At 73.2% G+C, this 54,580-nt stretch carries 57 protein-coding genes, 2 pseudogenes and 1 riboswitch (1 of these 60 only partly in view); of the genes and pseudogenes, 21 read left to right on the top strand and 38 right to left on the bottom strand.

The genetic code is table 11. From position 1 onward, the window contains the following. Positions 1-192 precede the first annotated feature (192 nt). Positions 193-864 (bottom strand): DNA-3-methyladenine glycosylase, encoded by a 672-nt coding sequence (locus IQ279_RS02845; protein ID WP_206346618.1) that lies wholly within the window; start codon positions 862-864, stop codon positions 193-195. A 133-nt stretch (positions 865-997) separates the two neighbouring features. Between IQ279_RS02845 and IQ279_RS02840 the strand changes: the two genes are divergently transcribed. The 3 genes from IQ279_RS02840 to IQ279_RS02830 all read left to right on the top strand — a co-directional run bounded on the left by IQ279_RS02840 (position 998) and on the right by IQ279_RS02830 (position 3,322). Further along, a complete protein-coding gene (locus IQ279_RS02840) occupies positions 998-1,780 on the top strand; it encodes a sporulation protein (protein WP_206346617.1) in 783 nt (260 codons plus the stop codon). Positions 1,781-1,910: 130 nt separating this feature from the next. Then, positions 1,911-2,450, top strand: coding sequence for a YbhB/YbcL family Raf kinase inhibitor-like protein (locus IQ279_RS02835; RefSeq protein WP_206346616.1), 540 nt, complete (start codon positions 1,911-1,913; stop codon positions 2,448-2,450). A 362-nt stretch (positions 2,451-2,812) separates the two neighbouring features. Further along, entirely contained in the window at positions 2,813-3,322 is a 510-nt protein-coding gene (locus IQ279_RS02830; RefSeq protein WP_206346615.1) for an HNH endonuclease, read from the top strand. A gap of 49 nt (positions 3,323-3,371) precedes the next feature. On the opposite strand, the gene IQ279_RS02825 is transcribed toward IQ279_RS02830, so the two are convergent. The 4 genes from IQ279_RS02825 to IQ279_RS02810 all read right to left on the bottom strand — a co-directional run bounded on the left by IQ279_RS02825 (position 3,372) and on the right by IQ279_RS02810 (position 6,559). After that, positions 3,372-4,139: a sulfite exporter TauE/SafE family protein gene (locus IQ279_RS02825; RefSeq protein ID WP_206346614.1), complete on the bottom strand. Its 768-nt coding sequence runs from the start codon at positions 4,137-4,139 to the stop codon at positions 3,372-3,374. 100 nt (positions 4,140-4,239) lie between these two features. Then, positions 4,240-5,211 (bottom strand): SPFH domain-containing protein, encoded by a 972-nt coding sequence (locus tag IQ279_RS02820; protein ID WP_206346613.1) that lies wholly within the window; start codon positions 5,209-5,211, stop codon positions 4,240-4,242. 115 nt (positions 5,212-5,326) lie between these two features. Next, positions 5,327-5,746 carry an NfeD family protein gene (locus IQ279_RS02815; protein ID WP_206346612.1) on the bottom strand — a complete coding sequence of 140 codons (420 nt, stop codon included), beginning with the start codon at positions 5,744-5,746 and terminating at the stop codon, positions 5,327-5,329. Positions 5,747-5,767: 21 nt separating this feature from the next. Next, on the bottom strand, positions 5,768-6,559 hold the full coding sequence (locus IQ279_RS02810; protein ID WP_206346611.1) for an ABC transporter ATP-binding protein: 792 nt from the start codon (positions 6,557-6,559) through the stop codon (positions 5,768-5,770). A gap of 108 nt (positions 6,560-6,667) precedes the next feature. Here IQ279_RS02810 and IQ279_RS02805 point away from each other — a divergent pair, with 108 nt between their 5' ends. Next, positions 6,668-7,450 (top strand): Rv1486c family protein, encoded by a 783-nt coding sequence (locus tag IQ279_RS02805; protein WP_206346610.1) that lies wholly within the window; start codon positions 6,668-6,670, stop codon positions 7,448-7,450. Positions 7,451-7,547: 97 nt separating this feature from the next. On the opposite strand, the gene IQ279_RS02800 is transcribed toward IQ279_RS02805, so the two are convergent. The 4 genes from IQ279_RS02800 to IQ279_RS02785 form a co-directional block, all read right to left on the bottom strand. Further along, positions 7,548-7,754, bottom strand: coding sequence for a chaplin (locus IQ279_RS02800; RefSeq protein ID WP_206346692.1), 207 nt, complete (start codon positions 7,752-7,754; stop codon positions 7,548-7,550). 208 nt (positions 7,755-7,962) lie between these two features. Continuing rightward, on the bottom strand, positions 7,963-8,616 hold the full coding sequence (locus IQ279_RS02795) for a response regulator (protein WP_307792067.1): 654 nt from the start codon (positions 8,614-8,616) through the stop codon (positions 7,963-7,965). After that, entirely contained in the window at positions 8,609-9,748 is a 1,140-nt protein-coding gene (locus IQ279_RS02790; protein WP_206346609.1) for a GAF domain-containing sensor histidine kinase, read from the bottom strand. The genes IQ279_RS02795 and IQ279_RS02790 overlap by 8 nt, the downstream gene beginning before the upstream one ends. Positions 9,749-9,957: 209 nt before the next feature. Then, positions 9,958-12,504 carry an FHA domain-containing protein gene (locus IQ279_RS02785; protein WP_206346608.1) on the bottom strand — a complete coding sequence of 849 codons (2,547 nt, stop codon included), beginning with the start codon at positions 12,502-12,504 and terminating at the stop codon, positions 9,958-9,960. A gap of 292 nt (positions 12,505-12,796) precedes the next feature. Here IQ279_RS02785 and serB point away from each other — a divergent pair, with 292 nt between their 5' ends. Next, positions 12,797-14,041, top strand: coding sequence for a phosphoserine phosphatase SerB (serB, locus tag IQ279_RS02780; RefSeq protein WP_206346607.1), 1,245 nt, complete (start codon positions 12,797-12,799; stop codon positions 14,039-14,041). A 108-nt stretch (positions 14,042-14,149) separates the two neighbouring features. On the opposite strand, the gene IQ279_RS02775 is transcribed toward serB, so the two are convergent. The 11 genes and pseudogenes from IQ279_RS02775 to IQ279_RS02735 form a co-directional block, all read right to left on the bottom strand. Beyond that, a complete protein-coding gene (locus tag IQ279_RS02775; RefSeq protein WP_206346606.1) occupies positions 14,150-14,671 on the bottom strand; it encodes a SixA phosphatase family protein in 522 nt (173 codons plus the stop codon). 88 nt (positions 14,672-14,759) lie between these two features. Beyond that, positions 14,760-14,975: a hypothetical protein gene (locus IQ279_RS02770; protein WP_206346605.1), complete on the bottom strand. Its 216-nt coding sequence runs from the start codon at positions 14,973-14,975 to the stop codon at positions 14,760-14,762. Between the two features lie 198 nt (positions 14,976-15,173). Then, positions 15,174-15,818, bottom strand: coding sequence for a TetR/AcrR family transcriptional regulator (locus IQ279_RS02765; protein WP_206346604.1), 645 nt, complete (start codon positions 15,816-15,818; stop codon positions 15,174-15,176). A 9-nt stretch (positions 15,819-15,827) separates the two neighbouring features. After that, positions 15,828-16,115, bottom strand: coding sequence for an amidohydrolase family protein (locus IQ279_RS02760; RefSeq protein ID WP_206346603.1), 288 nt, complete (start codon positions 16,113-16,115; stop codon positions 15,828-15,830). Beyond that, the gene (locus IQ279_RS02755; RefSeq protein ID WP_206346602.1) at positions 16,106-16,474 is read right to left on the bottom strand and encodes an enoyl-CoA hydratase/isomerase family protein; all 369 of its coding nucleotides are present in this window, start codon (positions 16,472-16,474) and stop codon (positions 16,106-16,108) included. Before IQ279_RS02755 ends, IQ279_RS02760 begins: the two co-directional genes overlap by 10 nt. A gap of 83 nt (positions 16,475-16,557) precedes the next feature. Continuing rightward, positions 16,558-17,325, bottom strand: coding sequence for an amino acid ABC transporter ATP-binding protein (locus tag IQ279_RS02750; protein WP_277402471.1), 768 nt, complete (start codon positions 17,323-17,325; stop codon positions 16,558-16,560). Positions 17,326-17,338: 13 nt separating this feature from the next. Next, positions 17,339-17,728: pseudogene (locus tag IQ279_RS27705) on the bottom strand (amino acid ABC transporter permease); the annotation flags it as partial. A 19-nt stretch (positions 17,729-17,747) separates the two neighbouring features. Continuing rightward, positions 17,748-17,915: pseudogene (locus IQ279_RS28755) on the bottom strand (ABC transporter permease subunit); the annotation flags it as partial. Positions 17,916-17,999: 84 nt separating this feature from the next. Then, positions 18,000-18,803, bottom strand: a complete 804-nt coding sequence (locus IQ279_RS02740) for an ABC transporter substrate-binding protein (RefSeq protein ID WP_206346601.1) — start codon at positions 18,801-18,803, stop codon at positions 18,000-18,002. 275 nt (positions 18,804-19,078) lie between these two features. Continuing rightward, positions 19,079-19,195 (bottom strand): SGM_5486 family transporter-associated protein, encoded by a 117-nt coding sequence (locus IQ279_RS28430; RefSeq protein WP_277402470.1) that lies wholly within the window; start codon positions 19,193-19,195, stop codon positions 19,079-19,081. A 16-nt stretch (positions 19,196-19,211) separates the two neighbouring features. Beyond that, entirely contained in the window at positions 19,212-20,528 is a 1,317-nt protein-coding gene (locus IQ279_RS02735; RefSeq protein ID WP_241027394.1) for a CynX/NimT family MFS transporter, read from the bottom strand. Positions 20,529-20,634: 106 nt separating this feature from the next. Between IQ279_RS02735 and IQ279_RS02730 the strand changes: the two genes are divergently transcribed. Further along, positions 20,635-21,315 carry a FadR/GntR family transcriptional regulator gene (locus tag IQ279_RS02730; protein ID WP_206346599.1) on the top strand — a complete coding sequence of 227 codons (681 nt, stop codon included), beginning with the start codon at positions 20,635-20,637 and terminating at the stop codon, positions 21,313-21,315. A 105-nt stretch (positions 21,316-21,420) separates the two neighbouring features. On the opposite strand, the gene fabI is transcribed toward IQ279_RS02730, so the two are convergent. Both fabI and fabG read right to left on the bottom strand, forming a co-directional pair. Beyond that, a complete protein-coding gene (fabI, locus tag IQ279_RS02725) occupies positions 21,421-22,200 on the bottom strand; it encodes an enoyl-ACP reductase FabI (RefSeq protein ID WP_206346598.1) in 780 nt (259 codons plus the stop codon). A 5-nt stretch (positions 22,201-22,205) separates the two neighbouring features. Beyond that, positions 22,206-22,910 (bottom strand): 3-oxoacyl-[acyl-carrier-protein] reductase, encoded by a 705-nt coding sequence (gene fabG / locus IQ279_RS02720; RefSeq protein WP_206346597.1) that lies wholly within the window; start codon positions 22,908-22,910, stop codon positions 22,206-22,208. A 254-nt stretch (positions 22,911-23,164) separates the two neighbouring features. On the opposite strand from fabG, the gene IQ279_RS02715 reads away from it, so the two are divergent. Beyond that, complete coding sequence (locus IQ279_RS02715) at positions 23,165-23,425, top strand: hypothetical protein (protein WP_206346695.1); 261 nt, start codon at positions 23,165-23,167, stop codon at positions 23,423-23,425. Between the two features lie 49 nt (positions 23,426-23,474). Here IQ279_RS02715 and IQ279_RS02710 read toward each other — a convergent pair whose 3' ends face one another. After that, positions 23,475-23,720, bottom strand: coding sequence for a hypothetical protein (locus IQ279_RS02710; protein WP_206346596.1), 246 nt, complete (start codon positions 23,718-23,720; stop codon positions 23,475-23,477). A gap of 100 nt (positions 23,721-23,820) precedes the next feature. Further along, positions 23,821-24,351 (bottom strand): DUF1648 domain-containing protein, encoded by a 531-nt coding sequence (locus IQ279_RS02705; RefSeq protein ID WP_206346595.1) that lies wholly within the window; start codon positions 24,349-24,351, stop codon positions 23,821-23,823. A gap of 147 nt (positions 24,352-24,498) precedes the next feature. Here IQ279_RS02705 and IQ279_RS02700 point away from each other — a divergent pair, with 147 nt between their 5' ends. Then, positions 24,499-26,061, top strand: a complete 1,563-nt coding sequence (locus IQ279_RS02700; protein ID WP_206346594.1) for a TldD/PmbA family protein — start codon at positions 24,499-24,501, stop codon at positions 26,059-26,061. Continuing rightward, positions 26,058-27,467 (top strand): metallopeptidase TldD-related protein, encoded by a 1,410-nt coding sequence (locus IQ279_RS02695; protein WP_206346593.1) that lies wholly within the window; start codon positions 26,058-26,060, stop codon positions 27,465-27,467. Before IQ279_RS02700 ends, IQ279_RS02695 begins: the two co-directional genes overlap by 4 nt. Before the next feature lie 226 nt (positions 27,468-27,693). On the opposite strand, the gene IQ279_RS02690 is transcribed toward IQ279_RS02695, so the two are convergent. Beyond that, positions 27,694-27,972 carry a GlsB/YeaQ/YmgE family stress response membrane protein gene (locus tag IQ279_RS02690; protein ID WP_206346592.1) on the bottom strand — a complete coding sequence of 93 codons (279 nt, stop codon included), beginning with the start codon at positions 27,970-27,972 and terminating at the stop codon, positions 27,694-27,696. 216 nt (positions 27,973-28,188) lie between these two features. Here IQ279_RS02690 and IQ279_RS28615 point away from each other — a divergent pair, with 216 nt between their 5' ends. Continuing rightward, on the top strand, positions 28,189-28,704 hold the full coding sequence (locus tag IQ279_RS28615) for a DUF3099 domain-containing protein (protein ID WP_307792060.1): 516 nt from the start codon (positions 28,189-28,191) through the stop codon (positions 28,702-28,704). A gap of 187 nt (positions 28,705-28,891) precedes the next feature. Continuing rightward, complete coding sequence (locus IQ279_RS02680; RefSeq protein ID WP_307792058.1) at positions 28,892-29,176, top strand: hypothetical protein; 285 nt, start codon at positions 28,892-28,894, stop codon at positions 29,174-29,176. Here IQ279_RS02680 and moaA read toward each other — a convergent pair. Next, positions 29,159-30,148 (bottom strand): GTP 3',8-cyclase MoaA, encoded by a 990-nt coding sequence (gene moaA, locus IQ279_RS02675; RefSeq protein WP_206346591.1) that lies wholly within the window; start codon positions 30,146-30,148, stop codon positions 29,159-29,161. The genes IQ279_RS02680 and moaA overlap by 18 nt on opposite strands. Before the next feature lie 243 nt (positions 30,149-30,391). On the opposite strand from moaA, the gene IQ279_RS02670 reads away from it, so the two are divergent. Then, positions 30,392-31,921: a S8 family peptidase gene (locus IQ279_RS02670; RefSeq protein ID WP_206346590.1), complete on the top strand. Its 1,530-nt coding sequence runs from the start codon at positions 30,392-30,394 to the stop codon at positions 31,919-31,921. A gap of 35 nt (positions 31,922-31,956) precedes the next feature. On the opposite strand, the gene IQ279_RS02665 is transcribed toward IQ279_RS02670, so the two are convergent. Then, positions 31,957-32,949: a sterol desaturase family protein gene (locus IQ279_RS02665; RefSeq protein ID WP_206346589.1), complete on the bottom strand. Its 993-nt coding sequence runs from the start codon at positions 32,947-32,949 to the stop codon at positions 31,957-31,959. A 143-nt stretch (positions 32,950-33,092) separates the two neighbouring features. Here IQ279_RS02665 and IQ279_RS02660 point away from each other — a divergent pair, with 143 nt between their 5' ends. Genes IQ279_RS02660 through IQ279_RS02650 form a run of 3 tightly spaced genes read left to right on the top strand, consistent with a single transcriptional unit; the run spans position 33,093 to position 35,811 of the window. Then, positions 33,093-34,115 carry a DEDDh family exonuclease gene (locus IQ279_RS02660; RefSeq protein ID WP_206346588.1) on the top strand — a complete coding sequence of 341 codons (1,023 nt, stop codon included), beginning with the start codon at positions 33,093-33,095 and terminating at the stop codon, positions 34,113-34,115. Positions 34,116-34,135: 20 nt separating this feature from the next. Further along, complete coding sequence (locus IQ279_RS02655; protein WP_206346587.1) at positions 34,136-35,050, top strand: SURF1 family cytochrome oxidase biogenesis protein; 915 nt, start codon at positions 34,136-34,138, stop codon at positions 35,048-35,050. A 5-nt stretch (positions 35,051-35,055) separates the two neighbouring features. Further along, positions 35,056-35,811 carry an SDR family oxidoreductase gene (locus tag IQ279_RS02650; protein ID WP_206346586.1) on the top strand — a complete coding sequence of 252 codons (756 nt, stop codon included), beginning with the start codon at positions 35,056-35,058 and terminating at the stop codon, positions 35,809-35,811. Between the two features lie 115 nt (positions 35,812-35,926). On the opposite strand, the gene IQ279_RS02645 is transcribed toward IQ279_RS02650, so the two are convergent. The 5 genes from IQ279_RS02645 to IQ279_RS02625 are packed head-to-tail and all read right to left on the bottom strand — an operon-like array spanning position 35,927 to position 38,353. Beyond that, positions 35,927-36,517 carry an alkaline shock response membrane anchor protein AmaP gene (locus tag IQ279_RS02645; protein WP_206346686.1) on the bottom strand — a complete coding sequence of 197 codons (591 nt, stop codon included), beginning with the start codon at positions 36,515-36,517 and terminating at the stop codon, positions 35,927-35,929. 20 nt (positions 36,518-36,537) lie between these two features. Further along, complete coding sequence (locus IQ279_RS02640) at positions 36,538-37,218, bottom strand: DUF6286 domain-containing protein (RefSeq protein WP_206346585.1); 681 nt, start codon at positions 37,216-37,218, stop codon at positions 36,538-36,540. A gap of 7 nt (positions 37,219-37,225) precedes the next feature. Beyond that, a complete protein-coding gene (locus IQ279_RS02635; RefSeq protein ID WP_307792055.1) occupies positions 37,226-37,633 on the bottom strand; it encodes a hypothetical protein in 408 nt (135 codons plus the stop codon). Between the two features lie 3 nt (positions 37,634-37,636). Continuing rightward, complete coding sequence (locus IQ279_RS02630) at positions 37,637-37,819, bottom strand: hypothetical protein (protein WP_206346584.1); 183 nt, start codon at positions 37,817-37,819, stop codon at positions 37,637-37,639. 51 nt (positions 37,820-37,870) lie between these two features. Then, positions 37,871-38,353 (bottom strand): Asp23/Gls24 family envelope stress response protein, encoded by a 483-nt coding sequence (locus IQ279_RS02625; protein ID WP_206346583.1) that lies wholly within the window; start codon positions 38,351-38,353, stop codon positions 37,871-37,873. 232 nt (positions 38,354-38,585) lie between these two features. Here IQ279_RS02625 and IQ279_RS02620 point away from each other — a divergent pair, with 232 nt between their 5' ends. Then, entirely contained in the window at positions 38,586-39,350 is a 765-nt protein-coding gene (locus IQ279_RS02620; RefSeq protein WP_206346582.1) for a nucleopolyhedrovirus P10 family protein, read from the top strand. 6 nt (positions 39,351-39,356) lie between these two features. Here the strand turns inward: IQ279_RS02620 and IQ279_RS02615 are convergent, their stop codons facing one another. The 6 genes from IQ279_RS02615 to IQ279_RS02590 all read right to left on the bottom strand — a co-directional run bounded on the left by IQ279_RS02615 (position 39,357) and on the right by IQ279_RS02590 (position 46,094). Continuing rightward, the gene (locus tag IQ279_RS02615; protein ID WP_206346581.1) at positions 39,357-40,136 is read right to left on the bottom strand and encodes an enoyl-CoA hydratase/isomerase family protein; all 780 of its coding nucleotides are present in this window, start codon (positions 40,134-40,136) and stop codon (positions 39,357-39,359) included. Positions 40,137-40,246: 110 nt separating this feature from the next. Next, on the bottom strand, positions 40,247-40,468 hold the full coding sequence (locus tag IQ279_RS02610) for a helix-turn-helix domain-containing protein (RefSeq protein WP_175540892.1): 222 nt from the start codon (positions 40,466-40,468) through the stop codon (positions 40,247-40,249). Between the two features lie 448 nt (positions 40,469-40,916). Beyond that, positions 40,917-42,515 (bottom strand): ABC-F family ATP-binding cassette domain-containing protein, encoded by a 1,599-nt coding sequence (locus IQ279_RS02605; protein WP_206346580.1) that lies wholly within the window; start codon positions 42,513-42,515, stop codon positions 40,917-40,919. 170 nt (positions 42,516-42,685) lie between these two features. Next, positions 42,686-44,071, bottom strand: a complete 1,386-nt coding sequence (locus tag IQ279_RS02600; RefSeq protein WP_206346579.1) for a hypothetical protein — start codon at positions 44,069-44,071, stop codon at positions 42,686-42,688. 53 nt (positions 44,072-44,124) lie between these two features. Continuing rightward, positions 44,125-45,258 carry an alpha/beta hydrolase gene (locus tag IQ279_RS02595; RefSeq protein ID WP_206346578.1) on the bottom strand — a complete coding sequence of 378 codons (1,134 nt, stop codon included), beginning with the start codon at positions 45,256-45,258 and terminating at the stop codon, positions 44,125-44,127. A gap of 140 nt (positions 45,259-45,398) precedes the next feature. Next, complete coding sequence (locus IQ279_RS02590; protein ID WP_206346577.1) at positions 45,399-46,094, bottom strand: class II aldolase/adducin family protein; 696 nt, start codon at positions 46,092-46,094, stop codon at positions 45,399-45,401. Positions 46,095-46,309: 215 nt separating this feature from the next. Here IQ279_RS02590 and IQ279_RS02585 point away from each other — a divergent pair, with 215 nt between their 5' ends. The 5 genes from IQ279_RS02585 to cobN all read left to right on the top strand — a co-directional run. Then, entirely contained in the window at positions 46,310-47,545 is a 1,236-nt protein-coding gene (locus IQ279_RS02585; protein ID WP_206346576.1) for an inorganic phosphate transporter, read from the top strand. Positions 47,546-47,573: 28 nt separating this feature from the next. After that, complete coding sequence (locus IQ279_RS02580) at positions 47,574-47,789, top strand: hypothetical protein (RefSeq protein WP_206346575.1); 216 nt, start codon at positions 47,574-47,576, stop codon at positions 47,787-47,789. A gap of 265 nt (positions 47,790-48,054) precedes the next feature. Beyond that, positions 48,055-48,180: riboswitch (cobalamin riboswitch) on the top strand. Between the two features lie 137 nt (positions 48,181-48,317). Further along, a complete protein-coding gene (locus IQ279_RS02575) occupies positions 48,318-49,373 on the top strand; it encodes a cobalamin biosynthesis protein (protein WP_206346574.1) in 1,056 nt (351 codons plus the stop codon). Further along, positions 49,370-50,923, top strand: a complete 1,554-nt coding sequence (locus IQ279_RS02570) for a cobyric acid synthase (RefSeq protein WP_206346573.1) — start codon at positions 49,370-49,372, stop codon at positions 50,921-50,923. Before IQ279_RS02575 ends, IQ279_RS02570 begins: the two co-directional genes overlap by 4 nt. Positions 50,924-51,030: 107 nt before the next feature. Then, positions 51,031-54,580 carry the 5' portion of a cobaltochelatase subunit CobN gene (gene cobN, locus IQ279_RS02565; protein WP_206346572.1) on the top strand. It continues 149 nt past the right edge of the window, so the window shows 3,550 of its 3,699 coding nt (coding positions 1-3,550); it begins with the start codon at positions 51,031-51,033; its stop codon lies beyond the right edge, outside the window.

The following is a 54,580-nucleotide window of genomic DNA, read 5'->3' as shown; positions in this document are numbered from 1 at the left end:
GTTCACTACCTTAGCGGATCTCTCCGGCGACTCATAATCGAGCCATTCGGATCGCTTTTCCGTACGCTTGAGCGCAACGGAAACGACCCCCGAATCGGGGAGTCCGTATCTGGTGGTGTCCGCTCCGGGCCTCTCTCACGCGACCTGTCCGGTCGCCGTGGATCTCGTCCCGTTCCAGCGGCTCGGCCCACATTAGACCTCGGTCGGACCAGCGTCAAGCCGCGCCCGGCGGCGACGTGGCTGATGCGCCCGGTACGGGCTGACCGAGGGGTTGCCGGTGATCCAGTAGCGCCACGGGTGTAGCGCTCCCTCACCTCCCACCCCGGTACGCGGACCGTTCCGTACACGGCCCGGGGAAGTCGGCGCACCCGCCAGGACACGGAGCGGGGCGTCCCCGTCGCCGCCGCAGACATCGGTGCCGTTGAGCACACGGTCCACGCCCAGAGCAGTGGCCAGGCGGGCGGGTCCCTTGGCCAGCTCGTTGTCGTCACGTGCCTTCGGCCGCCGCCGCCGCGCGTGCTCGTGGCCGGTCAGCACCTCGCCGGCGCGCAGCAGCACACCGCTGGCGGTGCCCTCCTCGTCGCAGACCAGGTTCAAGCAGTGCCACATGCCGTAGGTGAAGTAGACGTACGCGTGGCCAGGAGGGCCGAACATCACTGCGTTGCGCTCGGTGCGGCCCCGGTAGGCGTGCGACCCCGGGTCGATGCGGCCCGCGTACGCCTCGACCTCGGTCAGCCGGACCTCGATCGGGCCCTCGTCGGTCATACGGACCAGGACACGGCCGAGCAGGTCCGGAGCGACCTCCAGAACGGGCCGGTCGAAGAAGGCGCGGGGCAGGGGCTTACGGTCGTGGTCGGCGCTCACGCCTGCCGAGCGTAGTGCAGCCATCGGGTAACAACTGCGGACGGCGGCCCTGGTCGGCGGAACCGTCCGGCAGACTTCGGGCGTTCATAGGGATCGGCACGACATACAGGCCAGGGCCTGGGGGAGGAAGAACATGGGCTTCAAGAAGCTGTTCGCGAGTGTGGGCATAGGCGGGGCGTCGGTGGAGACGGTGCTGACCGAGCCTAACGTGGTTCCGGGCGGCGTCGTCCAGGGGGAGGTGCGGATCCAGGGCGGATCTGTCGCCCAGGAGATCCAGGGGCTGTCGGTCGGTCTCCAGGCCCGTGTCGAGGTGGAGAGCGGGGAGGAGGAGTACACCAGGAACGTCGAGTTCCACCGTATGCAGCTCGGCGGTGCCTTCGAACTCCAGCCGGGCGCGGTGCACACGGTGCCCTTCGGGCTGGAGGTGCCGTGGGAGACCCCGATCACCATGTTCATGGGCCGCCACCTGACCGGGATGAACATCGGGGTGACGACGGAGCTGGCGATCGCCAAGGCGGTGGACTCCGGTGACCTCGACCCGGTGAACGTCCACCCGCTCCCCGCCCAGCAGGCGATCCTGGACGCCTTCGGGGCCCTGGAGTTCCGCTTCAAGAGCGCGGACATGGAACAGGGGCACATCCGCGGCACCCGGCAGAAGCTGCCCTTCTACCAGGAGATCGAGTTCCTGGCCCCGCAGCAGTACCGCGGGCTGAGCCAGGTCGAGCTGAGCTTCGTCGCGGATGAGCACGGGATGGACGTCGTGCTGGAGATGGACAAGAAGGCCGGTCTGTTCAGCGAGGGCAGCGACACCTACCGCTCCTTCACCGTGGGTCTGTCGGACTTCCAGCAGACCGACTGGGCCGCCTATCTCAACCAGTGGCTGGCCGAGGTCGGCGGCAGGCGGAACTGGTTCTGACGGGCTCGGGCGTTCTTCGCGCGGGGCGCGGCCCGGTGCCGCACCGGGCCGCGCCCCGCGCTGTCCGGAGGGCCGGGATCGTTAGGCTGGCCGGTGCAGCGATGTCGCGCTACCGAGGAGGTTTTCCCACGTGACCGAGCAGAAGCGGCGCCCGCTCCCCCACGACTTCCACCCTCCGGTGCCGTCGTTCACGGTCGTGAGTGACGATGTCGTGGAGGGCGCCCGGCTGAAGCCCGATCAGGTCCACGCCGAGGGCAACTCCTCTCCCCACCTGCGCTGGGAGGGCTTTCCGGAGGGGACCAGGAGCTTCGCCGTCACCTGCTACGACCCCGACGCGCCGACCGGCAGCGGTTTCTGGCACTGGTCGGTGTCCGACATCCCGGCGACCGTGACGGAGCTGCCCGCGGGCGCCGGCACGGGTGCGATGAAGGGTATGCCCGCGGAGGCGGTGCACGTCCGCAACGACTACGGCACCCGTGACTTCGGCGGGGCCGCGCCGCCGCCCGGGGACGGCCCGCACCGCTATGTGTTCACCGTCTACGCCGTGGACACCGAGAAGCTGGGCGTGGACGCGGACGCGTCGCCCGCCGTGGCCGGTTTCAAGCTGCGGTTCCACACGCTGGCCCGCGCACAGCTGATCGGTGAGTACGAGGTGTCCGCCGAAGGCTGAGGAACGGGCCGGGCCGGAACGAGGGCCGTTCCGCGGCCGGGAAAAGCCTTTGCGCCCCGTCGTCTCCGGATCGCACAGTGGTGGCCGGGCAGTCGGCACCGCGGTGGCGGGGGGCGGCGGGGCGCGCTCGCTCCCGCCGTCCGCCGGAGCCCGTCGGGGACGGGCGGCCGCGTCGGCTGCCCCTACCGTCCCGCCCGCTTCCGCTCCCGGGACTTCCGCCCCACTTTCCGGCATCCGCGTCATCCGGGTGTCGCCGCGTTCCCGTCTCCCGTACACCGTGCGGAAATTGCGTTGTCCACCCGGTTGGGCAGCGGCACAGTGGTCCCACCCCGCCGCGGGGGCGGGTGCCGGAGGTGGATGGGATGCGCGAGACGCTGGTGCTCAACGCCGGTTTCGAGCCGCTGTCGACGGTGTCGCTGCGGCGTGCGGTGGTGCTGGTGATGCAGGACAAGGCCGTGGTGGAGCAGGCGCACCCCGGGTTGCGCGTACGGGCGGCGCGGGTGGACCTACCGGTGCCGCAGGTGATCAGACTCCGCAGATACGTACGGGTCCCGTTCCGACAACGGGCGGCGTGGTCGCGGCGCGGGGTGCTCGTACGGGACCGGCACCGGTGCGCCTACTGCGGGCGCCGGGCGACCACGGTGGACCATGTCGTGCCGCGTTCGCGCGGGGGTGGCGACACCTGGCTGAACACGGTCGCGGCGTGTGCGGAGGACAACCACCGCAAGGCCGACCGCACGCCCGCTCAGGCCGGCATGCGGCTGCTGACACAGCCGTTCGAGCCGACGCCGGCGGATGCGCTCGTCCTCGCGCTGGGGCTGCGGGACGGTGAGACGCTCCCGGAGTGGCTGACGCTGCCCGCCTCCGCATGAGGCTCCCGGTGGGGCCGCCGTGTGCGGTGGCCGGCCCGGTCGGTCCGGCTCAGTTCAGTACGAGCTGGACGATCGCCGCCGCACCGACGACCACGATGACCGCGCGCAGGGCGGTCGGCGGCAGTCTGCGTCCCAGCCGGGCGCCGAGTTGTCCGCCGACCGCCGAGCCGACCGCGATGAGCAGGACGGCGGTCCAGTCGAAGTCGGCGACGAAGAGGAAGAAGACCGCGGCCGAGCCGTTGACGATCGCGCCGAGGATGTTCTTGACGGCGTTGATCCGCTGGAGGTCGTCGTTGATGAGCAGGCCCATCAGCGCGAGGTAGATGACGCCCTGGGCCGCGCCGAAGTAGCCGCCGTACATGCTGGCCAGGGTCATGCCGCCGAGGAGTGCGGGGCCGCCGTGGGGGTGGGTGGCCCCGCCGTCGCGCTCGCGGCGGCGCCGGATCGCGCGGGCCAGTCGCGGCTGGGCGACGACGAGCACCAGGGCCAGCGCGATGAGGACCGGGACGATCATGTCGAACGCCGCGGAGGGCAGTGTGATCAGCAGTGCGGCCCCGGTCACCGCTCCGACCAGGGCCGCGGCGCTCAGGCGCAGTACGCGGCCGCGCTGTCCGCGCAGTTCCCTGCGGTAGCCGATGGCTCCGCTGATGGAGCCGGGCACCAGGCCCAGTGTGTTGGAGACGTTCGCGGTGACGGGCGGGAGCCCGACCGCGAGCAGCACGGGGAAGGTGATCAGGGTTCCCGAGCCGACGATCGTGTTGATCGTGCCCGCTCCTATGCCGGCGGCGAAGACCGCCAGCGCCTCCCAGATGTCCACGCGCAACGCCCCTCAGCCGGTCGGTGTCTTGTGCACCGATCATGCCCGAGGGGCGTGGTCGCGGTGTATCCGGGTGCGGTGCGGGATGCGCGGGGTGTCGTCAGTCGATCGGCGGCTGTTCCCGGCGCTTGGTCAGACTGGAGCGGCCCGCGCCGCCGTCGCCCGAGGAGCCGCCGGAAGGGGCCGCGGGGCCGGTTCCGGGGCCGAAGTTGCCCAGTGCGCCGCCGAGCCCCTTGAGTGCGTCCCCGATCTCGCTGGGCACGATCCACAGCTTGTTGGCGTCGCCTTCGGCGATCTTGGGGAGCATCTGGAGGTACTGGTAGGACAGCAGCTTCTGGTCCGGGTCACCGGCGTGAATGGACTCGAAGACCGTGCGGATCGCCTGGGCCTCGCCCTCGGCCCGCAGCGCGGCGGCCTTGGCCTCGCCCTCGGCCCGCAGGATGGAGGACTGCTTCTCGCCCTCGGCGGTGAGGATCTGCGACTGGCGCACGCCCTCGGCCTGGAGGATCGCGGCGCGCTTGTCGCGGTCGGCGCGCATCTGCTTCTCCATCGAGTCCTGGATGGAGGTCGGCGGCTCGATCGCCTTGAGCTCGACGCGGTTGACGCGGATGCCCCACTTGCCGGTGGCCTCGTCCAGGACGCCGCGCAGCGCCGCGTTGATCTCCTCGCGGGAGGTGAGGGTGCGCTCCAGGTCCATGCCGCCGATGATGTTGCGCAGGGTGGTGACGGTGAGCTGCTCGATGGCCTGGATGTAGCTGGCGACCTCGTACGTCGCGGCCCGTGCGTCGGTGACCTGGTAGTAGATGACCGTGTCGATGTTCACGACCAGGTTGTCCTGGGTGATCACCGGCTGGGGCGGGAAGGGGACGACCTGTTCGCGGAGGTCGACGCGGTTGCGGATGGTGTCGATGAACGGGACGACGATGTTGAGGCCGGCGTTCAGTGTGCGGGTGTAGCGGCCGAAGCGCTCCACGATCGCGGCGCTGGCCTGTGGAATGACCTGGATCGTCTTGATGAGTGCGATGAAGACCAGCACCACCAGGATGATCAGCACGATGATGATGGCGTCCATCGTGGCTCCCCCTGCGTTCCTAGGATTTCACGCTGACCGGGCTGACCAGCGCGGCTGACTGCGCCGTCGGCGTCGCCGGCGGTTGTGACCGCTGTGACCGTGCGGTCACCCGCCATCACATCACGACGGCGGTCGCCCCGTCGATCTCCACCACGTCCACCTGGTCGCCGGGCTCGTAGGACGCGCTCGCGTCGAGGGTGCGCGCGGACCAGACCTCGCCGGCGAGCTTGATGCGCCCACCGGAGCCGTCGACCCGTTCGAGCACTACGGCCTGACGTCCCGTCAGCGCGTCGACGCCGCTTCGGTGTTCGGGACGCTGCCGCATGCGTCTGGCGACGGGGCGGACGACGAGGACCAGCGCGGTGGAGACCACCACGAAGACGACCACCTGGGCCGTCAGCCCCCCGCCGAGCGCCGCGACGGCCGCGGCCGCGACGGCGCCCACCGCGAACATGCCGAACTCCGGCATGGCTGTGAGTACGAGCGGGATTCCGAGTCCTACGGCGGCGATCAGCCACCACACCCATGCGTCCACACCGCCATGGTAGGGCCCGGGTCAGCCGAGCGGGAGACCCTGCGCGGTCCAGCGGCCGCCGTTGTACTCCACGACCAGGGGGAGGCCGAAGCAGCGCGAGAGGTTGGCGGAGGTCAGCTCCGTCTCGACCGGCCCGGCGGTGAGCACCCTGCCCTGGCGGATCATCAGGACGTGGGTGAAGCCCGGGGGGATCTCCTCGACATGGTGGGTCACCATGATCATCGAGGGGGCGTACGGGTCGCGGGCGAGCCGCCCCAGCCGGCGCACCAGGTCCTCACGGCCGCCGAGGTCGAGTCCGGCGGCGGGCTCGTCCAGGAGCAGCAGCTCGGGGTCGGCCATCATCGCGCGGGCGATCTGGGTGCGCTTGCGCTCTCCCTCGGAGAGGGTGCCGAACCTCCGCTCGAGGTACTCGTTCATCCCGAGGCGGTCGAGGAAGGCCAGGGCGCGCTGCTCGTCGACCTCGTCGTAGTCCTCGCGCCAGCCGGCGGTCATGCCGTAGGCGGCGGTGAGGACGGTCTGCAGCACCGTCTGGTCGCGCGGGAGCTTCTCGGCGAGCGCGCTGCTGGCCATGCCGATGCGCGGGCGCAGTTCGAAGACGTCGACGGCGCCGAGCTTCTCGCCCAGGACGGTGGCTGCGCCGGAGGTCGGGAACAGGTAGCTGGAGGCGACGTTGAGCAGGGTGGTCTTGCCGGCGCCGTTGGGGCCGAGGATGACCCAGCGCTCCCCCTCCTTCACCGACCAGGAGACGTCCTCCACCAGAGCCCGACCCTCGCGGACCACGGATACGTCCACCAGCTCCAGTACATCGCTCATGGCGCGTTGTCTCCCATTGCAGTCGCGGCTGTCGCCTGTGCCTGTGGGCACAGTCCCCAGGGAAAACCTACGCCACCTCTTCCGCGCGGCTGTCCTTAGGCTGGGGGCATGCTCGAAGAACCTCGTTCCGGGCGGCTGGCCGCCTGGGGAAATGCCCTGTTCGCCGGAGTGGTGTCGCCCGACGACGCCGCTTCGCGCATCGTGGGCGACGACACGGTGCACCGCGTGGCGGGCCTGCCGGGCGAGTCCGGTGAGGTGGGTCTCACCCTCGCGCTCGGCCGGCTGCGCGCCTCGGGGGTGACCGGTCTGCGGCTGGCGCTGCCCGCACCGGGGCATCCGCTGGGGCTGAGCGGGCCGCCCGGGTTCAACGCCCGTGCTCTGGACGCCGGGGAGGCCGTGGTCGGGACGGGTGCGCCGCTGGGGCTGGTGCCGCTGGTGCGTGAGGCCGGTCCGCGGGGCGATGTGCACACCGAGGTGGTGTGGCACTGCCTTCCGGTGCGCGAGGCCCCGCCCGCGGACGTGCCGTCCCTCGGGGAGGCCGAACGGGAGCTGGCCGAGGCGCTGCGCGAGGCGACCGAGGTGCTGACGCGGCTGGACGTGGCCGGTTCCGGCCCGGTGGCCGCGGCGGCGCTGGAGGCGTACCGGGCGCGGGCGGAGGCGGGGCGCGCTCTGCTCGCGCCAGGCTATCCGCCGCGCGCGGTACGCGTTCTGGAGCTGGCGCAGCGGGTGGGCGCGCTGGTGGAGATCGCGGGCGGGCCGGAGCACGGCGGCGCGGTGAGCGCGGGGGCGATGGCGGCGCGAGGCGAGGCTCTGCGGCCGGTGGAGCGTACCGCCAGGCGGGCGGTGGTGGCCGCGTACAACGCGTATGTGGAGGAGCGCGAGCGGGGCTGAACACGGGAGCCGGCCTCCCGGTCGGGCCCGGGAGGCCGGCGGTGCGGGACGGGCGGACGCGGGCGGAGCCGCCCGCCGCGCCCGCTCGCGCGCGTGCTCAGGCGTTGGCGCAGGCGTTGCCGAAGGCCGGGTTCAGCAGGCCGATGATGTTGACGGTGTTGCCGCAGATGTTGACCGGCACGTGGACGGGCACCTGGATCACGTTGCCCGAGCCGACGCCGGGCGAGTGGGCGGCCGCGCCCTGTGCGCCCGAGCTGGCCGAGGCCGCGCCCGCACCGGCGGCGACGAGCCCGCCGGCCACCATCGCGACGGCGGTGACCCTCTTGAGGTTCTTCACTTCTCGATCCTCCTTGCGTTCGCCGCGGCCGGTCGCCGCGGCACGCACTGGAGAACGGGCCGGGACCTGTTGCGATACGCCACACCGGTGACATACACACGTTCGTATGAATTTAGGCATGGATCTCCGTCGGAGGGAGGTGGAGGGGCCGGGACGAGGACGAGGCGCCCGCCCGTCAGCCGGCCGTCCCGTGCCGGACGGCCCACAGCGCGGCCTGGGTGCGGTCGGCGAGGTCCAGCTTCATCAGGATGTTGGACACGTGCGTCTTGACGGTCTTCTCCGACAGCACCAGACGGCGCGCGATCTCCCGGTTGGAGCGTCCGTCGGCTATCAGCGCGAGCACCTCGCGCTCCCGCTCGGTCAGGGAGGTGCCCCGGCCCGGTCCGCCGCCGGCCCCCTCCTGGCCGAGCAGGGCCCGGGCGACCTCCGGCTGCAGCAGGACGTGCCCCGCGTGCACCGAGCGGATGGCCCCGGCCAGCGCGTCGGGGTCGATGTCCTTGTAGACGTAGCCGGCGGCGCCCGCGCGCAGTGCGGGGACGACGGTGCGCTGCTCGGTGAAGCTGGTGACGACCAGCACCCGAGCCGGGTTGCCCAGTTCACGCAGCTTGCGCAGCGCCTCGACGCCGTCCGAGCCGGGCATCCTGAGGTCCATCAGGACGACGTCGGGCCGCAGCTCCTCGGCGCGGGCCACGCCGCCCGCCCCGTCGGCGGCCTCGCCGACCACCTCGATGTCGCCCTGGACCTCGAGGAACGTACGCAGTCCCCGGCGCACGACCTGGTGGTCGTCCACCAACAGGACTCTGATCACCTCGCCGGCCGCTTCAGCCACCGGGCACCTCCATCTCGATCACCGTGCCCCCGCCGGGCTTCGATTCCACCCTCAGCGTGCCGCCGACCCCGTCCGCCCGGTCGCGCATCGACACCAGGCCCAGGCGGCGGCCCGCGCGGCGGACCGCCGAGGGGTCGAAGCCGCGTCCGTCGTCGGCCACCCGCAGCACGGCACCCGTACCGCGGCGGGCGAGGAGGACGGTGACGCGCCGGGCGCCGGAGTGCCGCAGAGCGTTGTGCAGGGCCTCCTGCGCGACTCTCAGCAGCGCCTCCTCCTGGGCGGCGGGCAGCGCCCGCACACCCTCCGCGCCGAAATCGACACGGGCGCTGTGCGCCCGGTCCAGGACCTGCACCTGGCTGCGCAGGGCGGCGACCAGTCCGTCCTCCTCCAGGGCGGCGGGACGCAGTTCGACGACGGCGGCCCGCAGCTCGTCGGCGGCCTCGGCCGCCAGCCCGGCGACCCTGCGCAGCTCCTCCCTGGCGCGGTCCGGGTCCCGGCCGACCAGGGCGGTGGCGGCCTGGGCGGTCAGGCGCAGGGAGAACAACTTCTGGGAGACCGCGTCGTGCAGTTCATGGGCGATACGGGCGCGCTCCCCGGCGATGGTCAGCTCGCGGCTGCGCTCGTAGAGACGGGCGTTGGTCAGCGCGATGGCGGCGTGCTCGGCGAGCAGGCGCAGCAGCTCCTCGTCCTCCCCGGTGAAGCCGCAGCCCTTCCCGGGGCTCTCGCACCTCTTGTTGGCGAGGAAGATCGCCCCGAGCACCTCCTCGCCGTCGGCGACCGGCATGCCGATGAAGTCGGCCATCTCCGGGTGGGCGTCGGGCCAGCCCTCGAAGCGCGGGTCCCGGCGGACGTCGGCGAGCCGCTGCGGAGAGGCGTCCCGCAGCATGGCGGCGAGGATGCCGTGCTGGCGGGGCAGCGGCCCGATCGCCCGCCACCTCTCGTCGCTGACCCCGGCCACCACGAACTGCGCGAAACCGCCGTGGTCGTCCGGGACGCCGAGGGCGGCGTACTCGGCGTCCAGCAGCTCGCGTGCGGATGTCGTGATCGTCTGCAGGACCTCGCGGGCCTCCAGGCGGCGGTTCATGGCGAGCAGGGCGGCGCTGACGGCCGCCAGCCCGGTTCTCGGGAGCATGCGGTCACGGTACCGGCGGGGTTCGCGGGGCGGATCGGCCCGCCGCCCGGGGGTGTCGGGGCGGTGGTCGTAGGACCGACGGCGGACGCACCGCCGTCCGGTGCCCGGCGGCTCCCGCGTCCCTCCCGCCCCCTGACGGCCCCCGCCCCGCCGGAAGGATCCGGCGGGGCGGGGGTGGCACATGTGCCGCGCGGCCGCGCGGCACAGGCTCATTTGCGCATGACCTCCGGCTCATGGCGGCGCAGCAGGCGGGCCACCGCGAAGCCGCAGGCGACGCCGATGGCGAGCAGGATCAGCATGTCCATCACCCACACCCCCGTGGCGTGCTCCCACAGCGGGTCAAGGTTGGTGGGGTTCTCGCGGTCCCAGGGGGCCATGGTGCGCGACAGGTCGACGGTGGCTCCGGTGGCCGCGACCGCCCAGCGCGAGGGCATCAGCCAGGCGACCTGCTCGATGCCGGGCGCGTCGAAGACCTGGAAGAGCACGCCGGTGAAGACCAGCTGGATGATCGCGAAGCCCACCAGCAGGGGCATGGTCATCTCGGATGTCTTCACCAGCGAGGAGATCACCAGGCCGACCATCATGGAGGTGAGGCCGAAGGCGATGATCCCCACGCACAGCTCGACGGCCGTGGGCATGATCAGGCCCTCTTCGGGCAGTTCGCGCACCGAGAAGCCGATGGCGCAGATGATCACGCCCTGGAAGGCGGTGATCATCCCCAGGACGATCACCTTGGACATCAGATAGGCGGACCTGGACAGGCCGGTGGCCCGTTCCCGTTCGTAGATGACCCGTTCCTTGACCAGCTCGCGCACCGAGTTGGCCGCGCCGGACAGACACATGCCGACCGCGAGGATCAGCAGGATGGTGCCCGCGTGCTGGTTGAAGCCCGCCGGGTTGCGTGTGAGGCCGTGGTCGGTGGGGATCACCGTGCTGACCACGCCCAGGATCACGGGCAGGACGACCATCAGGGCGAGGAAGCCCTTGTCGGAGGCGATGACCGACGTGTAGCGCCGGGTGAGGGTCCACAACTGGGACCCCCAGCTCTGCGGCTTGGGCGGGCGGGACGCCGGCGCGGGCGGTGCCGCGTACTGCGCGTACTGGGGGGGCGCCTGCTGCGGGGCGGCGGTGTCGAGGTCGGCGGCGTAGAGCCGGTAGTGCTGCGAGCCCTGCCAGCGGCCGATCCAGTCGTAGTCACGGTAGTTCTCGAAGGCCGAGAAGACGTCCGCCCAGCTCTCGTAGCCGAAGAAGTTCAGGGCCTCCTCGGGCGGGCCGAAGTAGGCCACACCGCCGCCGGGTGCCATCACCAGAACACGGTCGCACAGCGCGAGCTCGGCGACGGAGTGGGTGACCACCAGCACGGTGCGGCCGTCGTCGGCCAGCTCCCGCAGCAGCTTCATCACGTCGCGGTCCATGCCCGGGTCCAGGCCGGAGGTCGGTTCGTCCAGGAAGATCAGGGACGGCTTGGTGAGCAGTTCCAGGGCGACCGAGACGCGCTTGCGCTGGCCGCCGGAGAGGGAGGTGATCTTCTTTCCGGCGTGGATGTCGAGCTTGAGCTCGGCCAGCACCTCCTCGATCCGCGCGTTGCGCTCGGCCTCGGCGACGTCGCCGGGGAAGCGCAGCTTGGCGGCGTAGCGCAGGGCGGTGCGGACGGTCAGCTCCTTGTGGAGGATGTCGTCCTGCGGGACCAGGCCGATGCGCTGGCGCAGCTCGGCGAACTGCTTGTAGAGGTCCCGGTTGTCGTAGAGGACCTCGCCGACGTCGGCCGGGCGGTAGCCGGTCAGGGCGCGCAGCAGTGTGGACTTGCCGGATCCGGACGGGCCGATGACGGCCACCAGGGACTTCTCGGGCACGCCGAAGGTGACGTTGTTGAGGATCACCTTGCCGCCGTCGACCTTGACGGTCAGATGACGGGCGGAGAAGGAGACCTCGCCGGTGTCGACGAACTCCTCGAGCCGGTCGCCCACCACCCGGAAGGTCGAGTGGCCGACGCCGACGATGTCGTCCGGGCCGAGGAGCGCCGTGCCCGACTTGGGCAGCGGCTGGCCGTTGACGTACGTGCCGTTGTGGCTGCCGAGGTCGCGGATCTCGAAGCGGCCGCCGGGGGCGGAGCGGAACTCCGCGTGGTGGCGGGAGACCTGGAGGTCGGAGACGACCAGTTCGTTCTCCAGCGCGCGGCCGATCCGCATCACCCGGCCCGTCGGGAGCTGGTGGAACGTGGTCGGGTTGCGGTGGTCCCCGTGGAGCGGGGGGCCCGCCTGCTGCGGGGCGCCGCCGTGCGGGGGGACCGCGCCCTGGGGAGACTGCGGCGCGTACTGCTGCGGCACCGGCTGCTTCACGTGCTGCGGGGCCTGCTGCTGCGGAGCCGGGGCCTGGGCCAGCGGCTGGTGGCCCCAGCCGGGGCCGCCCTGCGGCTGCGGGGCGGGCGCCGCCTGCGCGAGAGCGCCCGCGGGAGCCGCCGCGGGCCGACCGGAGAAGGCCAGTCGGGGCCCGTCGGTGGCGTTGCCGAGATGCACCACCGAACCCGCGCCGACCTCCAGCTGCTGGACGCGCCCTCCCTGCGCGTACGTGCCGTTGGTGCTGCCGTGGTCCTCCAGGAGCCAGCTCCCGCCGCCCCAGCGCAGTGTGGCGTGACGCCAGGAGACCCTGGCGTCGTCGACCACGAGGTCCCCCTGCGGATCGCGTCCGAGGGTGTAGGACCTGGACGGGTCGAGCGCCCAGGTCCGTCCGTTCAGTTCCAGTACGACTTCCGGCACTCCATGCCCCACAAAGTTGTCCCCCGAGCTACCCCCTGTATGAGGGGGCTAGGGATGGTGAACGATCGTGGGGGAACTATTCCAGGCTCCGCGGCAGGACATGAAGTCGCCCCCGCCGGATGGTTGCCGAACCGCTACGGTCCGCTCCCCGGCCGCCGAAAGGGGCGGGCGAGGGGGCGGGGAAGCGGCGGCGCCGGAGGCGCGGACCGTCTCGGCCGGGCCTGACCGGGGCTGTCCGGGGTACGGACGTGCGTACGGAACCGCTTCGGTGCTCGATACCGTAGGGATCATCATGAGCGCTTCGCAGACCCCGCCGCCCGTCCCCGCCGCCGTCACCGCCGGAACGGACGCCGACACCCCCACCCTCCTGGTGAAGATCTTCGGCAAGGACCGGCCGGGCATCACCGCAGGTCTCTTCGAGACACTGGCCGCCTACTCGCTGGACGTCATAGACATCGAGCAGGTCGTCACCCGCGGCCGCATCACCCTGTGCGCCCTGGTCACCACGCCGGGCGGGGGCGGCGCCGAGGGCGGGCTGCGGGCGACCGTGCACTCCTGGGCGGAGTCGATGCGGCTCCAGGCGGAGATCATCTCGGGCCGGGGCGACAACCGGCCGCGCGGCACCGGCCGCTCCCACGTCACCGTGCTCGGCCATCCGCTGACCGCCGAGGCCACGGCCGCCATCGCCGCCCGGATAACCGGTGTCGGCGGCAACATCGACCGGATCTTCCGGCTGGCCAAGTACCCGGTCACGGCGGTGGAGTTCGCGGTGTCCGGCACCGGGACGGAGGAGCTGCGCACCGCCCTGGCCCCGAAGGCGGCGGCCCTGGGTGTGGACGTCGCCGTCGTCGCCGCCGGGCTGCACCGCCGGGCGCAGCGCCTGGTGGTGATGGACGTGGACTCCACGCTCATCCAGGACGAGGTGATCGAGCTGTTCGCGGCGCACGCCGGCTGCGAGGAGAAGGTCGCCGAGGTGACCGCCGCCGCGATGCGCGGCGAGCTGGACTTCGAGCAGTCGCTGCACGCCCGGGTGGCACTGCTGGAGGGGCTGGACGAGTCGGTCGTGGACAAGGTGCGCTCCGAGGTCCGGCTCACGCCGGGGGCCCGCACCCTCATCCGCACGCTCAAGCGCCTGGGCTATCAGGTGGGGGTGGTCTCGGGCGGTTTCACACAGGTCACCGACGACCTGCGGGAGCGGCTGGGACTGGACTTCGCCTCGGCCAACACCCTGGAGATCGTGGACGGGAAGCTGACCGGCCGGGTCGTCGGGGAGGTCGTGGACCGGGCGGGCAAGGCCCGGCTGCTGCGCCGCTTCGCGGCGGAGGCCGGAGTGCCGCTGGCCCAGACCGTGGCGATCGGGGACGGTGCCAACGACCTGGACATGCTCAACACCGCCGGACTCGGGGTCGCGTTCAACGCCAAGCCGGTGGTGCAGGAGGCCGCGCACGCCGCGGTGAACGTCCCGTTCCTGGACACCGTGCTGTATCTGCTGGGCGTCACGCGCGAGGAGGTCGAGGCGGCCGACACCTCGGTCTGAGTCCGCCCGGCGCGGCGCCCGCGCGGACACGCGGCCCGCCGGAGCGGAGTGAGTCCGGACCGGCGGGCCCTGCACCGTCCCACGCCGCCCGGAGTCGGCCGTGCGGTGTCAGTCGTGCGGCGCCCAGTGCGCCTCGAGGCGGCCCGTTCCGAGCTCCACGGACTTCCAGGAGCCGGTGAAGGAGACCACGGCCGCGGCGGAGGTGGGGAAGCCGATGTGATCGAGCCGGCTCCTGGCGTCCTCCTCGGCCTCTCCGGCGAGGGCGTCGGCCATGGCGTGCATGCCGGGGTTGTGGCCGACGAGCATGAGGTCCACGACGTCGTCCGGCACCTCGTTGACCACCGCGATCAGCTCGCCCAGCGAGGCCTCGTAGAGCCGCTTCTCGTAGACCGTCCTCGGCCGCTGCGGCAGTTCGTGGACGACCAGCTTCCAGGTCTCGCGGGTGCGGGCGGCGGTGGAGCAGAGGGTGAGGTCGGGGAGGATGCCGCTGGCGGCGAGCCAGCGGCCGGCGGCCGGTGCGTCCCTGCGCCCCCGTTCCGCGAGGGGCCTGTCGTGGTCCGCCACGTCGTCGGGCCAGTCGGCTTTGGCATGTCGGAGGATGACGATCCTGCGTGACACATCGGCGCTCATGCCTCCAGCTTCGCACGAACGGCGGCGTGTGGCGCGGGGGGTTGGCAACCCTCCCCGACCGGGTGACCTCACGGGTGGAGGCGGCCGGTCAGCGGGACAGGAGCCCCCAGAGCCGGCCCAGCAGATCCGCGAGGTACCCCCGGGACCCGGCGTCGGCGGCCTCGGCCTCGCCCGCGCCTGCGAGCAGGGCGAGCAGCACCGCGAAGGCGATCACGGGCAGCGCCGCGGCCCACCACGGCAGCCGTGCGTCCGCGCCGCCGGCCGCCGGCCGGGGGGTGTGCCGGGTGGGTGCGTGGGCCGTCATCGGGCTCGCCTCCGTCGTCTTCCGTGGCGTCTTGGCGGTGTGCTCCGACGCTACGGACCGCGGGGCGGCCGCTCCATCCGGTGATCCACCCATTGCCCCCTGAGTCCATCCCCCTAGGGGATGGTGGGGCCTGCCTCACCACGGGCAAAGGGACGCCTCGGGAAACCCGGGTCCCGGCGGGCGGGCGCGGCCGGGCCCTCACGCCCGGGTGACCAGATCGCGGAACCAGTCGATCGGGGGAAGGTCGAGGTCGTCCAGCCGGACTCGGTGGGCACCCAGCCGGGCCTCGACCTGGGCGAGGACGAGATCGGCGTGCACGGCGGCTATCCGGTCGAGGTCCAGCTCGCCCTCCTCGGAGTACCAGTAGGCGACCCCCGTGCACGTCGAGAGCAGCGCGAACCGGGTCACCCGGAGGTCGGGCACCGACATGCTGCTCTCGGCCAGGCCTGCCACGAGCAGGTCCCCCCACAGCTGCTCGTACTCGTCACGCAGGGCCACCACGGCCTTGCGACTCGCCTCCCCCAGCGATCGCAGTTCCCGGTCGACCACGACCGTCTCGGTCCGGCGCAGTCCATGGGCGAGGACGTGCATCACGGTAAGCGCGGCCAGCCCCTCGACCGGCGAGCCGACCCGCGCCAGCACGGTGCGCGCGTCGCCGTTCAGCCGCTCCAGGGACTCCCTCATCAGCCGGACCAGCAGGTCCTCCTTGCCGTCCATGTAGTGGTAGAGGGTCGCCAGCGAAATCCCCGCGCCCGCGGCGAGGTCCCTGATGCCGGTGGCCTGGAAGCCGCGGGTGGCGAACAATTCCAGCGCACTGGACCGAAGACGCGCGTACGAGGACATGGGCCAACCCTAAGCCAGGACGCCGAGGTCGTGAACGGCCCGCCCGCCAACGGCCGTCGCCAGCACGTCGATTCCCGGCAGCTCGTCGGCGGGCACCCGGGTGGGGTCCCGGTCGAGCACGGTGAAGTCGGCCAGGTACCCGGGGGCGATCAGCCCGCGGGACCGTTCGGCGTGCGCCGCGTGGGCCGAACCGACCGTGTAGCAGCGCAGGGCGGTCGCCACGTCGACCCGTTCGCCGGCGTCCAGCGTCCGGCCGCCGAGCGTGCGCCGGGTCCGCAGGCCAGGGCCTATTCGCATCCGGCGCCCACGGCCCAGCCGTGCACCGCCGCGATCACCGGTACCGGGCCGCGCTTGATGGTCCGGGTGACGTCCTGCAGCCGTTCCAGTCGTTCCCTGGCCTCCAGCGGGTCTTCCGCCGGGGCCGGTTCCTTGAGGTCGTGGCCGCTGCAGAAAGCCCGGCCGGCCCCGGTGAGCACCACGGCCCGCGCGCCCTCGGCGACTGCTCGCCTCACGGCGGCGGCCAGTTCGCGGCTGACCTCGTCGGTGACCGCGTTGAGACGGTGCGGACGGTGCAGTTCGACCACGGCCACCGGCCCGGTCCTGTCGTACCGCACCGGCCGCCGTTCCCGGTGGCCCGTCTCCGTCAGTGTCGACATCCTGTCCTTCTGCTTTCTTCCCTGTCGTGCCGCATGGTCGGGTCGCGTCCTTCGCCGGGGTCCGCCGGCGCCGCCGCGCCCGTTCAGACCGACTCCACCTGTCGGAGGAAGGCCCGGCCCCGCTCGCTGCGCGGGTTGTCCAGCACCGCGGTCGGCGGACCCTGTTCGGCGATTCCGCCGTCGGCCATGAGGACCACCCGGTCGGCGACGCTGCGGGCGAAACGCATCTCGTGGGTCACCGCCACCATGGTCATCCCGGAGTCGGCCAGGTCCCGCATCACCGCGAGCACCTCGCCGACCAGTTCGGGGTCGAGTGCCGAGGTGGGCTCGTCGAAGAGCATCACCTTCGGGCGCATGGCCAGCGCCCGTGCGATGGCCACCCGCTGCTGCTGCCCGCCGGACAGGCTCATCGGGTAGCGGTCGGCGAACTCCTTCAGTCCGACCTGGTCCAGCAGTTCCAGTGCGATGTCCCGGGCCTGGCGCGGGTCCCGGCCGGCCACCTTGACCGGGGCGGTCGTGACGTTGTCCAGGACCGACTTGTGCGGCCAGAGGTTGAAGTGCTGGAACACCATTCCCACCTGGCGGCGCATCAGGTTGAGCGACTTCTCGTCGTACCGCAGCTCCCGGCCGTCGATGACGATCTCGCCGGAGTCGATCCGCTCAAGTCCGTTGACGCAGCGCAGCAGTGTGCTCTTGCCGGCTCCGGAGGCCCCGATCAGCACGACGACCTCGCCGGTTCCGATGTCCAGGTCCACCCCGTCCAGCACGGTGTGCGCGCCGAAGGACTTGCGGATGTTCCGCATGCGCACCAGCGGGGGGACGTCCTGCGGGGCGGTGTCGGGATGTGGCATGGGATGCCGCCTCTCAGATCGCGTAGCGGGTGTGCCGGCGCTCCAGGCGGCGCAGCAGTGCCGTCAGGAGCATCACGACGGCCAGGTAGTAGACGGCCGAGATCAGGTAGTACGTCAGCGGCTCGTAGGTCGCGGCCGCCAGCTTCTGCGCCTGCCTGAACAGGTCGGGGACCGTGATGAACGAGGCCACGGCGGTGTCCTTGACCGCGATGACGAACTGGTTGCCCAGAGACGGGAGGATCGAGCGGAACGCCTGGGGCGCCACCACGATCCGCAGCGCCTGTGTCCGGCTCATGCCCACGGAGCGCGCCGACTCGGTCTGTCCCCTGGGCACGGTCTGCACACCGGAGCGGAAGATCTCCGCCATGTAGGCCCCGGTGGGCACGGTGAGTCCGATCACCGCCGACCAGAAGGACGAACAGTTGCGCCACCAGGGGAGTCCCCCTGATCAGGGCGAGGTAGCCCTGCGCCGGCCAGCGCAGGGCGGCGAAGCGGCTCATCCTCGTCCAGGCGACGACCAACCCGACCGCCAGGGCGAACACCACCGCCAGTGCGGCCAGCGACAGGGTGATCTTCAGCCCTTCGAGCATGAGCGGAAGGGAACGGCTGATGCCGTCCAGGACAGACATGGCGGGGTTCTCCTCGGCAGCCGGGTCGGACGTCTGCGGGACCGGTCAGGAGCGGGTGTCCTGGCTGATGTCGGTCCCGAACCACTTCTCGCTGAGCCGTGCGTAGGTGCCGTCGTCCCTGATCTCGTCGAGGGCCTTGTCCACCTCGGCGGTGAGTTCGGGGTTGCCCTTCTGGCTCGCGATCGCCGCGGGGTCCGGGAAGAGGACCTCGCCGGTCGGCTTGACGTCGATGCCTGCCTGCTTGATCTGGTACAGCCCCAGCAGCTTGGTGGTGATCGCCGCGTCGAGCCGGCCGTTGGACAGCTCGGTCAGCATCTCGTTGTCGCTGTTGTAGGTCTTCACCTCCGCGACTCCGGGCTGCTTCTGGGCGTACTCCTCGAACGTCGTGCCGAGCACCACGCCGACCTTGGCGTCCTTCAGGTCGTCGGCCGAGGCGACCGCGGAGTCGTCCTCGACGAAGAGCTGAGCGCCGGAGACGTAGTACTCGCCGGTGAAGTCGACCTGCTTCTTGCGTTCTTCGGTCGGTGACATCGAGCCGACGATGAGGTCGTACCGCTTGGCCTTCAGTCCGGCGACCAGCGAGTTGAACGGGCCGGTGACCGGGTTCGGCTCCAGGTCGAGCCGCTCGGCGAGTTCGTTGCCGAGTTCCACGTCGAAGCCGGCGAGTTCGCCGTCGTCCTCGAAGTAGTTGAACGGCCGGTACTGGCCGCTCATGGCGAATGTCAGCTTCCCGTCCTCGACGAGCCGGTATCCGCGTTCCTCCGCCTCGGCGGAGGAACCGCCGCACCCGGTGGTCAGGGCCGCCGCTATCAGGCAGCCGGTCAGCGCCGCCGCCGTTCTCCTGGTCACACGTCCTGCAGATGACGTCCGCATGGCCGAGCCTCCACGTTCTGCGAACCGAAACCGATCGATCGATCGGTTTCGCGGAAACGTACTGACCGGTTCCGGGCCTGCCAATCCCCCGGAGCACCGGAAGACAGGGACACCGGGGCAGGGAACCGCCCTCCGTCCACCGCGGACCGTGCGGCGCCCCGGAAAGCCCGTACGCCCCTCCACCGGGCGGTGGAGGGGCGTACGGACGGGTCGGCGCGGCGGCGGGAGACCCGGAGGGCCTCGGCGGAGGCTTACGGGGCGATGACGGAGGCGAGGACGCCGATCACGATCGTGACGCCGAGCATCGCGCCGAGGACGAGGAGCAGCTTCCTCTGGCCGTTGGGCGGGTTGGGTTCGAGCACTGGCATGCGCCCAGTGTCGCACTCAGCCGCCGTCCTCGACGCATCGGTCCCGGCCCGCCACCAGGCCCACCGCGAGCTGGGCGGTCATCAGGGCGGCCATCAGCGCCAGGGGGGCGTGCCAGCCCCCGGTTCGCTGGTGGAGGGTCCCGACGAGCAGCGGCCCGGGAACGGCGATCAGGTAGCCGGTGCCCTGGGCGAAGGCGGAGAGCTTGGCGACCCCGGCACCGGTCCGCGCCCGCATCCCGATCATGGTGAGTACGAGGGGGAAGGCGCAGTTGGAGACGCCCAGCAGCAGCGCCCAGGCCCAGCCCCCCTGCGCGGGGGCGAACCACAGCCCGGCGTATCCGCCCAGTCCGCAGCAGGCCAGGACCGCGACGAGGGGGCCCTGGTGGCCGAGCCGGGCGGCGATCCGCGGCAGCACGTAGGACAGGGGGATGCTCATCCCCATGGTGACCGCCAGCAGCAGGCCGGCGGTGGGGGCGGGGACCCCGGCGTCGCGGAAGATCTGCGGCAGCCATCCCATGACGACGTAGGCGGCGGTGGCCTGGAAACCGAAGAAGACTCCGAGCGACCAGGCGGTGACGGAGCGGGTGATGCGGATCCCGGGACCGCTCCCACCGGCCCCGGCCCCGGCGCCCGCCCCGGCGTCGGCGGGTACGGCGGTACGGGCGCCGGCGCCGCGCACGACCGGCGCCCACACCAGCAGGGCCAGGGCGCCGGGCAGCGCCCACATCCCGAGCCCGAGGCGCCAGTCGCCCTCCAGCGCCCGGACCGCCGGGACGGTGAGGGCGGCGGCCGTGGCGGTACCCACGGAGAGCGCCATGGAGTACAGGCCGGTCATCGGGCCGATCCGGTCGGGGAACCAGCGCTTGACGACCACGGGCATCAGGACGTTGCCGACCGCGATGCCCGCCAGCGCCAGCGCGCTGGAGGCCAGGAACCAGGCCGTTCCGCCGGCGAGGGGGCGCAGCGCCAGCCCGGCGGTGACGGCGGCCATTCCGGCGAGCACCACGGTGGCCGGGCCCCAGCGGCGGGCCAGCCGGGGCGCGGCGCCGCCGAAGACGGCGAAGCAGAGGGCGGGCGCGGAGGTCAGCAGCCCTGCGACGGTGCCGTTCATCGCCAGCGCTTCGCGGACCTCCGCCAGGAGCGGGCCGAGCGCGGTGATGGCGGGGCGCAGGTTGAAGGCGGCGAGGACGACGCCCGCGACCAGCAGCCGCCGCGCCCACGGGGAGGCGCTCGCGGCCGCGCCCGGCGAAGCGCCGGGGGTGGTGCGGGTGCCTACGCTGTCCGGGTTCCCCCCTTCGGCCCGGCGATCGATGGTCACGGGATCGTCAGCCATGACATGCATCATAGAATCATCGGATGAATTGAGGCCACTTGGTGCGCCTCTCCGCTCATCCGCCGTACCCGCCTTACCCACCGCACCCGCCGACCCGGGAAGTGCCATGCCCCTGACCTCACCCCGCCGCTCCGCACTGGCCGACCAGGTCATCGACGCCCTGCGCGACCAGATCACCTCCGGCGAGTGGCCGGTGGGCTCCCGCATCCCGACCGAGCCCGAGCTGGTCGAGCAGCTCGGCGTGGCCCGCAACACCGTACGCGAGGCCGTACGGGCCCTCGCCCACAACGGACTGCTGGACATCCGGCAGGGCTCGGGCACCTATGTGGTGGCCACAAGCGAACTCGCCGGAGTGATGCACCGCCGCTTCGCGGACGCCGATCCGCGCGACGTGGCCGAGCTGCGCTCGGCGCTGGAGGCCGAGGCCGCACGGCTGGCCGCGCACCGCCGTACCGAGCAGGACCTGCGCCAGCTGCGGACACTGCTGCACCGGCGCGAGGCGGCCTGGGAGACGGGCGAGGTCGAACGCTTCGTGGAGGCCGACGTCACACTGCACCTGGCGATCGTCAGGGCGTCCCACAACGAGGTGCTCACCGCGCTCTACGCCGACCTCGGCACCGTCGTGCGCACCTTCCTCCGCAACGACGTGGGCGAGGAGCTGCGCTCGGAGGGGTACCTGGACCACGGGCGGCTGGTGGAAGCCATCGCCGACCGCGACGCGGAGACGGCCGCGCGGGAGGCGGGCTCGTACGCCCGGACCTGCCGGGGCTCCGGCGCCCGCGACTGACCCCGCGCCCGGCCTCCCGCCCCCGGCGCGACACCTGCGGCGAGCCGCCCCCGGTCCCGGCGCGGGACCGGGGGCGGCCCCGGGGTTCCTTCGGTCGCGGACGCGCTACGCGCCCATCATGTGGACGCCGCCGTCCACGTGCACGATCTCGCCGGTCGTCTTCGGGAACCAGTCCGAGAGCAGGGCGACGACGCCGCGCGCGGCGGGCTCGGGGTCGGTGAGGTCCCAGCCGATCGGGGCGCGGGTCTTCCACACGTCCGCCAGCTCCTCGAAGCCCGGGATGGACTTGGCGGCCATGGACTTGATGGGCCCGGCCGACACCAGGTTGCAGCGGATGTCCTTGTGCCCCAGGTCGCGGGCGAGGTAGCGGGAGGTGGACTCCAGGGCGGCCTTGGCCACGCCCATCCAGTCGTACTTGGGCCAGGCCACCTGCGCGTCGAAGTCCATGCCGACGACCGAGCCGCCGCGCTTCTCCAGCAGCGGCAGCAGGGCCATGGTCAGCGACTTCAGGGAGTACGCCGAGACCTCGACGGCCGTGGCGACCGATTCCCAGCCGGTGTTGAGGAAGTTGCCGCCGAGCGCGTCCTGCGGCGCGAAGCCGATGGAGTGCACGACACCGTCCAGCCCGACGCCCTCGCCGAGGTGCTCGGCGACCTTGCCGGCCAGGGTGTCCAGGTGCTCGCTGTTCTGCACGTCCAGCTCGATCACCGGGGCCTCCTTGGGAAGCCGCCTGGCGATGCGCTGCACCAGCGTCAGCCGCCCGAAACCGGTGAGGACGACCTCGGCGCCCTCCTCCTGCGCCAGCCGGGCGACGTGGAAGGCGATCGAGGAGTCGGTGAGCACCCCGGTGACCAGGATGCGCTTTCCGGCGAGAAGTCCGCTCATGACGTTCAGTGACCCATGCCCAATCCGCCGTCCACGGGAATGACGGCTCCGGTGATGTACGCGGCCTCCTCCGAGGCCAGGAAACGCACCGAGGAGGCGACCTCCTCGGGCCGGGCGTAGCGGCCCAGCGGCACCTGTTCGACGATCCTGGCGCGCTGCTCGTCGGTGAGCGCGCGCGTCATGTCGGTGTCCACGAAGCCCGGCGCGACCACGTTGCAGGTGATGTTGCGGGAGCCCAGCTCCCGGGCGACCGAGCGGGCGAAGCCGACCAGGCCGGCCTTGGAGGCGGCGTAGTTGGCCTGCCCCGCCGAGCCCAGCAGGCCGACGACGGAGGAGATCAGCACGATGCGGCCCCTGCGGGCGCGGAGCATGCCCCGGCAGGCGCGCTTGACGACCCGGAAGGTGCCGGTGAGGTTGGTCTCCACCACGGAGGTGAAGTCCTCCTCGGACATCCGCAGGAGCAACTGGTCCCGGGTGACACCGGCGTTGGCGACCAGCACCTCGACCGGCCCCTGCCTCTCCTCGATCTCCTTGTAGGCCTGCTCCACCTGCTCGGCGTCGTTGATGTCGCACTTGACGGCGCAGAAACCCTCCGGCGGCTCACCCGACCGGTAGGTGACGGCGACCTTGTCGCCCGCGTCGGCGAGCGCCCGGGCGATGGCCAGGCCGATGCCGCGATTGCCTCCGGTGACGAGAACCGAGCGGCTCAAGGGAACACCCTCTTCCGTAGGGAGCAGGTACTCCGCAAGAAACTATCGTCCGGCCCCGCGGGCCGGAGAACGGGTCCCCGACAGGGGCTTTGCCGGGCTCCTGTGGGATTCCTACAGAAAGGCGCTCCGGGCCGGGTTGTACACCCGCCCCGGGGCCCGCGCAAGGAGCGACTGTACGGAAATCAGATGAGCACACAGCGTTTTGGTCCACTGCCCTGGGTCGCGCATGGTGCAAGAGCGCGAGGAGGCGCATCATGACAGTGATGCTCGAACGACCGACGGCCATGGATGTTCCCTCCGGCACCGCCCGCTTCCGGGCGCTGTGCCGCACTCTGCTGGACATGGAGGAGCAGGCCGCCACGGTGTTCTGGCGTCCGTCCGAGCGAGGTTACGACTCGCGGCTGACCACGCCCTTCGGGGAGCCGCCGCGCATCCCCGAACCCTTCGGCTGCGACCTGGACACCTCGGGTTTCAAGACCCCCGCCGGGGAGCCGGACGGCGCGGAAGGCCGGTGAAGCGGAGCGGCTCCGCCGGGGGCCGGCGAGCGGGGGTGTCTGCCCCGGATCAGCCGGATCGGCCCTCCGTGGCCGGCGGCGGTCCGGTGACGGAGGGCCCGGCGCCCGGGGCGCGGTCCCCCTCCCCGGCCTCCTCGCCCTCGTCCCCGGGGCGTTCGCGTCCGGTCCGCGCGGACCGCTCCTCCCCTTCGGGACGGTGCTCCTTCCGCTCCTCTTTCCCCCTCTTGTCCGTGCCGCTCCTCATCTCGGACGGGTCGTGCTGCCTGCCGTCGTAGGGCCCTGAGTAGTCGCTCACGGCACGCTCCTTCCAGCGGTGCTCTCTCCGGTGGGCCGGCCCGCGGGCCGGCCGGGCCGCGAGTACCCCGGAGCACCGCGCGAACACACCGGCGGCCGGGTCACTTCCGGCTCTCGCGGCGGTCCCGGACGGCCGCGACGAGCACGGGCACCAGACCGAGCGCCAGCGGTGCGAGCACCGCGGCGAACAGCCAGGCGGACACCCGCGGATCCGGTTCGGTGCGCCACATCACCGCGCACGTCACAGCGATCGACAGGCCGATACAGAAGCCGAGCAGGAGCGTGGCCCTGGCCGTCCGCAGCGCCGAGGCGCGGGTGGCGGGGCGGTTGACCAGGGAGGAGGCCCGCCCGCCCGGGGCGAGTTCGTCCTCGGTGCGCATCCGCAGCGCCGCCGCCGCGGTGACGGCCATCACCGCGACGGTCCCGGCGTATATCAGGACGGGCAGGAAGACCGCGCCGACGGACTTGTCCGCCCAGGCGTCGATCCCGCCGGGGCCGATGTGCTGCGGCACCTTCTCCGGAAGACCGGGGTACACCGCTGCGCCCCAGACCGTCAGCCCCACCAGCACGGCGAGCTGCGGCAGCAGCCACACCCACGGAAAGCCCGGCCGGTCCCCGTCCCCGTCCTCCATGTTCCCCTCCCCGGTGCTTCCCTTCTTCGCCCCGCTCCTTCACCGGTCAGGGTAGGCCCCACCGGGGCCGCGACCGCCGTTTATCGGCCGCGGCCGGCCGGTGGGGCATGGTTCACTGCGGTCATGCATCGACAAGGAGGAGCGTCCGTGGTGCACGAGATCGATGAGTCCTTCCTGGCGCTGCCGCTGCGCGCGCTCGCCGACGCGGCGCTCGCACGGGCCCGGGCGCTGGGGGCCGAGCACGCCGACTTCCGTTTCGAGCGGAACCGCAGCGCCTCCTGGCGGCTGCGCGACGCGAAGCCGGCCGGTTCCTCGGACATCACCGACGCCGGATACGCGGTGCGCGTGGTGCACGACGGCGCGTGGGGTTTCGCCTCGGGGGTGGACCTGACGATGGACGCAGCCGCGAAGGTGGCGGGCCGGGCCGTGGAGATGGCGAAGCTGTCGGCGAGGGTCGCCGAGGCCGCCGGCGGCGCGGCCGCGCGGAGCGGCTCGGCCGGGGACCGGTGGGCGATGGGCGGACGAGTGGAACTGGCGGACGAGCCGGTGCACGGTGAGCGCACCTGGGTCTCCTCCTACGAGGTCAACCCGTTCGACGTGCCGGACGCGGAGAAGACCGCCCTGCTGGCCCAGTGGAGCGAGCGGCTGCTGGGGGCGGACGGCGTCTCGCACGCGGACGCCTCACTGCTGACCGTGCAGGAGAACAAGTTCTACGCGGACACCGCCGGCACCGTCACCACCCAGCAGCGCGTCCGCCTGCACCCGGAGCTGACGGCCGTGTCCGTGACCGACTCCGGCGACTTCGACTCGATGCGGACCCTGGCCCCGCCCGCCGGCCGGGGCTGGGAGTACATGACCGGCACCGGCTGGGACTGGGACGCGGAGCTGGCGCTCATCCCGGAGCTGCTGGCCGAGAAGATGCGCTCGCCCGGTGTGGAGGCGGGCTCCTACGACCTGGTGGTCGACCCCTCCAACCTGTGGCTGACGATCCACGAGTCGATCGGCCACGCCACCGAGCTGGACCGGGCGCTGGGGTACGAGGCGGCGTACGCGGGCACCTCCTTCGCCACGCCCGACGGGCTCGGCACGCTGAAGTACGGCTCGCCGGTCATGAACGTCACCGGCGACCGCACCGCCGAGCACGGGCTGGCCACCATCGGCTACGACGACGAGGGCGTCGAGGCGCAGTCCTGGGACCTGGTCAGGGACGGGATCCTGGTGGGCTACCAGCTCGACCGGCGGATGGCGAAGCTGACCGGGCTGGGCCGCTCCAACGGCTGCGCCTACGCCGACTCCCCCTCCAGCGTCCCCGTACAGCGCATGGCGAACGTCTCGCTCCGGCCAGATCCGGACGGGCCGTCCACAGAGGAGCTGATCTCCCGGGTGGAGCGGGGGATCTACGTGGTCGGCGACCGCTCGTGGTCGATCGACATGCAGCGCCACAACTTCCAGTTCACCGGACAGCGCTTCTTCCGGATCGAGAACGGACGGCTCACCGGGCAGCTGCGCGACGTGGCCTACCAGGCCACCACCACCGACTTCTGGGGCTCGATGGAGGCCGTGGGCGGGCCGCGGACGTATGTGCTCGGCGGCGCGTTCAACTGCGGCAAGGCCCAGCCGGGCCAGGTCGCGTCCGTCTCGCACGGCTGCCCCTCCGCGCTCTTCCGCGGCGTCAACATCCTCAACACCGCCCAGGAGGCCGGCCGATGACCACCTCTTCCACGTCTCCCGCCCCCCACGAGGTCGTCGAGCGCGCACTGACGCTGTCGCGGGCCGACGGCTGCGTGGTCATCGCCGACGAGGAGTCCACCGCCAACCTGCGGTGGGCGGGCAACACGCTGACCACCAACGGCGTCACCCGCGGCCGCACCCTCACCGTCGTCGCGACCGTCGACGGTTCCGAGGGGACGGCGTCGGGGGTGGTGTCCCGCTCGGCCGTCACCGACGATGACATCGAGCCGCTGGTGCGGGCCGCCGAGGAGGCGGCCCGTACAGCGGGCCCGGCCGAGGACGCCCGGCCGCTGGTGGAGGGCACGCCCACCTCAGCGGACTTCACCTCGGCCCCGGCCGAGACGTCCTCGTCGGTGTTCGGCTCCTTCGCCCCGGCGCTGGGCGAGTCCTTCGCGCGGGCCCGCTCCGAGGGCCGGGAGCTGTACGGCTTCGCCCACCACCAGATGGTCTCCACCTACCTGGGGACCTCCACCGGACTGCGGCTGCGCCACGACCAGCCGACCGGCACCCTGGAGATCAACGCCAAGTCCCCCGACCGCACCCGGTCGGCGTGGGCGGGGCGGGCGACCCGCGACTTCGCCGACGTCGATCCGCTGGCGCTGGACATGGAGCTGGCACGGCGGCTGGAGTGGGCCGGGCGGCAGGTGGAGCTGGAGGCCGGGCGGTACGAGACGCTGCTGCCGCCCAGTGCCGTGGCGGACCTGCTGATCTACCAGATGTGGTCGTCGGCGGGGCGCGACGCCGCCGAGGGGCGCACGGTGTTCAGCAGGCCCGGCGGCGGCACCCGGGTGGGCGAACGGCTGTCGGAGCTGCCGCTGAGGCTCTACAGCGATCCGGGCGCTCCCGGTCTGGAGGCGTCGCCGTTCGTGATCGCGCACTCCTCCGGCGACGACGCCTCGGTCTTCGACAACGGTCTGCCGCTGCGGGCCACCGACTGGGTGCGCGACGGCGAGCTGCGCCATCTGCTGACCACCCGGCATTCGGCGGAGCTGACGGGCCTGCCGGTGGCGCCGGGCATCGACAACCTGGTCCTGGACGCGGGCGGCACCGCCTCGCTGGAGGAGATGGTCGCCGGCTCCGGGCACGACGGTCCGGCCCTGCTGCTGACCTGCCTGTGGTACATCCGCGAGGTGGACCCGGCGACGCTGCTGCTGACGGGGCTGACCCGCGACGGCGTCTATCTGGTGGAGAACGGCGAGGTCACGGGCGCGGTGAACAACTTCCGCTTCAACGAGTCACCGGTCGACCTGCTGTCGAGGGCCACCGAGGCGGGGCGGACCGAGCGCACCCTGCCGCGCGAGTGGTCGGACTGGTTCACCCGGGCGGCGATGCCCGCCCTGCGCGTGCCGGACTTCAACATGAGCTCCGTCAGCCGGGGTGTGTGAGCGCAGGGGCTCCCGCCCCGGTCCCGGACCGACCGGGACGGCCGCCGCGATCGCGTCAGCCCGCCGTCCGGCCGTCCGGATCGGTCACCGGGAAGGCGGCCGGGGTCCGGTGAGTGCGACGAGGCCTTGACCGGCCGCGCGAAGGGGACGGTGCGTACCGTCCCCTTCCGCCGGCCCCTCTCCCGGCGGCGAGACGCGTCCCTCTCGCGCCGGGATGTCCGGTACGTCAGGCCGTCCGCCTGCCCCCGCCCCTGATCTTGGCGTACAGGGGCGTGCCCAGCGCGACGATCAGGACGGCTCCGGCAAGCTGGAGCAGGTGCCGGATCCAGTCGATGCCCGCGGTGTCCTCCACACCGATCCCACTGGCCACGGCGTTCCCGATGACGCTGCCGATGATTCCGAAGATGGCGGTCAGCCACAGCGGGATGTTCTGCCTGCCGGGAAGGATGGCGCGGGCCAGCACACCCAGGACCAGACCCACGATGATCGCCCACAACCAGCTCATGTCGCCTCCTCGTGCGGCGCGCTCCGTGCGCAGCGCGTTCGGTTCGTGCGGTGGGACGCCTCCCCCGCACGGCCGGTGAGCCGTCCGGGTGGGAGCCGTCCCCGGCGCATCGGGTGCCCTCTGCCCGACGTCGTATGCGGTGGAGTCGGGGCGTAGTGTGGAAAAGGCCGGGAACCAGGCGGGAACGCTCCCGGATACCGGCCGCAGGAGCAGGTGGTGAGTGTGAGGCGCAGGCAGCGCGGCCCCGAGGTCTTCCGGATCACCGGGGCCCGTCAGGGACTGGCGGAGGACGTCCGGGGCCGGGAGCGGCGCTATGTGGTCTCCATGCTGGTACGCACCGCGGCGGTCCTGCTGACCGTGGTGCTGTGGGACGTGCAGCGTCCGCTCGCCGTGGCGGCCCTGGTGCTCGGCGCGGCGCTGCCCTACGTGGCGGTGGTGATCGCCAACGCGGGGCGGGAGAACACGCCCGCGATCCCCGATTCCCTCGTCTCCGCGCCGCCCCGGCAGGCACTGGGACCGGCTGAACACCCGGCGGACACCGCCGAGCCCGAGCCCGGTCCCGGGGCGCGCACGATACGGCAGGACCCGCTGGAGCGGGACGAACCGGAGGCCGGGCGGGGACCGGACCGCAGGGCGGAACCAGGCGGTGAGCGGGATCCGGGCCGTCAGGAGCACCGGCGTCCGGAACCGGGGCAGGAGCCGAGCCGCTCGGGGCCCGGCCGGCGCGACTGATCCACCGCGCCCGGGAAGCTCAGGAAAACCTCAGATCAATCATGCTGTTCCGGTGCCCCGGCGGCGGGTGCGCGTGCCATACTGCGTACACGCTCCGCATCCCCCGTCGGAGCGACGGACCGACGCCGGGCGGCTCCCCCCGTGGCTGCCCGGCGTCGTCATGTCCGGGCCGTGTTTGGATGGGGGCGTGACCGATCCCGTGACCGCGCCCCTGTCCGGCGCCACCACCCCCGTCTGCTCCGCCAAGGGCTGCCGTGAGGCCGCCGTGTGGGTACTGGCCTGGAACAACCCCAAGCTGCACACCCCGGAGCGCCGCAAGACCTGGCTGGCGTGCGAGGAGCACCGCGAGTACCTGTCGCGTTTCCTGGGGGTGCGGGGCTTCCTGAAGGACGTGGTGACCCTCGCCGACTGGGAGGGCGGGAGGGGCCGGGAGGGCGGACAGGAGCCGGAGGGGTCAGCCGCCGATCGCTGACATCGGGCGGGCCGGCTGGAGGAAGGACGGGTCGTCCAGGCCGGAACCGGCCTTCTTGCCCCACATCGCGGCCTTCCACAGCCGGGCGATCTCGGCGTCGTCCGCCCCCGAGCGCAGCGCGCCGCGCAGATCCGACTCCTCACGGGCGAAGAGGCAGGTGCGGACCTGTCCGTCGGCCGTCAGCCGGGTGCGGTCGCAGGTGCGGCAGAAGGGCCTGGTGACGGAGGCGATCACGCCGACGCGGTGCGGACCGCCGTCGACGATCCAGCGCTCGGCGGGCGCCGAGCCCCGGCTGTCCTCACCCTCCGGGGTGAGGGAGAAGCGGGTACGCAGGGACGCGAGGATGTCGCCCGCCGTGATCATTCCCTCGCGGCGCCAGCCGTGCTGGGCGTCCAGCGGCATCTGCTCGATGAAACGCAGTTCGTAGGAGTGCTCGACGGCCCAGGAGAGCAGGTCGGGGGCCTCGGTGTCGTTGAGGCCCGGCATCAGCACGGCGTTGACCTTGACCGGGGAGAGCCCTGCCGCGCGGGCGGCCGCCAGACCGGCGAGGACGTCGGCGTGGCGCCTGCGGCGGGTCATCCGCGAGAAGACCTCGGGGTCGAGGGTGTCCAGGGAGACGTTGACCCGGTCCAGTCCGGCCGCGCGCAGCGCCCCGGCGGTGCGCTCCAGGCCGATGCCGTTGGTCGTCAGCGACAGCTTCGGGCGCGGCTCCAGGGCGGCGCAGCGCTCGACGATGCCCACCAGACCGGGGCGCAGCATCGGCTCGCCGCCGGTGAAGCGCACCTCCTCGACGCCGAGCAGGGTCACCGCGACGCGGACCAGGCGGACGATCTCGTCGTCCGTGAGCAGATCGGGCTTGGCGAGCCACTCCAGGCCCTCCTCGGGCATGCAGTAGGTGCACCTGAGATTGCACCGGTCGGTGAGCGACACGCGCAGATCGGTGGCGACCCGGCCGTAGGTGTCCAGCAGCATGCCGGCAGTCCCCTCCCACGGTTGGACATCTGCCTCGCAGCGTACGCGACGCCCGCGCCGTCCGCCGAGGACGCCACGGTGGGAACGGGTACTCGGTGTCCGGCCGGAGGTTCGGCCATTGCCGCTCCCCCCGTGTGAGCGATAGCTTCCGTCGTCATACATCCGTACGGTCAAATCCGGTAACCGGACGGCTTGTTGAGACCCCTGCGTTCACACGGACGTTCACACAGACACGGAGAACCCATGGCATCGAGACCCTCCAGCCGACGCCGCGCCATCGCGATGCCGGTCGGGCTGGCGCTGACCGCCTCCCTGGCCCTGCTTCCGGGCGCCGGAACGGCGCTGGCGCAGGAAGCCGGCGTCCCGGCGGCCGCGACGGCGGCCGCGGACGGCGAGCGGCTGTCGTACGTGGTCAACACCTCCTCCCGCCCCGGCACGATCAGGCGGGTGGAGCGGGAGATAGCCAGGGCCGGCGGCACGGTCGTCGTCACCCACCGGGACATCGGCGTGATCGTCGTCCACTCGGCGGACCCCGGCTTCGCCGAGCGGATGCGCGAGGTGCGCGGCGTGCACTCCGCCGGGGCCACCCGCACCGCGCCGCTCAGGGCGGCGGGCACCACCGAGGTCGGCGCCCCGCAGTACGTGGCGGAGCCGGCCCGCACCAGCGCGGCCACGGCCGCCGCCGAGGGCGAGCCGATGGAGGCCGACCTGTGGGGCCTGCGCGCCATCCGCGCGGACGAGGCCGCGAAGGTCAACCCGGGCAGCGACAAGGTCACCGTCGCGGTCATCGACACCGGTGTGGACGACACCCACCCGGATCTGGCCCCGAACTTCTCGGCGGGCCAGTCGGCGAACTGCGTCGGCGGGGTGGCCGACACCTCCGAGGGCGCCTGGCGGCCGTACACCGACGGCGACTACCACGGCACGCACGTCGCGGGTTCCATCGCCGCGGCGCGCAACGGCGTCGGCGTGGCGGGCGTCGCGCCGGGCGTTAGGGTCTCCTCCATCAAGGTGAGCGAGCCCGACACCAGCCTCTTCTACCCGGAGGCCGTGATCTGCGCGTTCGTCTTCGCGGCCGACAAGGGCGTGGAGATCACCAACAACAGCTACTACGTCGACCCGTACCTGTACAACTGCGAGGACGACGCCGACCAGGGGGCGGTCGTGGAGGCGGTCCGCCGGGCCGCGCGCCACGCCGAGCGCAGGGGCACGCTGCACATCGCCTCGGCCGGCAACTCCAACCACGACCTCGCCTCGGACGCGATCGCCGACGGCTCCAGCCCGAACGACACCACCCCGGTCGAGCGCACCATCGACCCGTCGGAGTGCCTGGACCTGCCCACCCAGTTGCCGGGCGTGGTGACGGTGACGGCCACGGGCGTGCAGGACCTGAAGTCCTACTACTCCAGCTACGGGCACCGCGTCGCCGATGTGGCGGCGCCGGGCGGCGACCGGTTCCAGACCCCGGACACCCCGTCGGGCAACGGCCGGATCCTGTCGACCATGCCGAACGACTCCTACGCCTTCCTGCAGGGCACCTCGATGGCCAGCCCGCACGTCGCGGGCGTGGCGGCGCTACTCAAGAGCAGGCACCCCTGGGCGAGCCCGGCGATGCTCCAGCTCATGATGAAGGCGCAGGCGGACAACCCCGGCTGCCCGGAGACCTACGACCCGGACGGCAACGGGGTCGAGGACTCCACCTGCGAGGGCGGCAAGCGCGTCAACGGCTTCTACGGCCACGGCATCGTCGACGCCCTGGACGCCGTCGAGTAACCGGGCGGCGCTCCCGCCGCGAATCCGGCGGCCCGTCAGGAAGCGGCGGGGACCGAGGGGCCGGGCCCTGTGGGCCCGGCCCCTTCCGCGGTCCCGGCCGTCTCCGCCGTCTCCGCCGTCCGCGACGCGTCCGGGGCGGCTCCGGGGGCCGTGGATGCGGTTCCGAAGACGGGTCCCGGCACCGGCGGCTGCCAGCCGGGCCCGCGGAAGAGCCGCCCGGCGGCCTCGCGCCAGTCGCGCGCCGCCCGCAGGTCCCGGGCGATCGCCGCGTACTCGTGGGTGGCCACGCGCAGCGGGTTGTAGGTGTCGATGTTCTTGGTGAGCCCGTAGACGCACGGCTCGGCCTCGGGCGCGAAGGAGCCGAAGAGCCGGTCCCACACGATGAGGATCCCGCCGAAGTTGCGGTCCAGGTAACCGCCCTGGGAGGCGTGGTGGACCCGGTGGTGCGAGGGCGTGTTGAAGACGTACTCGACCGGCCCCGGCAGTCTGCCGATCCGCTCGGTGTGGATCCAGAACTGGTAGACCAGGTTGACCGAGTGGCAGAAGGCGAGCGCGGCCGGGTGCATGCCGAGGAGGATCAGCGGCAGGTAGAACGGCCAGCCGGTCAGGGACGTCCAGGGCTGGCGCAGCGCGGTGGTGAGGTTGAACTTCCGGCTGGAGTGGTGCACCACGTGGCAGGCCCACAGGATGCGGATGACGTGGTGGCCGCGGTGGGACCAGTAGTAGAAGAAGTCCTGCGCGAGGAGCATCGGCAGCAGGGTCCACCACTCGACGGGGATCCGCAGCGGGGTGAGCGCGTAGACCGCCGAGTAGACCGCCACGATCGGGATCTTCCACAGGGCGTCGAAGAAGAGGCTGCCCAGGCCCATGGAGATGCTGGTGGCGGCGTCCTTGGCCTCGTAGCCCGCGACGGGGCCGTCCGGCCCCTCGGGGTGCAGGCGGTGGCTGACCATCTCCAGGACCGTCAGCAGCAGGAAGGCGGGGATGGACCACAGCACGACGTCGGGGAGGTTCGGCACGCTCGGCATGGACGCACCATAGGACCGCCAGGGGCCGACGGCCAGACCTTGTTACCGACAAGTATGCGAGACGGCTCGTCAGCAGCTCGGCCCACCCGTGGTGGCCTGCGGTGATGCGAAGGTGTCAGTGGCGGCCCGTATTCTCTGGAACCATGCTCGATGACCAGTCGGCGGCCGAAGCGCGGCCCGCAGCGCAGCCCAGCACCCCGGCCTGGCCCACCGAATACCCCGACGCCTACGCGGTGGTGGACGTGGAGACCACGGGGCTCGCCCGGGACGACCGCATAGTCTCCGCGGCCGTCTACCGGCTGGACGCGCGGGGTGATGTGATCGACCACTGGTACACCCCGGTCAATCCGCAGCGGGACCCCGGCCCGACCTGGATACACGGACTGACGAGCGAGATGCTGGCCGACGCCCCGCTCTTCCCGCAGATCGCCGAGGAGTTCGCCGAGCGGCTGCGGGGCCGGGTGCTGGTCGCGCACAACGCGGTCTTCGACTGGTCGATGATCGCCCGCGAGTACGCCCGTGCCCGGTTGACGGTCCCCGTGCGGCAGCGGCTGTGCACCATCGCCCTGTCCAAGGAGCTGGACCTGCCGCTGGCCAACCACCGGCTGGAGACCCTCGCCGCGCACTACGGCGTCGTCCAGCGCCGGGCGCACCACGCGCTGGACGACGCCCGGGTGCTGGCCGAGACGTTCCGGCCGAGCCTGCACCTGGCGGCCGCCGACCGCATACGCCTGCCCCTGCTGGCCTGCCGGCCGCTGACCGAGTGGACCGACTCCATCGTCTCCCCGGGCACCGCCTCCTCCGGCGCCTTCGGCGGGCGGGACTCGCGGCCCTACGCGGGCAGCTGGCGCCCCTCTCGCAGGCGTCCCCCCTGCCCGTACCCCAACCCCGGCCGTTACGCGCCGGGCAGGCCGCTGGTCCAGGGCATGCGGGTGGCGATCTCCGGGGACACCTCCGTGGACCGTGAGCTGCTGGAGGACCGGGCCGTCGAGGCCGGGCTCCACATCTCCGGCAGCGTCTCGCGCCTCACCAGTCTCCTGGTCACCAACGACCCCGACTCCGGCACCTCCAAGGTGGCCAAGGCGCGTGCCTTCGGCACCCCGGTGATCGACGAGGCGGCCTTCACCCAGCTGCTGCGGGAGGTGGCCCCCGCTCCGGAGGAGTGACGGCCGGCGGGGTACCGTCGATGACTGTGCCGCCCGTATCGTCCGCACCGTCCGCTTCCGCGTACCGCTTCCTGCTGTCCCGGCAGTGGGTGGTGCTCACCCTCGTCGCGCTCCTGCTGATCCCGGGCATGGTCAGACTCGGCTTCTGGCAGCTCCACAAGCACGAGGACCGGGTGGAACGCAACGAGCTGGTGGCCGAGAGCCTGGCCGCCGGTCCGGTGCCCGTGGGGGAGCTGGCGGCTCCGGGCCGCGGGCCCTCCGACGCCGACCGGTACCGCAGGGTGACGGCGACCGGCGTCTACGACACCGGCGGCGAGACGGTCGTGCGCCAGCGCACCGGCGGGGACGGCCGGAACATCGGCTACCACGTCCTGACCCCGCTGGTCCGCGGGGACGGCACGGCCGTGCTGGTCAACCGGGGCTGGATCCCGGCGGGCGACGACCTGACGAAGTTCCCCGAGGTGCCGGCCCCTCCCTCCGGCGAGGTCACCGTGACCGGGCGGCTGATGGCCGACGAGAAGGCCGGCGGCGGCGTCAAGGACAAGCAGGGGCTGCCGCCCCGCCAGGTGATGCTGATCGACAGCGCACGGATGGCCCAGGAGCTGGACCGGCCGGTCCTGGGCGGCTACGTCGCACTGGAGGAGACCTCGCCGGAGCCCTCCGGCGAGCAGCCCGAACGCCTTCCCGAGCCGGACCACAGCGGCATCGGCCCGCATCTGGCGTACGCGTTCCAGTGGTGGCTGTTCGCCGCCGCCGTCCCCGTCGGCTGGGTGGTACTGGTACGCCGCGAGCGCCGGGACCGTCTGGCGGGGGGTTCCGGTGCGGAGGACTCCCCGAAAGGGCGTACGGGCGGGGAGACGGGCGGCGGAACCTCGCCCGGGCGCCCCGTTCCGACCCCCTCCACTGCCGGGGCGGCGGAACGACCGGCAGACTGATCCCCATGGATCTCGGACTTCAGGACAGGGTGTACCTCGTCACCGGTGCCACCCGCGGGCTGGGCTTCGCCACCGCACGGGAGCTGGCCGCCGACGGCGCGAAGGTGATCATCACAGGCCGGAGCGACGAGACGGTGGCCGAGGCCGCCGGACGGCTGGGCGGTGACGTCTTCGGCATGGTGGCGGACAACGCCGACCCGGCCGCGGCCGACCGTCTGGTGACGGCGGCCCACGAGCGCCACGGTCGCCTGGACGGGGTGCTGGTCAGCGTCGGCGGGCCGCCGGCCGGCTCCCACGAGACGGTCACCGACGACCAGTGGCAGTCGGCCTTCGAGACGGTCTTCCTCGGCGCGGTGCGGCTGGCCCGCACCGCGGCCGCGCGACTGGGCGAGGGCGGGGTGATCGGCTTCGTCCTCTCCGGCTCGGTGCACGAGCCGATCCCCGGCCTGACGGTCTCCAACGGACTGCGTCCGGGGCTGGCCGGTTTCGCGAAGTCGCTGGCCGACGAGGTGGGGCCGCGCGGCATCCGGGTCGTCGGACTGCTGCCGGGCCGTATCGACACCGACCGGGTACGCAGCCTGGACGCCATGACCGGGGACGCCGGCGCCGCCCGCGAGCGGATCTCGGCCGCGATCCCACTGCGCCGCTACGGCACTCCGGAGGAGTTCGGCAGGGCGGCGGCGTTCCTGCTCTCCCCCGCCGCCTCGTACGTCACCGGGGTGATGTTCCCGGTCGACGGCGGCGCCCGCCGCGGCTTCTGACCTTTCCGGCCGGACTGCCCCCAGCCCCCCACCGCCGTCCCCGGCACGTGCCTGAGGGGACGGCGGTGGGGGCGGTGGCGGTGAGGGTGACCGGCGGGGCACCGCCTCAGCCCGTTCACCAGACCCGCTGCCGCGCCGAGCGCAGCCGGACCTCCGCGGTCAGTTTCCCCAGGCCCGCCGAGACACGGGCGTTCTCCAGCGCCTCGTCCCGCACGCGTGCGAGGACCTCGGCGGGGCTCGCGTGGGCGGCCACAGCCAGTGCGACCCGGGCCCGCACCCCGGTGCGGCGGCGGCCCAGCCTCACCCGGGCCCGTTCCACGCCCGGCAGGGCCCCGGCCTCCCCGGCCACGGCGTCCTCCAGGGTCCGTGTCCCGACCAGGGCGCCGTAACCGTCGCCGCTGTCGACCAGCACGGTGTCCGGCCGCTGCCGCCACAGCTGCGCCGAAAGCCACCACAGGGCGAGCAGGAGCGCGGCGGCCGGCACACCGATCACCAGCAGCCACCGCCACCAGTCCGCGTCCCGCCACCAGGCGGGTTCCCCACGCCCGAGCAGCACCTCGTCCGGCCCGCCCCGGAAAAGGTCCCGGGGCATGTCGAAACCCCAGCGCCGCTGGAGGTCGAGCCCTCCCACCAGGGCCGCCAGTCCCAGCACCAGCAGCGCCAGTCCGGCCAGCCCCAGCAGGATCCGGTTCACCACCGTGAGCATCCGGTCCACCTCGCCCTTCCTCAGCCCTTCTCCGGGCGCCGCACCCGGACCGACCGCCGCGTCCTGCGGGCGAGCCCGAGCTGCCGCACGCCCTCCTCCGCGACCCTTTCCAGATCTCCCCGCACATCCTCCAGGGGCCGGAAGTGGGCCCGTGCCCGCACCTTGATCCGGTGCCGCCCCGCGTTCACCCGGACCGACCGCACCCCGGGCACGTCCAGCAGCCGGTCGTGCAGTACCGCCTCAGCGGCGGATCTCTCCAGTCCGGCACGCACCCGGACCCCGTCGGAGGAACCACCGCGCATCGGCAGCAGACCGCGCAGCCCGGGGGTGACCGCCAGCACGACCAGCCACAGCCCCAGCAGAACCGCGAGCGCCGCGCCGGCGATCGCCCAGGGGTCGTCGAGCGGCCGGGCGGCCAGGTCCGCGGTGGTCTCGCGCCGCCACGCGGAGGGGGACTTGTCGATGCTCGCGGCGACGGCCTCGTACAGGAGCACGGCCGCCGCGACGGCCAGGACCAGTGCCACGATCGCGGCCGGCACCCGCCGGGCCGACCAGAAGCGCCGGGTGCTCCCGCCTCCGCCGCCCCCGTCGTACCGGCCGCCGTCCGCACCGGCGGGCTCCGGCGCGGACGGTTCCACACCGTCCGGGTCCGCGCCGGCGGCGCTCTTCGGGGCCGGCTGCCGCCGGGCGTCGTGGCTCATCGTGCCCTCACCGCACCCTCCCTCCGCTCCGGCCGAACGGGCCCGTGTGCAGCCGTGTGACCTCGACGGTCACCTGCCGGACCGCCATACCGGCCAGTTCCCGCACCCGCGAGGCGACTCTTCCGCGCACCGAACCGCACCGTGCGCCGATGTCGCAGGGGTAGGGAAGTTCGACCGCGACCACCACCCGGGCCTCGCCGTTCGGCCCGTTCCGGCCGACAGGTCGGCGGACGGCGACCTTCGCCCGCGGGTCCTTTCCCGTACGCGGCGCCCCGGACGCCTCGGGGTCCTCCTCCAGTGCCTCGCGGGCGGCCCGCGCGGCGATCTTGGCGACGACCCGGTCGGCGATCCTCGTCGCCCCCCGCTCGGCCGCGGGCACCCAGGAGATCTCCGCCCTGCGGAATTCCTGCGCCACCGGTCACCGCCGTCCGCCGCCGGAGCGGAAGATCTCTCCCGGCTCCAGATCGCCGTCCAGGACCCGGCCGGCGACGAAACCGACCACGCCCAGTACCGCCACCAGGAGGAAGGCCCAGAAGCCGCCGAAGTATCCGGCGAAGCCCAGCGCCATGCCTGCGATCAAGCCGACTGCGGCCATGCTCATCGTGCGCTCCTCAGCTTCCCGCGCCGCCGGGCCCCTGCGGCCCGCGGTGCACTACTGCAGCCGCGGCCTCTCCGGCTGCTCTTCCTCCTGGCCCTCGTCGGGCAGGTTGACGTCGTCGACCGTGACATTGACCTCGACGACCTCCAGTCCGGTCATCCGCTCGATCGAGCCGATGACGTTCTCGCGCACATCGCTCGCCACGTCGGTGATCGACACGCCGTACTCGACCACGATGTCCAGGTCGATCGCCGCCTGGGTCTCGCCGACCTCGACCTTCACCCCTCGGGTGACGGACGAACCGCCACCGCCACCACCGCCGGGGACGCGGTCGCGCACCGCGCCGATGGTCCGGCTCATGCCGGCGCCCATCGCGTGGACACCGTCGACCTCGCGGGCGGCCATCCCGGCGATCTTCGCCACCACACCGTCGGCGATCGTGGTCTTCCCGCGCACACGCGGGTCGCTCGCGCCCCGCCCCTCACCGAGCCGTCCGCCGGAAGGGCCTGAACGGTTCTGCTGGGTGGTCTCGGTCATTTCCGTCACCCCTTGCCTTCGACAAAGGAACACTTCGTCCTGATATCTCCACGCTAGACACGATCGCCCCCTTTTGCCTCATGAGCGCACCGCCACATGGAGGAAGGACACGGCCGAGCGAAGCCCGTGGCGCAAGGCTGGGCACCGTTGGAGGGAGAACCCCGGAAAGCGCCGGCGGGGCACCGAACGGCCCTGCGGGACAGGCACCGGGGCCGGGAGAGGAGCGCAGACCATGGCCACGGACCGGTTGGCTCAGGCCGTACGGCGGCAGATCGGCTTCGGACGCCTGCTTCCGCTGGGCGGGGCGGAGGACGGCGCCTGGATCGCGGAGCGGGCGGCGGCCGGTGTGCTGCGGCAGGCGGCGGCCGGGCTGCCGGGGGTGCGGCCGGGCACGCTGCGGCTCTCCCCGGCCGAGCCCGGCGCGGGTGGGAGGCCGGCCGTACCGATGCCCCCCAGCGCCCTTCCGCCCGGCCCGGTCAGGATCTCCGCGGAGTTCGAGGCCGATGCCCGGGAGCCGCTGCCGGTGGCGGCCGAGCGACTGCGCTCGACCCTGGCCGAAGCGGCCGACAGGCGCCTGGGGCTGGTGGTGGCGGCGGTGGACCTGCAAATCACCGGACTGCTGGACGGGCCGGACGACGGGCCCCGGCCCGAGGAGCCCTCCGGGGAGCTAAACGGCGCCGGGGAGACCACGGACACCGGAGAGGCCGGGACCCCGGTCGGCGCCGCGGCGCTGGCCGTCGCGGGCGTGACACGGCTGGCCCCCGAGCTGGGGGGCGCGGCCCGGGCGCTGCGGATCGTGGACACCGGACCCGGCGACGGGGCCGGCGCGGCCCCCGGACGCCATGTGCGGGTCCAGTTCGCGGCCGCGGCGGACCACCGTGCGCTCGATGTGGCACGCGCGGTCCGCGCCGCGGCGGCACGGGCCGCGGCGGCCGGCGCCCCCGGGCCCGTCACGGTCGCGGCCGTGGTGACGGAGGTGGTGCGGGGCCCGGGGTGAGAGCGGTCAGTCGCCGATGCCGGCCAGGTCGCGCAGCCTGCGCGTCTGGGCCGCGCGCTCGGCGGCGCGCTGCTCGTCGTAGGTGCGGTCCCCCGCGCCGCGCAGCAGCGACTTGGTCTCGATCACCGCGTCGCGCGGGGCGGCGAGCAGTGCCGCGGCCAGATCCGCGGTGGCGGCCTCCAGCTCCGCGGCGGGCACCACGAGGTTGGCCAGGCCGGTCCGCTCGGCCTCCTCGGCGCGCACGAAGCGGCCCGTGGCGCAGATCTCCAGCGCGCGGGCGTACCCGACCAGGGAGACGAGCGGGTGGGTGCCGGTGAGATCGGGGACCAGCCCGAGGCTGGTCTCGCGCATCGCGAACTGCACGTCGTCGGCGCACACCCGCAGGTCACAGGCGAGCGCGAGCTGAAAGCCCGCGCCGACGGCATGCCCCTGGACGGCGGCGATGCTCACGACGTCGTTGCGCCGCCACCAGGTGAAGGCCTCCTGGTAACCGGCGATGGCCGTGTCGACCTCGGCGTCGGAACCGCGCGCCAGGTCGATGAAGGACGGCTCGCCGTCGAAGCCCTCGGGGGTGAAGGCCTGCCGGTCGAGCCCGGCGGAGAAGGACTGCCCCTCTCCGCGCAGGACGACGACGCGGATCTCACCGGGCAGCAGCCTCCCGGCCTCGGCCAGGGCGCGCCACATCGCGAACGTCTGGGCGTTGCGCTTGGCCGGGCGGTCGAGCGTGACCGTGGCCACGGCACCGTCCGCGACGAGCCGTACTCCGTCCTTGTCGAGCAGGGTCATGAGGGTCTCCCGGGGCAGTCCGCAGTCGGACGACTGTCAAGTGACTGAAGAGTAACCACCCGGCCGACCGGATGGCCGACCGGGTGGCGCCCCTCGGGACACCCTGGGTCTCAGGACGTCGCGGTCTTCTTGCCCCGCGTGGCGCCGCCGCGACCGCGCAGGGTCACGCCGGACTCGCTGAGCATCCGGTGCACGAATCCATAGGAGCGGCCGGTCTCCTCGGCCAGCGCCCGGATGCTCGCACCGGAGTCGTACTTCTTCTTGAGGTCAGCCGCGAGCTTCTCGCGCGCGGCGCCGGTCACCCGGCTGCCCTTCTTCAGAGTCTCGGCCACCCGTGCCTCCTCATGGGAAGTGCGCTCTGGACTCTCATGATCACCCCTTGCCGGTTTTCTGGCCACCCATTCGACAAGGTCCGTAAAACGTCCTCGGCGGCCGGACAAGGACCCAAGGGCCCCGGAGTGGGGCTTTCCATGGCTCTCTCGTGGTGCGCGCTTCCCTGCGGAGCGGGGAAAGAGCAGGTCAGAGCGTCGACCGGGGTTCAAGCGCAGGGAATGGGAGGTCTATGCCACACCCCCGGCGCCATCGACACCCGACCGCGCCGGAATACGAGCCGATCTCACTCAGATGATGGATCAAGCATCGGCCGAATGATCCAGAACGGTGTGATCACTACGCGCTCGCGGCGTGGCCGGGCCGTGGCGCAGACGGGACCGGGGGCAGGGCCGGGACAGATGTTCCTGCGCGGCGGGCGGGCACCGAAGGCGCCGCGGCCGGCTCCGCTCAGGCGAGCGCCACGAGGTCCGCGTACTCCTCGCCCCACAGGTCCTCCACACCGTCGGGCAGCAGGATGATCCGCTCCGGCTGGAGCGCGTCCACCGCGCCCTCGTCGTGGGTGACCAGCACCACCGCGCCGGTGAAGGTGCGCAGGGCGCCCAGGATCTCCTCCCGGCTGGCGGGGTCGAGGTTGTTGGTCGGCTCGTCCAGCAGCAGCACGTTGGCCGAGGAGACCACCAGCGTGGCCAGCGCCAGCCGGGTCTTCTCTCCGCCGGAGAGCACCCGCGCGGGCTTGTCCACGTCGTCGCCGGAGAACAGGAAGGAGCCCAGCGTCTTGCGGATGTCGACCAGGTCCATGTCCGGGGCGGCCGAGCGCATGTTCTCCAGGACCGTGCGGTCGCCGTCGAGCGTCTCGTGCTCCTGCGCGTAGTAACCGAGCTTCAGTCCGTGGCCCGCGACCACCCGGCCGGTGTCGGGCTTCTCCACCCCGGCCAGAAGCCGCAGCAAGGTGGTCTTGCCCGCGCCGTTGAGGCCGAGGATGACCACGCGGGAGCCCTTGTCGATGGCGAGCGAGAGGTCGGTGAAGATCTCCAGCGAGCCGTAGGACTTGGACAGCTCCTCGGCCATCAGCGGGGTCTTGCCGCAGGGCGCGGGGTCGGGGAAGCGCAGCTTGGCGACCTTGTCGGCCTGCCGCTCCCCCTCCAGTCCGGCCAGCAGCCGCTCGGCCCGGCGGGCCATGTTCTGGGCGGCCACCGTCTTGGTGGCCTTGGCGCGCATCTTGTCGGCCTGGGCGTTGAGGGCCGCGGCCTTCTTCTCGGCGTTGGCCCGCTCGCGCCTGCGCCGCTTCTCGTCGGCCTCGCGCTGGGTCAGGTACTGCTTCCAGCCCATGTTGTAGATGTCGATGCCCGAGCGGTTGGCGTCGAGGTAGAAGACCTTGTTGACGACCGTCTCCACCAGGTCGACGTCGTGGGAGATGACGACGAAGCCGCCGCGGTAGGTCTTCAGGAAGTCGCGCAGCCAGACGATCGAGTCGGCGTCGAGGTGGTTGGTCGGCTCGTCCAGCAGCAGGGTGTCGGCGTCCGAGAAGAGGATGCGGGCGAGTTCCACCCGGCGCCGCTGGCCGCCGGAGAGGGTGTGCAGCGGCTGGCCGAGCACCCGGTCGGGCAGACCGAGGCTGGCGGCGATGGTGGCGGCCTCGGCCTCGGCGGCGTAGCCGCCCTTGGTGAGGAACTCCGTCTCCAGCCGCTCGTACTTCCTCATCGCCTTCTCACGGGTGGCGCCCTGGCCGTTCGCCATCCGGTCCTCGTTCTCGCGCATCCTGCGCAGCACGGTGTCCAGACCGCGGGCGGACAGGATGCGGTCGCGGGCGAGGGCGTCGAGGTCGCCGGTGCGCGGGTCCTGGGGCAGGTAGCCGACCTCACCGGTGCGGGTGATCGTCCCGGCCGCGGGGGCGCCCTCGCCGGCCAGGCAGCGGGTCAGGGTGGTCTTGCCCGCCCCGTTGCGTCCGACCAGTCCGATGCGGTCGCCCCTGGCGATGCGGAAGGAGGCGGACTCGATGAGGATCCGGGCGCCGGCGCGCAGCTCTACTCCGGTGGCGGTGATCACGGAAAATACTCCTGGGCAGGGTGGACGTACGTACGTCGTCGGTCGGGGGCTGGGAGACGGGCGTACGCCGCTAATGCACGAGGAGGTTCACCATGCGCCCAGTCTAACGGCGGCGCGCAACCGGATTTCCGCGGCCGGGACGGCGGGACCGCCCGGGCCGCGGCCGCCCGTCACACCTCGCCGGTGTGGACCTGGAAGGCCGCACGGCGCACGGCCCTGGCCAGCACCGGGTCCGGGTGGGCCGCGGCGAGCGCGACCAGGACCTGGACGGTACGGGGGTGGCCGGTGGCGCGGACCGCGTCCAAAAGCTCGGGGACGGTGTTCTGCACGGCCGAGTCCAGGTGCTCCACCAGCACCTTTCCCTCCCCGTGGTCGGCGACGGCCGCGGCGGTGTCCACCCACAGCCAGGTGGCCTCCTCCCGGGTCAGGACGCCGGGGGCGCCGTTCGCCAGGTCCGCCGGGTCCGCGCCGTCGTGCTCGGCGAGCCAGAGCAGGGCGTAGGGGCGCAGGACGGGCTCGCCGGCCGCCTCGCGGACGGCGGACTCCGCGGGGGCGCCCACGGCGCGCAGCGCCTCGAAGGCCAGACCGCGGATGAGTGCGTCGTCGCCGCGGGCGGCCTCGATCAGTTCGGCGACGGCCGGGCCGGTGGGGCGTGCGGCCAGCCAGGCCCGGTACTCGGCACGGGCCTCACCGGGCGAGAGCCTGGCACAGCCGCGCAGCATGTCCTCGGCGTGCTGCTCGATGTTCCCCGCCGGGCTCTGGGCCGCGACGCAGATCTGCTCCAGCTTCACCCACACCGCCCAGTTGCCCAGCGGGGTGAGCACCGCCTGCCCGGGCCGGCCCCGGTCGTCCTCGGCGCAGCGGGTGAGGGCTCCGACGGCGGCGAGGCCGTCCAGGGCCCAGTCCAGGAGCGCGGGCAGGCAGTCGTCCGCGTCCCCGACAGGGCCGGGCGGCCCCGCCGGGGACGCCGCGCCGTCGCGCTCGGCACGGATCTCCGCGATGCGCCGCCTCAGCAGGTCCAGCAGGGCCGGCACGGTCACCGGGCCGGAGGACAGGTGCATCACCGACAGGAACTGCGGGGCCGCCACGACCACCTCCCCCACCGCCCCGGGGTCCGCGCCCTCGGGCGCGGGGTGGGCCAGCGACCAGGCGTCGAAGAGGGCGACCCAGCCGCGCAGCACGGCCGAGTCGTCGCGGTCCCAGGCGCGCAGCCGCCAGCCGGGCATGGCGGTGCCGTCGTGCAGTTCGATGAGTCCGGCGAGCCGGGCGCGGTCCCAGTGGACGGGGATCTGCTCCGCCGGTATCCGCAGTTCCCCGGCCACCCGCTCGGCGGCCGCCACCGGCGACAGGCCGGTGCCGTCGGCCCAGCGGGCCAGGCGCACCGCCTCGCTGAGGCAGGCCCGTGCCTGACGGGCGAGTTGGTCGCGTGGGGGCACTCCCTCGGGGGGCCTGGGCGCGCTCCGCCGGCGGCGCGCGCCCACGGCTCGGCGCGCGGCGGCTAGAGGCTGACGGGATACGAGGCGCAGCCGGGTGTCTCGCGGGGTACGGGACGTCACGGGAGCAGTGTTGTTGATGACGGCCCGAAAGCCCAAACGCCGGTCGCGGCGCCTCACATGAGCGGAGTGAGGAAGCGGCGCAGCGCCTCCTGGTAGCCCTGCGGATCGGCGTTCCACATGGCGGCGTGCGGAGCCTGTCCGACGATGTGCAGCGAGACCAGGTCCGGGCGCCGTTCGGCCAGTTCGCGGGAGGGTCCCCAGGGTGCGACGGCGTCGTCCGGGCCGTGCAGGACGAGCGTGGGCAGCCGCAGCTCGCCGGGGTCGCTCAGCTCGGAGTGGAGGTCCGGGTGGAGCCGGGCGCGGCCCTGCGCGGCGCGCACCGCCAGCGGCAGCAGGGGGGCGGGGATGTGGCGGGCGCCCGCCAGGGCGCGCAGGGTGGCCCTCCAGTCGAGCACGGGCGAGTCCAGGATCAGCCCGGTGAGGAAGTCGCGGACCGGGGACTCGGCGGCGGCCCGCAGCGCCATGGTGGCCCCGGTGGACCAGCCGTACAGCACGATGCCGCGGGCGCCGCGGCCCAGGGCGTGGCGGATGGCCGCGTCGAGGTCGCGCCACTCGGAGTCGCCCAGGTGCACGGTGCCGTCGGGCGACCGGGGCGCCCCGGGATCGCCCCGGTAGGCGGGGACGAGCACGGGGACGCCCATGGCGTTCAGGAAGGGCAGGACGTTCATGGGGTGCTCGCGCGTGGCGCCCAGACCGTGCACGGCGATGATCCACACGTCGCGCAGGGCGGGCAGGTACCAGGCGGGCAGGGGGCCGAGCTCGCCGGGCACCTCCACGTCCGCGTACTCCAGCCCCAGCGCGTCCCCGGGGTTTCCGGTGTGGAGCTGCGGGGTCAGCCGCACCCGGTCCCCGGTGGCGAGCCGTCCGCGGTCCACCCGCTCCAGGCGCCGTACGACGGTGTCGGCGGAGGAGGGGATGTCGAGCACGGTTCCGACGACGGCGTGCCGGCCGGGGCCGGTGAGGGCGTAGGTGCCGGGGAGCTGGGAGATGAGGGACCGGGTCAGGGTGACCTGCCCCGCCGCGGTGGCGTGGACGGTCAGCTGCGGACCCTCGAAGCCGGCGGGCAGGGAGTGCCCGGAGGACGGCCTGAGGGCGGCGGTGGCCGCGTACCGGCCGGCCACGACAGCGGCCGCTCCGGCACCGAGCGTGGTGAGGGCGGTCAGGGCCGCCGTTCTGCGCAGACTCATCGTCTCCAAGGATGGCGGCGTGGTGCCGCCGGGGCCAGCGGGCGGGCTCCGGCGGGTGAGCGGGGACGGGCCGGGACCGGCTCCCCCGCCCGGCGCCGCCGGCGCCGGTGTCGCCCACCTCGTACCCCGCCCGCGCGGCGTCATCCGTCCCGGGGCGAGCGGGTGCCGGGCGGCTCGGCGCGGGCGGGCCGGCCGTGCTGCCCGTAGCCGCGCAGCCGCTCGGCGACGCGGTCCAGCTCCCCGGGCGGCAGCAGGGACGGGGTGCGGCCGGGCACGGAGGCGGCGGCGAGCCAGACCCGGCACATCCACTCCAGCTGGGCGGTGTCGTCGTACGCCCGGCCGAGGCTGTCGGCGTACACGAGCGTGCCGTGGTTGCGCAGCAGGCAGCCGCTGCGGTCGCGCAGTGCCTCCAGCGCGTGGGCGGCCAGCTCCTCGCTGCCGTAGGTGGCGTACGGCGCCACGCGGACCGGGCCCCCCAGGGCCGCGGCCATGTAGTGGACCGCCGGGAGTTCGTCGACGAGGGTGGAGACGGCGGTGGCGTGCACGGCGTGGGTGTGGACGATCGCCGCGGCACCGGTGGAGCGGTACACCGCCAGGTGCATCGGCAGCTCGCTGGTGGGCACGAGGTCGCCGGCCACCGGCCGGCCGTCCAGGTCGACGGCGCACGGTTCGTCCGGACCGAGGCGGTCGTACGCGATGCCGCTGGGGGTGACCAGTACGGTGTCGCCGACCCGCACCGACACGTTGCCCGAGGTGCCCACGACCAGACCGTCCGCCACCGTCCGGCGGGCCGTGGCCACCAGTTCCCTCCAAGCGTCCGCCCAGGCCGACCGCATCCGCACCACCTCCGGCGGGGCACTCTAACGGCGGCGGGCCCGTGCCGGGGCGGGCGGTGCGCCGGAGCGCGCGGGGGCGGGCCCTTACCGCACCGTGCGACCCTGCGCACACAGGCCACACGAGACACCGTGACGCCGTTCCCAGTTCACCTTGCGTTCATCCGGCATCCTTACCTTCGCCGAGTACTTGCCCCCTCGACCGATTGCCTGGGTGAATGGAAAACATCACGCTTCTCATCGGGATCGTGATCGTCACGGCCTTGGTGTTCGACTTCACCAACGGTTTCCACGACACGGCCAACGCCATGGCCACCACCATTTCCACCGGGGCGCTCAAGCCCAAGACCGCGGTGGCGATGTCGGCGGTCCTCAACCTCATCGGCGCCTTCATCTCGGTCGAGGTCGCCGCGACGATCTCCAAAGGCCTCATCAACGAGGACTCCGGCATCGAACCCGCGGTGATCTTCGCGGGGCTGGTCGGCGCGATCCTGTGGAACCTGCTGACCTGGCTGGCCGGGCTCCCCTCCAGCTCCTCGCACGCCCTCATGGGCGGTCTCCTCGGTGCCACGATCGCCGCCGTCGGCATCGGCGCCGTCTCCATCGGCGCCGTCTTCATGAAGGTGCTGATCCCGGCCCTCGTCGCGCCCCTGGTCGCCGGCATCGCGGCCATGCTCGCGACCAGGCTGACCTACCGGATCAGCCGCAACGCCGAGGAGGGGCAGGTCGCCAAGGGCTACCGCGCCGGGCAGATCGCCTCGGCCGGCCTGGTCTCCCTGGCCCACGGCACCAACGACGCGCAGAAGACGATGGGTGTCATCACCCTCGCGCTGATCTCCGGCGGCGTGCTCGGCGCCGACGCCGACCCGCCGCTGTGGGTCATCGCCTCGGCCGGTATCGCCATCGCGCTGGGCACCTACCTGGGCGGCTGGCGGATCATCCGCACCATGGGCAAGGGCCTGACCGACATCCGCCCGGCACAGGGCTTCGCCGCCCAGACCAGCTCGGCCGTCACCATCCTGGCCTCCTCCCACCTGGGCTTCGCGCTCTCCACCACGCAGGTCTGCTCCGGCTCGATCATGGGCTGCGGCCTGGGCCGCAAGGGCGGTGTGGTCCGCTGGAGCACCGCCGGCCGCATGGTCGCCGCCTGGGGCCTGACCCTCCCGGCCGCCGGTCTGATCGCCGCGGGCTCCGCGCTGCTGGCCGTCCAGGGCGACTGGGGTGTCACCGTGGTCGCCATCGTCTCCGTCGCCGCCATCGCCGCCATCTGGTTCGCCTCCCGCCGGGAGCCGGTCGACCACACCAACGTCAACGACGTCGAGCCGGCCGAGGCGGAGGACGCGGGCGTGGTCACGGCCGCGGTGCAGGCCGTCGCCCCGCCGCCCACCGCCGCCATGGAGGAGGCCGAGAAGGCCTCCGACACGCCGGCGAAGACCACCGTCTCCGCTCCCTGAGCCCGAGCCCCGCGAAGGAAGAAGCACCATGGACATCGACTGGGCCGCCCTCGGCCAGGTCTTCGGCGTCAGTCTCGTGATGACGGTCGGCCTGGTGGGCCTGTTCACCCTCGGCATCGTCGGCCTGGGCACCAACGACAAGTCGCAGGGCGGCTCCTCCGCCCTGGCCCGCGTCGGCGCCTACGCCAGCTACGCCCTGTGCGCGGCCGCGGTGGCGTACGGCATCTACATCATCGCGGCCTGATCAGACCTGATCGGCCCCTCAGGTCTCGTTACGCCCTCCCCGGCGCCTCCCCCGGCGTACACGGCCTCCCCGGGCTCGTCCGGCGCCCACCGCGCCCTCCCCGCGTTCCCGGTCCGCCCCGGGACACGAGCGCCGCGGCGTACTACCGGCGCACCCCCGGCGTGCGCCGTGTGCGCTTGCGCACAGTGCGCCACCGCAGGTCACGGGTGAGTTGACGCGCCTCCCCGGCCGTGGTGGACTTCCCGTTGCCAAACGGCGGCAGGAGAGGAAGCCGGTGCGAATCCGGCGCGGTCCCGCCACTGTCACCGGGGAGCGCTCCCCCACCCAGCGTCACGGCCCGCACATCGGGCTGGAAGGCCGGGGGAGGCGCCGATCCGGGAGCCAGGAGACTCTCACCGCCGGTCACGTCGAGCCAGGGCGAGGACCCTGAGTGAGGACATACCGCCATGCCCGGCACCCTGTCTGCCGCACCACCTCCATCCCGCTGCGCCACCGGTTCCGCACGAGGTGTGACGGCCGGCTGACGCGATGCGTGCCGATCACGCCCTCCCCCCGGCCATCGCTCCGGCGGACACCGGCCTCCCCGCCGCCCCCGGCCTTCCGGCCGCGGGCTACGCGTGCGGAGCTGTCCTGGGGTGTCTGCTCGACCTGATCGCCGGCGATCCGCGCCGCGCGCACCCCGTCGCCGCCTTCGGGCGCGCGGCCGCTGCCGCCGAGCGCCTGCTGTGGCGCGACCACCGCGGCGCGGGTGCGCTGTACACCGCCGTGTGCGCGGGCGGCGCCGCGGCGGCCGCGGCGGCGCTGGACCGTGCGGTGCGCCGCTCCCCCGCCGCCCGTACCGCCCTCACGGCCGCCGCCGTCTGGGCGGTGGTCGGCGGTACGACGCTGGCGCGCGAGGCCCGCGAGATCGCCGCCGCACTGGAGGCGGGCGACCTGGAGGCGGCCCGCGCCCGGCTGCCGCACCTGTGCGGGCGCGACCCGCAGGCGCTGGACGCCGACGGCATCGCCCGGGCGGTGGTCGAGTCCGTCGCCGAGAACACCTCCGACGCCGTGGTGGGCGCGCTGGTGTGGGGAGCGGCCGCCGGTGTGCCGGGGCTGGCGGGCTTCCGGGCCGTCAACACCCTGGACGCGATGGTCGGTCACCGCTCACCGCGCCATCTGCGCTTCGGCTGGGCCTCGGCACGGCTGGACGACGTGGCGGGGTGGCCCGGCGCCCGGCTGACCGCGCTGCTGGCCGCGCTCGCCGGCCCCGATCCGCGCGGCGCGCTGCGCGCCTGGCGCGCGGACGCCCGCCGCCACCCCAGCCCCAACGCCGGTGTGGTCGAGGCGGCGTTCGCGGGTGCGCTGGGTCTGCGGCTGGGCGGGACACTGTCGTACGGCGGGCGCGTCGAGCACCGGCCGGCCCTGGGCGCCGGCGGCCGCCCGGTGCGGGTGGAGGACATCGAGCGCGCGGTGCGGCTCTCACGCCGGGTGTGCGCGCTGGCGCTGGCGGTCTGCGGCGCCGCCGGGGCGCTGCGGGAGACCCGCTCCGTACGGCCGGGGAAGCGGCGGCGGGGGCGGCCGACATCGGGGGGCGGGCTGTGACGGGCGGCGGGCTGCTGATCGCGGGAACGACCTCGGACGCGGGCAAGAGCGTGGTCACGGCGGGCGTCTGCCGCTGGCTGGCCCGCAGGGGCGTGAAGGTGGCGCCGTTCAAGGCGCAGAACATGTCGCTGAACTCCTTCGTGACGCGCGAGGGCGCCGAGATCGGCCGCGCCCAGGCCATGCAGGCCGCCGCGGCCGGTGTGGAGCCGAGCGCGCTGATGAACCCCGTGCTCCTCAAACCGGGCGGCGACCGCTCCAGCCAGGTGGTGCTGCTGGGCAGGCCGGTGGGTGAGATGAGCGCGCGCGGTTACTTCGGGGACGCCGGGCCGTCGCCGTCCCCTGGCGGGGTGCGGCGCGCGGGAGGGCGGGAGGAGTTGCTGGAGACGGTCACCGACTGCCTGGCCGAACTGCGCCGCACCCACGACGCGGTGATCTGCGAGGGAGCCGGCAGCCCGGCCGAGATCAACCTGCGGCGCACCGACATCGTCAACATGGGCCTGGCGCGCGCCGCCCGGCTTCCGGTCGTGGTGGTCGGCGACATCGACCGCGGCGGGGTCTTCGCCTCCCTCTTCGGCACCACCGCCCTGCTGGCGCCCGGGGACCAGGCGCTGGTGGCGGGCTATCTGGTCAACAAGTTCCGCGGTGACGTCACGCTCCTGGAACCCGGTCTGGAGATGCTGCGCGGCCTGACCGGCCGCCCGGTGCTGGGCGTCCTGCCCTACGCGCACGGGCTGGGCATCGACGAGGAGGACGGGCTGCGGCTGTCGCTGCGCGGAGGGGTGCGCGAGTCGGCCGTCGCGCCGCCGCACGGCCGCGACGTGCTGCGGGTCGCGGTGGTGCCCGTGCCGCTGATGTCGAACTTCACGGACGTGGACGCGCTGGCGGCCGAGCCGGGGGTGGTGGTGCGGTTCACCGACCGGCCCGAGGAACTGGCCGACGCCGATCTGGCGATCGTGCCGGGCACCCGCGGCACCGTGCGGGCGCTGGCCTGGCTGCGCGAGCGCGGCCTGGCCGGCGCGCTGGCCCGCAGGGCGGCCGAGGGCCGCCCGGTGCTGGGGATCTGCGGCGGCTTCCAGCTGCTGGGCGAGCGGATCGAGGACGAGGTGGAGTCGCGCGCCGGAACGGTCGACGGTCTGGGCCTGCTGCCGGTGCGGGTGCGCTTCGAGGCGGAGAAGACCCTGGCCCGGCCGGTGGGCGAGGCGCTGGGCGAGCGGGTGGAGGGATACGAGATCCACCACGGTGTGGCCGAGGTCGCCGGCGGCGACGAGCCGTTCCTGGACGGCTGCCGCACCGGCTCGGTGTGGGGCACGCACTGGCACGGCTCGCTGGAGGGCGACGGCTTCCGGCGTGCGTTCCTGCGGCGGGTGGCCGCCGACGCGGGGCGGGCGTTCGTCCCCGCCCCGGACACCTCCTTCGCCGCGCTGCGCGAGGAGCAGCTGGACCGGCTGGGCGATCTGGTGGAGGAGCACGCCGACACCGCCGCGCTGCTGCGGCTGATCGAGGACGGCGCGCCCGCGGGTCTGCCGTTCGTGCCGCCGGGTGCGCCGTGAGCGGCGCGAGCGGGACGGACAGGACGACCGAGACGACCGAGACGACCGGTGCGACCGGAAGGACCGACACGGCCGATGCGAAGGACGTACGAACCGATGGGAGCTCGATGAGCACGGTACTGCTGCTGTCCACCGCCGACACCGACCTGCTGGCGGCCCGCGCCTCCGGCGCCCCGTACCGCATCGCCAACCCGGCGCGCGTCGACGTCGCCGGGGAGCTGCCCGCGCTCGTGGAGGGTGCGGACATCGCCGTCGTACGCCTGCTGGGCGGCCGGCGCGCCTGGGAGGACGGGCTGGCGGCGCTGCGCGCCACCGGGATCCCGGCGGTGCTGCTGGGCGGCGAGTCCGTCCCGGACGCGGAGCTGATGGCCGCCTCCACCGTCCCGGCCGGTGTGGTCGCCGAGGCGCTGAGGTATCTGGTGGCGGGCGGGCCGGAGAACCTGGCGGAGCTGGTGCGCTTCCTGTCCGACACCGTGCTGCTGACCGGCCACGGCTTCGACGGACCGCGCCCGATGCCCGAGTACGGCGTGCGCGGCGACCGGTCGCACGCCCCGTCCCGGCCGACGGTGGGCGTGCTGTTCTACCGGGCCCACGAGCTGTCGGGGAATACCGCCTTCGTCGACACGCTGTGCGACGCGATCGAGGAGCGCGGCGCCAACGCCCTGCCGGTGTACTGCGGTTCGCTCAGGAGCGCCGACCCCGGCCTGTACGAACTGCTGGGCCGCGCCGACGCGCTGGTCGCCACCGTGCTCGCCGCCGGCGGCGCCCACGCGGCGGACGCGAGCGCGGGCGGCGACGACGAGACCTGGGACGTCGGCGCGCTGGCCGAGCTGGACATCCCCGTGGTCCAGGGCCTGTGCCTGACCGGCTCCCGTGCCGTCTGGGAGGCCTCCGACGCCGCCCTGTCGCCGATGGACGCGGCGATGCAGGTGGCGATCCCGGAGTTCGACGGGCGGCTGATCACCGTGCCCTTCTCCTTCAAGGAGGACGGCCCCGACGGGGTGCCCGTCTACGTCGCCGACCCCGAGCGGGCCCGCCGGGTGGCCGGGATCGCGGTGCGGCACGCCGCCCTGCGCCGCAGGCCGAACGCGGACAAGCGGATCGCCCTGGTCTTCACCGCCTACCCCACCAAGCACTCGCGCGTCGGCAACGCCGTGGGGCTGGACACCCCGGCCTCGGCCGTGGGACTGCTGCGCGCCCTGCGCGAGGCCGGGTACGACACCGGTGAACTGCCCGGGAGCGGCGACGAGCTGATCCACCGGCTGATCGCGGCGGGCGGCCACGACGTGGAGTGGCTGACCGAGGAGCAGCTGGCCGCCGCGCCCGCCCGGGTGCCGCTGGCCGACTACCGGCGGTGGTTCGCCGCCCTCGACCCGGAGCTGCGCGAGGCCATGCGCGAGCACTGGGGCGAGCCGCCGGGCTCGCTGTACGTGGACGGCGAGGGCGATGAGGCCGAGATCGTGCTGGCCTCGCTGCGGTTCGGCAACGTGGTGGTGATGATCCAGCCGCCGCGCGGCTTCGGCGAGAACCCCATCGCGATCTACCACGACCCCGACCTGCCGCCCTCCCACCACTACCTGGCCGCCTACCGCTGGATGGAGGCCCCGCCGGAGCAGGGCGGCTTCGGCGCCGACGCCGTGGTGCACATGGGCAAGCACGGCACGATGGAGTGGCTGCCGGGCAAGGGCCTGGGCCTGTCGGCCGGCTGCGCCCCGGACGCGGTGCTGGGCGATCTGCCGCTGGTCTACCCGTTCATCGTCAACGATCCCGGCGAGGGCACCCAGGCCAAGCGCCGCGGCCACGCCACGGTCGTCGACCATCTGGTGCCGCCGATGGCGCGCGCCGACTCCTACGGCGACCTCGCCAAGCTGGAGCAACTGCTGGACGAGTACGCGCTGGTGAGCGATCTGGACCCGGCCAAGGCCCCGGCCGTGCGCAGCCAGATCTGGACGCTGGTGAGAGCCGCCGAGCTCCACCACGACCTGCACGTGGAGGAGCAGCCGGACGAGGACGAGTTCGACGAGTTCGTCATGCACATCGACGGCTGGCTGTGCGAGATCAAGGACGTGCAGATCCGCGACGGCCTGCATGTGCTGGGCGGCGGCCCGGTGGGCGAGCCGCGCGTCAACCTGGTGCTGGCGGTGCTGCGTTCGGCCCAGGTGTGGGGTGGGGTCGGCGGTGCGCTGCCGGGCCTGCGGGCGGTGCTGGCCGAGCACGTGGGGCTGGTGGAGTCCGAGCTGCTGGCCGAGCCGGGGGCGCGCCTGGAGGTGCCGAAGGCACTGACCGCGCTCGCGGACGGGCCCTCCCGTACCGCCTCCGACGCGGTGGACCTGCTGGAGCACCTGGCGCGGCGGCTGGTGGAGTCGATGGAGGCCCGCGGCTGGGCGCGCGAGGCGGCCCCGGAGGTGGTCCGCGAGGTGCTGGACGCCGGACTGCCGGGCGCCGTGCGCGTCCTGGAGTTCGCCGCGGACGAGGTCGTGCCCCGGCTGGAGCGCACCACCGACGAGATCGGCAACGTGCTGCACGCGCTGGCCGGCGGCTACGTACCCGCCGGTCCCTCCGGCTCGCCCACTCGCGGCCTGGTCAACGTGCTGCCCACGGGGCGGAACTTCTACTCCGTGGACCCCAAGGCGATCCCGTCGAAGCTGTCGTGGGAGGTCGGCAGCGCGCTGGCGGACTCCCTGCTGGCCCGGCACCTGGCCGACCACGGCGAGTACCCCAGGTCGGTGGGCCTGACGGTGTGGGGCACCTCCTGCATGCGCACGCAGGGCGACGACATCGCGGAGATCCTGGCGCTGCTGGGCTGCCGCCCGGTGTGGGACGACGCCTCCCGGCGGGTGACGGGCTTCGAGATCGTGCCCCTGGAGGAGCTGGGCCGGCCGCGCATCGACGTCACCGTCCGCATCTCCGGTTTCTTCCGGGACGCCTTCCCGCACGTGGTGGCGCTGGTGGACGACGCGGTGCGGGCGGTGGCGGAGCTGGACGAGCCCGCCGAGTCCAACCACGTGAAGGCCCACGCCGACGAGGACACCGCCGCACACGGCGACCGGCGCAGGGCCACGGCGAGGATCTTCGGCTCCAAGCCGGGCGCGTACGGCGCCGGGCTGCTGCCGCTGATCGACGCCCGCAACTGGCGCTCGGACGCGGACCTGGCCGAGGTGTACGCGGTGTGGGGCGGCTACGCGTACGGGCGCGGACTGGACGGCCGCCCGGCGCGCGGCGACATGGAGACGGCGTTCCGCCGCATCCAGGTGGCAGCCAAGAACGTCGACACCCGCGAGCACGACATCGCCGACGCCGACGACTACTTCCAGTACCACGGCGGCATGGTGGCGATGGTGCGCCATCTGACCGGGGACTCCCCCGAGGCGTACGTGGGCGACTCGGCCGTCCCCGACCAGGTGCGGACGCGGACGCTGGGCGAGGAGACCCACCGGGTCTTCCGGGCGCGGGTGGTCAACCCGCGCTGGATGGCGGCGATGCGGCGGCACGGCTACAAGGGCGCCTTCGAGATGGCGGCCACCGTCGACTACCTCTTCGGCTACGACGCGACGGCCGGGGTCGTGGACGACTGGATGTACCAGCGGCTGGCGGCCGAGTACGTCTTCGACGAGACCAACCAGGAGTTCATGAAGCGCTCCAACCCGTGGGCGCTGC

Origin of the sequence: Streptomyces verrucosisporus, from assembly GCF_017114865.1 — a bacterium.
Lineage (GTDB): Bacteria > Actinomycetota > Actinomycetes > Streptomycetales > Streptomycetaceae > Streptomyces > Streptomyces fenghuangensis.
Note: the sequence above shows the minus strand (reverse complement) of the source record. Positions and strands in the feature narration are given on the sequence as shown.

Coding starts and splice junctions, on each gene's coding strand:
- IQ279_RS02665 (WP_206346589.1), bottom strand. CDS start 32,949: ATGCCGAGCGTGCCGAACCTCCCCGACGTCGTGCTGTGGTCCATCCCC.
- IQ279_RS02735 (WP_241027394.1), bottom strand. CDS start 20,528: ATGGCTGACGATCCCGTGACCATCGATCGCCGGGCCGAAGGGGGGAAC.
- moaA (WP_206346591.1), bottom strand. CDS start 30,148: ATGCTGCTGGACACCTACGGCCGGGTCGCCACCGATCTGCGCGTGTCG.
- IQ279_RS02660 (WP_206346588.1), top strand. CDS start 33,093: ATGCTCGATGACCAGTCGGCGGCCGAAGCGCGGCCCGCAGCGCAGCCC.
- IQ279_RS02640 (WP_206346585.1), bottom strand. CDS start 37,218: ATGAGCCACGACGCCCGGCGGCAGCCGGCCCCGAAGAGCGCCGCCGGC.
- IQ279_RS02760 (WP_206346603.1), bottom strand. CDS start 16,115: ATGCGAATAGGCCCTGGCCTGCGGACCCGGCGCACGCTCGGCGGCCGG.
- IQ279_RS02620 (WP_206346582.1), top strand. CDS start 38,586: ATGGCCACGGACCGGTTGGCTCAGGCCGTACGGCGGCAGATCGGCTTC.
- IQ279_RS02575 (WP_206346574.1), top strand. CDS start 48,318: ATGCGTGCCGATCACGCCCTCCCCCCGGCCATCGCTCCGGCGGACACC.
- IQ279_RS02615 (WP_206346581.1), bottom strand. CDS start 40,136: ATGACCCTGCTCGACAAGGACGGAGTACGGCTCGTCGCGGACGGTGCC.
- IQ279_RS02770 (WP_206346605.1), bottom strand. CDS start 14,975: ATGACGGCCCACGCACCCACCCGGCACACCCCCCGGCCGGCGGCCGGC.
- IQ279_RS02755 (WP_206346602.1), bottom strand. CDS start 16,474: ATGTCGACACTGACGGAGACGGGCCACCGGGAACGGCGGCCGGTGCGG.
- IQ279_RS02695 (WP_206346593.1), top strand. CDS start 26,058: ATGACCACCTCTTCCACGTCTCCCGCCCCCCACGAGGTCGTCGAGCGC.
- IQ279_RS02590 (WP_206346577.1), bottom strand. CDS start 46,094: ATGCGGTCGGCCTGGGCGGACGCTTGGAGGGAACTGGTGGCCACGGCC.
- fabI (WP_206346598.1), bottom strand. CDS start 22,200: ATGAGCGGACTTCTCGCCGGAAAGCGCATCCTGGTCACCGGGGTGCTC.
- IQ279_RS02775 (WP_206346606.1), bottom strand. CDS start 14,671: ATGAGCGCCGATGTGTCACGCAGGATCGTCATCCTCCGACATGCCAAA.
- IQ279_RS02630 (WP_206346584.1), bottom strand. CDS start 37,819: ATGAGCATGGCCGCAGTCGGCTTGATCGCAGGCATGGCGCTGGGCTTC.
- IQ279_RS02705 (WP_206346595.1), bottom strand. CDS start 24,351: ATGGAGGACGGGGACGGGGACCGGCCGGGCTTTCCGTGGGTGTGGCTG.
- IQ279_RS02800 (WP_206346692.1), bottom strand. CDS start 7,754: ATGGTGGCCGGCGGGCTCGTCGCCGCCGGTGCGGGCGCGGCCTCGGCC.
- IQ279_RS02810 (WP_206346611.1), bottom strand. CDS start 6,559: ATGAGCGATGTACTGGAGCTGGTGGACGTATCCGTGGTCCGCGAGGGT.
- IQ279_RS02580 (WP_206346575.1), top strand. CDS start 47,574: ATGGACATCGACTGGGCCGCCCTCGGCCAGGTCTTCGGCGTCAGTCTC.
- IQ279_RS02625 (WP_206346583.1), bottom strand. CDS start 38,353: ATGACCGAGACCACCCAGCAGAACCGTTCAGGCCCTTCCGGCGGACGG.
- IQ279_RS02670 (WP_206346590.1), top strand. CDS start 30,392: ATGGCATCGAGACCCTCCAGCCGACGCCGCGCCATCGCGATGCCGGTC.
- IQ279_RS02650 (WP_206346586.1), top strand. CDS start 35,056: ATGGATCTCGGACTTCAGGACAGGGTGTACCTCGTCACCGGTGCCACC.
- IQ279_RS28430 (WP_277402470.1), bottom strand. CDS start 19,195: ATGCCAGTGCTCGAACCCAACCCGCCCAACGGCCAGAGGAAGCTGCTC.
- IQ279_RS02750 (WP_277402471.1), bottom strand. CDS start 17,325: ATGCCACATCCCGACACCGCCCCGCAGGACGTCCCCCCGCTGGTGCGC.
- IQ279_RS02790 (WP_206346609.1), bottom strand. CDS start 9,748: ATGCTCCCGAGAACCGGGCTGGCGGCCGTCAGCGCCGCCCTGCTCGCC.
- IQ279_RS02765 (WP_206346604.1), bottom strand. CDS start 15,818: ATGTCCTCGTACGCGCGTCTTCGGTCCAGTGCGCTGGAATTGTTCGCC.
- IQ279_RS02645 (WP_206346686.1), bottom strand. CDS start 36,517: ATGCTCACGGTGGTGAACCGGATCCTGCTGGGGCTGGCCGGACTGGCG.
- IQ279_RS02820 (WP_206346613.1), bottom strand. CDS start 5,211: ATGGACGCCATCATCATCGTGCTGATCATCCTGGTGGTGCTGGTCTTC.
- IQ279_RS02715 (WP_206346695.1), top strand. CDS start 23,165: ATGACAGTGATGCTCGAACGACCGACGGCCATGGATGTTCCCTCCGGC.
- IQ279_RS02690 (WP_206346592.1), bottom strand. CDS start 27,972: ATGAGCTGGTTGTGGGCGATCATCGTGGGTCTGGTCCTGGGTGTGCTG.
- IQ279_RS02840 (WP_206346617.1), top strand. CDS start 998: ATGGGCTTCAAGAAGCTGTTCGCGAGTGTGGGCATAGGCGGGGCGTCG.
- serB (WP_206346607.1), top strand. CDS start 12,797: ATGAGCGCTTCGCAGACCCCGCCGCCCGTCCCCGCCGCCGTCACCGCC.
- IQ279_RS02730 (WP_206346599.1), top strand. CDS start 20,635: ATGCCCCTGACCTCACCCCGCCGCTCCGCACTGGCCGACCAGGTCATC.
- IQ279_RS02805 (WP_206346610.1), top strand. CDS start 6,668: ATGCTCGAAGAACCTCGTTCCGGGCGGCTGGCCGCCTGGGGAAATGCC.
- IQ279_RS02585 (WP_206346576.1), top strand. CDS start 46,310: ATGGAAAACATCACGCTTCTCATCGGGATCGTGATCGTCACGGCCTTG.
- IQ279_RS02655 (WP_206346587.1), top strand. CDS start 34,136: ATGACTGTGCCGCCCGTATCGTCCGCACCGTCCGCTTCCGCGTACCGC.
- IQ279_RS02830 (WP_206346615.1), top strand. CDS start 2,813: ATGCGCGAGACGCTGGTGCTCAACGCCGGTTTCGAGCCGCTGTCGACG.
- IQ279_RS02595 (WP_206346578.1), bottom strand. CDS start 45,258: ATGAGTCTGCGCAGAACGGCGGCCCTGACCGCCCTCACCACGCTCGGT.